This window comes from Gynuella sp. (genome assembly GCF_050297175.1).
In the GTDB taxonomy this organism is placed as follows: domain Bacteria; phylum Pseudomonadota; class Gammaproteobacteria; order Pseudomonadales; family Natronospirillaceae; genus Gynuella.
Genome location: NZ_JBNKSF010000026.1, coordinates 1 through 56,392, shown reverse-complemented (window position 1 = coordinate 56,392; position 56,392 = coordinate 1). Strand labels below are relative to the sequence as shown.

The 56,392-nt window shown below is 46.1% G+C and carries 66 protein-coding genes and 1 pseudogene (1 of these 67 cut by a window edge); 43 read left to right on the top strand and 24 right to left on the bottom strand.

The window, feature by feature from the left end:
* The 9 genes from ACQY6I_RS09305 to ACQY6I_RS09265 all read right to left on the bottom strand — a co-directional run.
* On the bottom strand, window positions 1-1,293 hold the 5' portion of the coding sequence (locus ACQY6I_RS09305; protein WP_428241208.1) for an MATE family efflux transporter. The gene continues 105 nt to the left of window position 1, outside the view; the window shows 1,293 of its 1,398 coding nt (coding positions 1-1,293); it begins with the start codon at window positions 1,291-1,293; its stop codon lies beyond the left edge, outside the window.
* Entirely contained in the window at window positions 1,284-2,405 is a 1,122-nt protein-coding gene (locus ACQY6I_RS09300) for a hypothetical protein (RefSeq protein ID WP_428241207.1), read from the bottom strand. The genes ACQY6I_RS09305 and ACQY6I_RS09300 overlap by 10 nt, the downstream gene beginning before the upstream one ends.
* Window positions 2,392-2,676, bottom strand: coding sequence for an acyl carrier protein (locus tag ACQY6I_RS09295; protein WP_428241206.1), 285 nt, complete (start codon window positions 2,674-2,676; stop codon window positions 2,392-2,394). The genes ACQY6I_RS09300 and ACQY6I_RS09295 overlap by 14 nt, the downstream gene beginning before the upstream one ends.
* A gap of 46 nt (window positions 2,677-2,722) precedes the next feature.
* Window positions 2,723-3,955: an ATP-grasp domain-containing protein gene (locus tag ACQY6I_RS09290; RefSeq protein ID WP_428241205.1), complete on the bottom strand. Its 1,233-nt coding sequence runs from the start codon at window positions 3,953-3,955 to the stop codon at window positions 2,723-2,725.
* Between the two features lie 14 nt (window positions 3,956-3,969).
* Window positions 3,970-5,007, bottom strand: coding sequence for a hypothetical protein (locus tag ACQY6I_RS09285; RefSeq protein ID WP_428241204.1), 1,038 nt, complete (start codon window positions 5,005-5,007; stop codon window positions 3,970-3,972).
* Window positions 5,007-5,969 carry a hypothetical protein gene (locus ACQY6I_RS09280; protein ID WP_428241203.1) on the bottom strand — a complete coding sequence of 321 codons (963 nt, stop codon included), beginning with the start codon at window positions 5,967-5,969 and terminating at the stop codon, window positions 5,007-5,009. Before ACQY6I_RS09280 ends, ACQY6I_RS09285 begins: the two co-directional genes overlap by 1 nt.
* A gap of 11 nt (window positions 5,970-5,980) precedes the next feature.
* Window positions 5,981-6,610, bottom strand: coding sequence for a GNAT family N-acetyltransferase (locus tag ACQY6I_RS09275; RefSeq protein ID WP_428241202.1), 630 nt, complete (start codon window positions 6,608-6,610; stop codon window positions 5,981-5,983).
* A 110-nt stretch (window positions 6,611-6,720) separates the two neighbouring features.
* Window positions 6,721-7,677: a 3-oxoacyl-[acyl-carrier-protein] synthase III C-terminal domain-containing protein gene (locus ACQY6I_RS09270; RefSeq protein ID WP_428241201.1), complete on the bottom strand. Its 957-nt coding sequence runs from the start codon at window positions 7,675-7,677 to the stop codon at window positions 6,721-6,723.
* 722 nt (window positions 7,678-8,399) lie between these two features.
* Window positions 8,400-8,600, bottom strand: coding sequence for a hypothetical protein (locus ACQY6I_RS09265; protein ID WP_428241200.1), 201 nt, complete (start codon window positions 8,598-8,600; stop codon window positions 8,400-8,402).
* A gap of 484 nt (window positions 8,601-9,084) precedes the next feature.
* Between ACQY6I_RS09265 and ACQY6I_RS09260 the strand changes: the two genes are divergently transcribed.
* The gene (locus ACQY6I_RS09260; RefSeq protein WP_428241199.1) at window positions 9,085-10,716 is read left to right on the top strand and encodes an ATP-binding protein; all 1,632 of its coding nucleotides are present in this window, start codon (window positions 9,085-9,087) and stop codon (window positions 10,714-10,716) included.
* Between the two features lie 4 nt (window positions 10,717-10,720).
* On the top strand, window positions 10,721-11,413 hold the full coding sequence (locus ACQY6I_RS09255) for a response regulator (RefSeq protein WP_428241198.1): 693 nt from the start codon (window positions 10,721-10,723) through the stop codon (window positions 11,411-11,413).
* A gap of 126 nt (window positions 11,414-11,539) precedes the next feature.
* Here the strand turns inward: ACQY6I_RS09255 and ACQY6I_RS09250 are convergent, their stop codons facing one another.
* Both ACQY6I_RS09250 and ACQY6I_RS09245 read right to left on the bottom strand, forming a co-directional pair.
* Complete coding sequence (locus ACQY6I_RS09250) at window positions 11,540-12,052, bottom strand: gluconokinase (protein ID WP_428241197.1); 513 nt, start codon at window positions 12,050-12,052, stop codon at window positions 11,540-11,542.
* A 257-nt stretch (window positions 12,053-12,309) separates the two neighbouring features.
* Entirely contained in the window at window positions 12,310-12,513 is a 204-nt protein-coding gene (locus ACQY6I_RS09245) for a hypothetical protein (RefSeq protein WP_428241196.1), read from the bottom strand.
* Window positions 12,514-12,860: 347 nt separating this feature from the next.
* Between ACQY6I_RS09245 and ACQY6I_RS09240 the strand changes: the two genes are divergently transcribed.
* The 13 genes from ACQY6I_RS09240 (at window position 12,861) to ACQY6I_RS09180 (ending at window position 25,099) form a co-directional block, all read left to right on the top strand.
* Window positions 12,861-13,844 carry a Bug family tripartite tricarboxylate transporter substrate binding protein gene (locus tag ACQY6I_RS09240; RefSeq protein WP_428241195.1) on the top strand — a complete coding sequence of 328 codons (984 nt, stop codon included), beginning with the start codon at window positions 12,861-12,863 and terminating at the stop codon, window positions 13,842-13,844.
* Window positions 13,841-14,287, top strand: a complete 447-nt coding sequence (locus ACQY6I_RS09235; protein WP_428241194.1) for a tripartite tricarboxylate transporter TctB family protein — start codon at window positions 13,841-13,843, stop codon at window positions 14,285-14,287. Before ACQY6I_RS09240 ends, ACQY6I_RS09235 begins: the two co-directional genes overlap by 4 nt.
* Before the next feature lie 15 nt (window positions 14,288-14,302).
* The gene (locus tag ACQY6I_RS09230) at window positions 14,303-15,817 is read left to right on the top strand and encodes a tripartite tricarboxylate transporter permease (RefSeq protein WP_428241193.1); all 1,515 of its coding nucleotides are present in this window, start codon (window positions 14,303-14,305) and stop codon (window positions 15,815-15,817) included.
* Between the two features lie 386 nt (window positions 15,818-16,203).
* Window positions 16,204-17,307, top strand: coding sequence for a hypothetical protein (locus ACQY6I_RS09225; RefSeq protein ID WP_428241192.1), 1,104 nt, complete (start codon window positions 16,204-16,206; stop codon window positions 17,305-17,307).
* Window positions 17,307-17,921 carry a hypothetical protein gene (locus tag ACQY6I_RS09220; protein WP_428241191.1) on the top strand — a complete coding sequence of 205 codons (615 nt, stop codon included), beginning with the start codon at window positions 17,307-17,309 and terminating at the stop codon, window positions 17,919-17,921. The genes ACQY6I_RS09225 and ACQY6I_RS09220 overlap by 1 nt, the downstream gene beginning before the upstream one ends.
* Window positions 17,922-17,983: 62 nt before the next feature.
* A complete protein-coding gene (locus ACQY6I_RS09215) occupies window positions 17,984-19,765 on the top strand; it encodes an OmpA family protein (protein WP_428241190.1) in 1,782 nt (593 codons plus the stop codon).
* A complete protein-coding gene (locus tag ACQY6I_RS09210; RefSeq protein WP_428241189.1) occupies window positions 19,765-20,232 on the top strand; it encodes a hypothetical protein in 468 nt (155 codons plus the stop codon). Before ACQY6I_RS09215 ends, ACQY6I_RS09210 begins: the two co-directional genes overlap by 1 nt.
* Before the next feature lie 51 nt (window positions 20,233-20,283).
* On the top strand, window positions 20,284-21,018 hold the full coding sequence (locus ACQY6I_RS09205; protein ID WP_428241188.1) for a hypothetical protein: 735 nt from the start codon (window positions 20,284-20,286) through the stop codon (window positions 21,016-21,018).
* 17 nt (window positions 21,019-21,035) lie between these two features.
* Window positions 21,036-21,596, top strand: coding sequence for a hypothetical protein (locus tag ACQY6I_RS09200; RefSeq protein ID WP_428241187.1), 561 nt, complete (start codon window positions 21,036-21,038; stop codon window positions 21,594-21,596).
* Between the two features lie 3 nt (window positions 21,597-21,599).
* Complete coding sequence (locus ACQY6I_RS09195; RefSeq protein ID WP_428241186.1) at window positions 21,600-22,514, top strand: hypothetical protein; 915 nt, start codon at window positions 21,600-21,602, stop codon at window positions 22,512-22,514.
* Window positions 22,511-23,161, top strand: coding sequence for a hypothetical protein (locus ACQY6I_RS09190; RefSeq protein WP_428241185.1), 651 nt, complete (start codon window positions 22,511-22,513; stop codon window positions 23,159-23,161). Before ACQY6I_RS09195 ends, ACQY6I_RS09190 begins: the two co-directional genes overlap by 4 nt.
* Complete coding sequence (locus tag ACQY6I_RS09185; RefSeq protein WP_428241184.1) at window positions 23,161-24,378, top strand: PASTA domain-containing protein; 1,218 nt, start codon at window positions 23,161-23,163, stop codon at window positions 24,376-24,378. Before ACQY6I_RS09190 ends, ACQY6I_RS09185 begins: the two co-directional genes overlap by 1 nt.
* 28 nt (window positions 24,379-24,406) lie before the next feature.
* Window positions 24,407-25,099, top strand: coding sequence for a PASTA domain-containing protein (locus ACQY6I_RS09180; RefSeq protein WP_428241183.1), 693 nt, complete (start codon window positions 24,407-24,409; stop codon window positions 25,097-25,099).
* 140 nt (window positions 25,100-25,239) lie between these two features.
* Here ACQY6I_RS09180 and ACQY6I_RS09175 read toward each other — a convergent pair whose 3' ends face one another.
* The 6 genes from ACQY6I_RS09175 to ACQY6I_RS09150 all read right to left on the bottom strand — a co-directional run bounded on the left by ACQY6I_RS09175 (window position 25,240) and on the right by ACQY6I_RS09150 (window position 28,299).
* Window positions 25,240-25,719: a GNAT family N-acetyltransferase gene (locus ACQY6I_RS09175; protein ID WP_428241182.1), complete on the bottom strand. Its 480-nt coding sequence runs from the start codon at window positions 25,717-25,719 to the stop codon at window positions 25,240-25,242.
* 225 nt (window positions 25,720-25,944) lie between these two features.
* Window positions 25,945-26,391 carry a hypothetical protein gene (locus tag ACQY6I_RS09170; protein ID WP_428241181.1) on the bottom strand — a complete coding sequence of 149 codons (447 nt, stop codon included), beginning with the start codon at window positions 26,389-26,391 and terminating at the stop codon, window positions 25,945-25,947.
* A gap of 20 nt (window positions 26,392-26,411) precedes the next feature.
* Window positions 26,412-26,735, bottom strand: coding sequence for a DUF2834 domain-containing protein (locus ACQY6I_RS09165; RefSeq protein ID WP_428241180.1), 324 nt, complete (start codon window positions 26,733-26,735; stop codon window positions 26,412-26,414).
* Window positions 26,736-26,823: 88 nt separating this feature from the next.
* Complete coding sequence (locus ACQY6I_RS09160; RefSeq protein WP_428241179.1) at window positions 26,824-27,306, bottom strand: hypothetical protein; 483 nt, start codon at window positions 27,304-27,306, stop codon at window positions 26,824-26,826.
* A 99-nt stretch (window positions 27,307-27,405) separates the two neighbouring features.
* On the bottom strand, window positions 27,406-27,873 hold the full coding sequence (locus ACQY6I_RS09155; protein WP_428241178.1) for a DUF4262 domain-containing protein: 468 nt from the start codon (window positions 27,871-27,873) through the stop codon (window positions 27,406-27,408).
* Between the two features lie 66 nt (window positions 27,874-27,939).
* Window positions 27,940-28,299 carry a VOC family protein gene (locus tag ACQY6I_RS09150; RefSeq protein WP_428241177.1) on the bottom strand — a complete coding sequence of 120 codons (360 nt, stop codon included), beginning with the start codon at window positions 28,297-28,299 and terminating at the stop codon, window positions 27,940-27,942.
* Window positions 28,300-28,815: 516 nt separating this feature from the next.
* On the opposite strand from ACQY6I_RS09150, the gene ACQY6I_RS09145 reads away from it, so the two are divergent.
* Both ACQY6I_RS09145 and ftrA read left to right on the top strand, forming a co-directional pair.
* Window positions 28,816-29,733 carry a DMT family transporter gene (locus ACQY6I_RS09145; protein ID WP_428241176.1) on the top strand — a complete coding sequence of 306 codons (918 nt, stop codon included), beginning with the start codon at window positions 28,816-28,818 and terminating at the stop codon, window positions 29,731-29,733.
* Window positions 29,734-29,838: 105 nt separating this feature from the next.
* Window positions 29,839-30,873 (top strand): transcriptional regulator FtrA, encoded by a 1,035-nt coding sequence (gene ftrA, locus ACQY6I_RS09140; protein ID WP_428241175.1) that lies wholly within the window; start codon window positions 29,839-29,841, stop codon window positions 30,871-30,873.
* 247 nt (window positions 30,874-31,120) lie between these two features.
* Here ftrA and ACQY6I_RS09135 read toward each other — a convergent pair whose 3' ends face one another.
* Window positions 31,121-31,972 carry an SDR family oxidoreductase gene (locus ACQY6I_RS09135; RefSeq protein WP_428241174.1) on the bottom strand — a complete coding sequence of 284 codons (852 nt, stop codon included), beginning with the start codon at window positions 31,970-31,972 and terminating at the stop codon, window positions 31,121-31,123.
* Window positions 31,973-32,096: 124 nt separating this feature from the next.
* Between ACQY6I_RS09135 and ACQY6I_RS09130 the strand changes: the two genes are divergently transcribed.
* On the top strand, window positions 32,097-32,519 hold the full coding sequence (locus ACQY6I_RS09130) for a winged helix-turn-helix transcriptional regulator (RefSeq protein WP_428241173.1): 423 nt from the start codon (window positions 32,097-32,099) through the stop codon (window positions 32,517-32,519).
* On the opposite strand, the gene ACQY6I_RS09125 is transcribed toward ACQY6I_RS09130, so the two are convergent.
* The 5 genes from ACQY6I_RS09125 to ACQY6I_RS09105 all read right to left on the bottom strand — a co-directional run bounded on the left by ACQY6I_RS09125 (window position 32,516) and on the right by ACQY6I_RS09105 (window position 36,797).
* Complete coding sequence (locus ACQY6I_RS09125; RefSeq protein WP_428241172.1) at window positions 32,516-33,175, bottom strand: formylglycine-generating enzyme family protein; 660 nt, start codon at window positions 33,173-33,175, stop codon at window positions 32,516-32,518. The genes ACQY6I_RS09130 and ACQY6I_RS09125 overlap by 4 nt on opposite strands.
* Before the next feature lie 307 nt (window positions 33,176-33,482).
* A complete protein-coding gene (locus ACQY6I_RS09120; RefSeq protein WP_428241171.1) occupies window positions 33,483-33,722 on the bottom strand; it encodes a hypothetical protein in 240 nt (79 codons plus the stop codon).
* Window positions 33,723-34,010: 288 nt separating this feature from the next.
* Window positions 34,011-35,258 carry an MFS transporter gene (locus ACQY6I_RS09115; RefSeq protein ID WP_428241170.1) on the bottom strand — a complete coding sequence of 416 codons (1,248 nt, stop codon included), beginning with the start codon at window positions 35,256-35,258 and terminating at the stop codon, window positions 34,011-34,013.
* A gap of 19 nt (window positions 35,259-35,277) precedes the next feature.
* Window positions 35,278-36,537 (bottom strand): dTDP-4-dehydrorhamnose 3,5-epimerase family protein, encoded by a 1,260-nt coding sequence (locus ACQY6I_RS09110; protein WP_428241169.1) that lies wholly within the window; start codon window positions 36,535-36,537, stop codon window positions 35,278-35,280.
* Window positions 36,538-36,566: 29 nt separating this feature from the next.
* Entirely contained in the window at window positions 36,567-36,797 is a 231-nt protein-coding gene (locus ACQY6I_RS09105; RefSeq protein WP_428241168.1) for a hypothetical protein, read from the bottom strand.
* Window positions 36,798-37,315: 518 nt separating this feature from the next.
* Between ACQY6I_RS09105 and ACQY6I_RS09100 the strand changes: the two are divergent.
* The 5 genes and pseudogenes from ACQY6I_RS09100 to ACQY6I_RS09080 form a co-directional block, all read left to right on the top strand.
* Window positions 37,316-38,032 (top strand): annotated as a pseudogene (locus ACQY6I_RS09100) (transposase); the annotation flags it as partial.
* A gap of 346 nt (window positions 38,033-38,378) precedes the next feature.
* Window positions 38,379-38,804 (top strand): hypothetical protein, encoded by a 426-nt coding sequence (locus ACQY6I_RS09095; RefSeq protein ID WP_428241167.1) that lies wholly within the window; start codon window positions 38,379-38,381, stop codon window positions 38,802-38,804.
* A gap of 129 nt (window positions 38,805-38,933) precedes the next feature.
* Window positions 38,934-39,326: a hypothetical protein gene (locus tag ACQY6I_RS09090; protein WP_428241166.1), complete on the top strand. Its 393-nt coding sequence runs from the start codon at window positions 38,934-38,936 to the stop codon at window positions 39,324-39,326.
* Between the two features lie 114 nt (window positions 39,327-39,440).
* Entirely contained in the window at window positions 39,441-40,379 is a 939-nt protein-coding gene (locus ACQY6I_RS09085; protein ID WP_428241165.1) for a hypothetical protein, read from the top strand.
* Between the two features lie 184 nt (window positions 40,380-40,563).
* Window positions 40,564-41,316 carry a hypothetical protein gene (locus tag ACQY6I_RS09080; RefSeq protein WP_428241164.1) on the top strand — a complete coding sequence of 251 codons (753 nt, stop codon included), beginning with the start codon at window positions 40,564-40,566 and terminating at the stop codon, window positions 41,314-41,316.
* Window positions 41,317-41,394: 78 nt separating this feature from the next.
* On the opposite strand, the gene ACQY6I_RS09075 is transcribed toward ACQY6I_RS09080, so the two are convergent.
* Window positions 41,395-41,616 carry a hypothetical protein gene (locus ACQY6I_RS09075; protein WP_428241163.1) on the bottom strand — a complete coding sequence of 74 codons (222 nt, stop codon included), beginning with the start codon at window positions 41,614-41,616 and terminating at the stop codon, window positions 41,395-41,397.
* A 507-nt stretch (window positions 41,617-42,123) separates the two neighbouring features.
* Between ACQY6I_RS09075 and ACQY6I_RS09070 the strand changes: the two genes are divergently transcribed.
* The 20 genes from ACQY6I_RS09070 (at window position 42,124) to ACQY6I_RS08975 (ending at window position 56,254) form a co-directional block, all read left to right on the top strand.
* Window positions 42,124-42,639: a hypothetical protein gene (locus tag ACQY6I_RS09070; RefSeq protein ID WP_428241162.1), complete on the top strand. Its 516-nt coding sequence runs from the start codon at window positions 42,124-42,126 to the stop codon at window positions 42,637-42,639.
* A 573-nt stretch (window positions 42,640-43,212) separates the two neighbouring features.
* Entirely contained in the window at window positions 43,213-43,923 is a 711-nt protein-coding gene (locus ACQY6I_RS09065; RefSeq protein WP_428241161.1) for a S1 family peptidase, read from the top strand.
* 607 nt (window positions 43,924-44,530) lie between these two features.
* Window positions 44,531-45,364, top strand: coding sequence for a hypothetical protein (locus tag ACQY6I_RS09060; RefSeq protein WP_428241160.1), 834 nt, complete (start codon window positions 44,531-44,533; stop codon window positions 45,362-45,364).
* Window positions 45,365-45,502: 138 nt separating this feature from the next.
* Window positions 45,503-45,955, top strand: coding sequence for a hypothetical protein (locus ACQY6I_RS09055; RefSeq protein WP_428241159.1), 453 nt, complete (start codon window positions 45,503-45,505; stop codon window positions 45,953-45,955).
* 95 nt (window positions 45,956-46,050) lie between these two features.
* Window positions 46,051-46,314, top strand: coding sequence for a hypothetical protein (locus ACQY6I_RS09050; protein ID WP_428241158.1), 264 nt, complete (start codon window positions 46,051-46,053; stop codon window positions 46,312-46,314).
* A gap of 348 nt (window positions 46,315-46,662) precedes the next feature.
* Entirely contained in the window at window positions 46,663-47,250 is a 588-nt protein-coding gene (locus ACQY6I_RS09045; RefSeq protein ID WP_428241157.1) for a GNAT family N-acetyltransferase, read from the top strand.
* Window positions 47,251-47,277: 27 nt separating this feature from the next.
* On the top strand, window positions 47,278-47,688 hold the full coding sequence (locus tag ACQY6I_RS09040; protein WP_428241156.1) for a zinc-ribbon domain containing protein: 411 nt from the start codon (window positions 47,278-47,280) through the stop codon (window positions 47,686-47,688).
* A gap of 519 nt (window positions 47,689-48,207) precedes the next feature.
* Window positions 48,208-48,561, top strand: coding sequence for a hypothetical protein (locus ACQY6I_RS09035; RefSeq protein WP_428241155.1), 354 nt, complete (start codon window positions 48,208-48,210; stop codon window positions 48,559-48,561).
* Between the two features lie 42 nt (window positions 48,562-48,603).
* On the top strand, window positions 48,604-49,050 hold the full coding sequence (locus tag ACQY6I_RS09030) for a hypothetical protein (protein WP_428241154.1): 447 nt from the start codon (window positions 48,604-48,606) through the stop codon (window positions 49,048-49,050).
* Between the two features lie 235 nt (window positions 49,051-49,285).
* Window positions 49,286-49,855: a hypothetical protein gene (locus ACQY6I_RS09025; protein ID WP_428241153.1), complete on the top strand. Its 570-nt coding sequence runs from the start codon at window positions 49,286-49,288 to the stop codon at window positions 49,853-49,855.
* Between the two features lie 258 nt (window positions 49,856-50,113).
* Window positions 50,114-50,479 (top strand): hypothetical protein, encoded by a 366-nt coding sequence (locus ACQY6I_RS09020; protein WP_428241152.1) that lies wholly within the window; start codon window positions 50,114-50,116, stop codon window positions 50,477-50,479.
* Between the two features lie 88 nt (window positions 50,480-50,567).
* Entirely contained in the window at window positions 50,568-50,804 is a 237-nt protein-coding gene (locus tag ACQY6I_RS09015) for a DUF1059 domain-containing protein (protein ID WP_428241151.1), read from the top strand.
* 161 nt (window positions 50,805-50,965) lie between these two features.
* A complete protein-coding gene (locus ACQY6I_RS09010; protein ID WP_428241150.1) occupies window positions 50,966-51,709 on the top strand; it encodes a MerR family transcriptional regulator in 744 nt (247 codons plus the stop codon).
* A gap of 53 nt (window positions 51,710-51,762) precedes the next feature.
* A complete protein-coding gene (locus ACQY6I_RS09005; protein ID WP_428241149.1) occupies window positions 51,763-52,110 on the top strand; it encodes a hypothetical protein in 348 nt (115 codons plus the stop codon).
* A 325-nt stretch (window positions 52,111-52,435) separates the two neighbouring features.
* Window positions 52,436-52,804 carry a nuclear transport factor 2 family protein gene (locus ACQY6I_RS09000; protein WP_428241148.1) on the top strand — a complete coding sequence of 123 codons (369 nt, stop codon included), beginning with the start codon at window positions 52,436-52,438 and terminating at the stop codon, window positions 52,802-52,804.
* 134 nt (window positions 52,805-52,938) lie between these two features.
* Window positions 52,939-53,346 carry a GNAT family N-acetyltransferase gene (locus tag ACQY6I_RS08995; RefSeq protein WP_428241147.1) on the top strand — a complete coding sequence of 136 codons (408 nt, stop codon included), beginning with the start codon at window positions 52,939-52,941 and terminating at the stop codon, window positions 53,344-53,346.
* A gap of 76 nt (window positions 53,347-53,422) precedes the next feature.
* A complete protein-coding gene (locus ACQY6I_RS08990) occupies window positions 53,423-53,788 on the top strand; it encodes a GFA family protein (protein WP_428241146.1) in 366 nt (121 codons plus the stop codon).
* A gap of 78 nt (window positions 53,789-53,866) precedes the next feature.
* Window positions 53,867-54,241, top strand: coding sequence for a hypothetical protein (locus tag ACQY6I_RS08985; protein WP_428241145.1), 375 nt, complete (start codon window positions 53,867-53,869; stop codon window positions 54,239-54,241).
* Between the two features lie 115 nt (window positions 54,242-54,356).
* Window positions 54,357-54,662 carry a hypothetical protein gene (locus ACQY6I_RS08980; RefSeq protein ID WP_428241144.1) on the top strand — a complete coding sequence of 102 codons (306 nt, stop codon included), beginning with the start codon at window positions 54,357-54,359 and terminating at the stop codon, window positions 54,660-54,662.
* 338 nt (window positions 54,663-55,000) lie between these two features.
* On the top strand, window positions 55,001-56,254 hold the full coding sequence (locus tag ACQY6I_RS08975) for an IS256 family transposase (RefSeq protein ID WP_428241143.1): 1,254 nt from the start codon (window positions 55,001-55,003) through the stop codon (window positions 56,252-56,254).
* Window positions 56,255-56,392: the final 138 nt, after the last annotated feature.

Sequence of the window (56,392 nt, the reverse complement as noted above, 5' to 3'; positions counted from 1 at the left end):
CTGAACACCGAGTTTCAACACATAACCGAGCAACACCTGCATGCCCGATGCAATGAACAGATACCCGACAATGGCCTGGAACATGGGTGCTTTGGTTTGCCCGATACCGCGCAGAATGGCCGCGGCCATAATAATGACGCTCTGGAAGGCCAGAAAAATGCCACCCAGCGGCATCAGTTCTGCCAACAATCGCTGTGAATCTTCATCGGATACGCCCAGCAACAGCTGGCCAATTTCAACGGGCCATAACAGAAATACCAGATACACCACAACGCCATAACCCGCCGTCAGCAACATAGCAAGCAGGGCGATCTGGTTGCGTGCTGCAAATTGTGCTTGTGCATTGAGAACAGAAATATGCTGTACAACCGACTGGGACAGCCCAAGGGGAATAATAGAAACAACCACTGCCCATAAAGAGACAACCGAGTGTACCGGCATCGCATCTATGGCAAGCCGCCCGACAAACAGTGAGCTGAACAACGGCGCAAAGGCATCCAGAAACACCACCACACCGATTGGCCAACCGATGGCATAAAGAATGGACAGCGTTCTTCGTTTGACATCTTTTGATGAAGCCTGTCCGGACAACCGCAGTTCCGGAAAAACATAAAGTGACGCCAATGCGAGTACCAGCATTAACCATTGAGATGCGGCAACAACAGTGATGATAAACAGGGTAATCCACAGCGCGCTATCGAAACGGCTGGAAAAAGCCAAGCTGACAACAATAGTAAACAGCGCGCCAATCATATAAATGGCAGACGCAATTCCAGCTCGCTGGTTTAGCGAGGCGTGTATGCGGAAAGCAACCAGCAGAATCGTGGGAATGATGCCGAGACAGGACGCCAGTGCAAAAAAGTGACTGTAACGGGCAAAAGCAACATCATAATTCAAGCCTTTCAGTACAGGTCCAATCAGCGCACTGAAAATGGTTGCCACGATGGCAGCCACAATCGCCATTTTTAATCCGGCGGAAATAACATGGTGATAATACGCCGGATCGTTCTTGCCAATCGCGTCGCCACCCAACACATAAATCGCCTGCAAAATGCCAGAGATAACGATAAAAACGGTCAGGTTGATAGAGTTCACCAGTGAATAAGCGGAAAATTCCAGTCCACCAGCTGTTGCAATTAATCTTGCCACAATCAGACTGGCAATCAGTGGTGCCAGCTGAACAATTATCATTTTTCCAGCCAGAGTCAGCAGTGTTTTTTGAGGAGCGGGTTTCGCAGGTGGGTGCTCGTCTGTTTCGGATTCAGCGGTGACACCTGAAGTTTTCAGTTGCATAAAGGATTTCCTTGAGTTTGCCAGACCTGGACACAGACACAGCCGCTCCAGGACAACCCCCAGCTTAAAAGGTATGTATTGTTTTTTATCTTCCCCTGTCGCCAATCATTAAGTACATGACTCAAAATCAGGGGTGTCGATGCAGCACACAGATAACCACCGTCATCTGGTAGTCTGTTACGGTCGTAACAGGCTTTATCTGTCAGTTGTTGCAGCACCTGCTCATCCACTTCAGCATCGAGTCCGGATGGCAGCCAAAGATCAATGTCATCGGTAGTCAGACGCAGTTGATCCAGACAGGCGGCAATAGCTTCGCTGACGGCGCTCGTCATGTTGTCAATCGCAAACGACAGTTCTGAATGCACCGCTTTAGTGGAATATTCTGCAATCGGCGCAACATCGCGGCGCAGATTCACCTGAACATTGCCGGCAATGGCCACCGGCCCCTGTTCAACAAAAGAAGCTTTCTGGCTCTGGTATTGCCCAAGCAAAACCAAGCCATCAGGCTGGCTTTGCTGTTCAAACCAAAGAGCAACGGCCCCGTCAGCCAGCGGCGGTGAAGACGGCATAAAACGCGAAAACGGCAACATCCAGCGCTCACTTGCAACGAGCAACGCACTTTGCCCGGCATCCGGAACCATAGCCTTTATGATGTCCAGCGAAGTACCTAACGCTGCGCCCTGCATTTGAGAAACCGCAAAATGGTTTTGATCGGCGTTGCCGGTTTCGGCAGCCATCTGTGTTACGATAGATCGATACAGTTGACTGTCATCAAATGCGTTGGTGCACAACAGCATCAGGGCACACACCATGTTCTCGGACGGCCGTTCTGAACGTAGTTGCTGTAGGGCACCGACAGCCATATCCGCAATAGATTGGTCGGATTCCCGGAACCGATGTTGCCATCTGGTTTCCGGTGCGTAAGTTGATAATTGCTGAGGGTCAAACCCGGTCTGTGAATGAAAAAAATTCATCAGGCTGGCCCCCAAATCCACTGCACAATCCTGCCACTCGGACTGACAGCGCTGCTGCCAATCCTGGAGCGTTGATATTTCCCTGGGAATGACGGAACCGGTGTTGACCAATGTCAATCGGGGTTCAGCCTCGTTCATCCGTTTTGCTCCTGACAAATGCCATTAGGTTGCCAAAGCTTGAAAACAATTCTTCGGACAAATCTTCAACATCAACCGTGATATCCAGCTCATTTTCCAGCGACAACAGCAAGTCGGTGATCGTCAGTGAATCAAGACCCAGTTCATACAGGTTTGTTTCTTCGGTAATACTGCTGGCCGGTATGTTCAGTTTCAGTAAGTCGATAACCAAAGCAGCCGTCCTGCTGGTCAGTTGTGCATCAGTTGTTTGTGTTGTCACTTCAACGGTCATAACAAGATTCTCCTGATCATCTATTGTTAGTTTGGTTGGCAATTATTTAAGCCGGAGCGACATCAAAATGACGATTGAATCGCTCGTTCAGTTCCTGGCTGCGCAGGTTAAATTCACCGAGGTTTTCGGATTCAAAGACCAGAAGGCCAACGTAATCCGTGCAATGTGAGGAGGGTGTGATCATGGTGCCTTCGAGCGCCGGTAATTCCTGATAGCGGATCCATTGCTCCGCGAACATGCTCTTATCGGGCGCAGCTTTTACAATGCCAAATTGGCATTGGCGAAAACCGATCAGTGCCATCAGGTTAGCCGCCGGTGTTGCCACAACGACCTGTTCACCAAAACCGGCTTCAATCAACATCATCGCTTCAACATAATTGACCTGGTATTGGGCTTCGATCATGAGTATCAAACCACCACCAGCCTGCCGGGCAGCGATCTCACAAAAAACCACATCTTCTTCGGGCGTTAAAAAACATTCCATGTGAGTGATGCCGTTTTTTATGCCAAGCGTCTGGATCACCTGCTCGGAATAACGATCCATTTTTTCTTTCACGCTGCCGTCCAGCTCAAGCACGCTGATCATCGGTTTGCCAGAGGTGAAATCGATATTGGCTGCGTTGGGGATGTAAGGTGCTACGGCACTGAGTAGGATTTCGCCATCACGCACAATGGCATTAATGTGATAAAGCGTGCCCTCAATAAATTCTTCCGCTTCATAACCGCTCACATCGCGAGTGCGCGTATACCAGTCTGCCAGATCGTCAGAACTATTAATCTCAGTAACCGATTTTGAACCAGAACCATCGACCGGTTTGATGATGATTTTCCGATGTTTTGACAGCAACGTCTCAACCTGCTGACGATCGTCGCAATCAACGTATTCGGGTAAACGCAGATTCGTCGGTTTAAGGCACTGTTTCATGACCACTTTATTGCGAAAACGTTCGGCAATGTTCGGCATCATGCCCCCCAGATTCAACGACTTACGCAGTTCAGCTGCAAATTCCACCGTACGTTCGTCGACCGCCACGACACCACTGAGGCCAACTTGCTCATGCCACTGTGCGGCTGTCCTGGCAACCGCTTCTTTATCGCGGAATCGGATGGATTCAACAATAATGGGAGCCGTTGCCGTTGTCAGACCTTCGTAGTGAATAGCTTTACGCCGCTCACACAGAACAATGACCGGGAAAGGCAGATTTTCAAATACCGATTTACCATGAACATTGATAAATGTTCGTGGAGTTCCCTGAGCTAACACCAATAAATGTTTCATCTTCATTCCTCTTATTATTGTGCGTGTGTCCAGCCGGATTCCGTCTTCCTTGCCATGTCAGAACATCGGACCAGAACGACGCCTGCATGACCTGATGGACTTGCTGTCCAAATCGCTATCCTCTGTGGAGTTTTGGTTTCGACGGCGTATTCAACCGCACGGGACAAGCTGTACAACATCGACGCAGATGACCAATGTGAAGCACTTTCTTCTGGTTGCCTGAGCAACGGAAAACCACTTTTTGCGGCGATGTTTTGTTCGACTAAAGGCACGTAGTGATCGCCGATCAGTTTGATATCGTTACTCAACCCTCCCATCTCTTTGGAGAGTCGATCAAGACAAGCAGTAACCAAGTCCACAATAAATTCAGCTTGTGTTTCAGCCGAGGTCTGCCAGAGATCCCTCCCTGGCGGGCGACATAACAGCTGTACCGCTTCAATGGTGGCAATGGGTTCCAGAACATGATCGGAGTGACCGGCAATACACGCCGCACCGGCATCAGCGTACGTCACCAAATTGGGAAAGTACCGGGCAATCGGTGCAATCCATTTATCACTGGCAGAAATGCAGATCTGCCCTTCATGCTGTACGCTGTCAGCCAGACGAAAAACAGTGGGCAAACCGGCCGTTGCCAGCTGCCCGATGGTGACCGGACTGATAACATCAAAACACTCATAACCCGCTTGTTTCGGTGCAAAGTGTTCATGAACCAACTGCAAGCAACTTGAAGCAGTTATCCGCTGGTCCAGAGTGCATTGGGTATGAAAAAGATGTTTGATGTTTTTTCCGTTCGGGTAGTTTTGCAGACAGTGTTGCACGGCAAATGACGCCAAATCACCGACTCGTGTTTCAGTTTCCGCCGTCGGCGTACGGTATTCGTCACAACGGATAGTGGTGACACCTCGTGGCACATGAGAAGGACGCGATTGATGACCGGCCTTATCCAACATATGGCCGTAACTACGATGTTGTACACTGCCCAGGCTGTTGGTATGCGTTTTAATATCCGGAGTGAAGCAACTTAATGCACTGATCGTAAGCTTGGTTTTCATCACGAACTCCCTCCCTGTTCAGGAGGAAGCAGACTAATGACACCGTGTGAACCAATATTCGATTGGCCACAGGCACTGATCAGTTGCCCTTTTTCCAAACATTCAAAACCGTAATCAACCAGATTAATCGCAAAGTCGGCACAGCAGGCATGCCCTCTTTCACCAATATTTCGGGTGAAAAACAATTCATCGGGCACCTTCAGGGATTTGGCGATAAGGTGCCAGTAATGCCGATCCGCGTTAATAGGTAAAATGGCACCGTAGTCCGATAGTTGAATACCCATTCGGTCCTGATGCTCCAGAAACAGCTGTTTGCTGTGTAACCAGGTATAACGACCCACCAATTCATCGTTGGCTTTGATCTCCGGCCCTTCATGCACGGTAGGAAAATGTTTGAAGTCGATGCGCTTGATTAGATATCGGTAATGTTTATTACTCAGTAACAGCGCAGATGCACCATCACTCTGTATACCGCCATCCTGACGAACACGATATTTGGCTTTTCCAAAAACCCGATCAGCCGTAACGACCAGCGCCTGAGTTTCTTCGGAATGCATTGCCAAAAGTTTGGTTGCCCAGTCGATGGCGCAGATAATGGATGCGCAGGCCAGTTGGCTGGTTGAAAAACAGGCGTCGATATTCATCGAGAACTGACCAATGATATTGGATAGAATCGATTCTGGAGGAGCGGGCATACTGAAAGGCTGAGTATGAGCATGAATCAGATAGCGACAGCTGGAAACGTCGTGACCATGAGCAACCAACTCTTCAATGGCCCTAATGATCAACTCCGAATCTGAATAGTCAGAACCATCGTGGAAATAGCGACAACCATTTTCCAGCAACCGCTCAATGCGCTGTGCATCAACACGGTTTTCCGGCCCCCAATCACAGATATCCAACCTCGGCCCAGGTAAATGATAGGTGGCATCAACGAGCCCTGAATTGATTGTTGCCTGCATGGCTAACTCCCTTATTGTGTTTGGTTCCGGTATGAATTTCGATAAGTATTTTTTTTGCCGGAAACGACATCCGGATACCGTTCGCCAAATTCCTCGAGCGTTATGTCATAACAAATCCGGTTATACCTTTTGCCATCTATCACATGCCTTTTGCGAAGAATGCCGGTTTGGCGCATGCCAACAGCATCGTGCAATTGAATGGAATTCCGATTGCATTCAACCGCCCAGGAACTGATCACTTTCAAATTTAAATCCAGAAACCCATCGGCCAGTATCTGAACAGCCGCCGAGGCTGTCGCGTGGCGATAACTCCCACTTCGGCGCTGACGGTTGAGGTGGTTTCGAGCGGCCCATACTTCTGCATGATTCATGGCGTTATCAACAGAGTTAAGGCAAAAAATGCCCAAAGGTTCACTCTCACCTGGAATCCGAAAAAGCCTGGCATAGTTTCTCTGACTAATCAGAATCATAGATAATTGCAGTTCGCTAATGTCCTGCTTGCCATTGCCATAATCCATCCAACGCGCAACATGTTTACTTAGCAACCAATCAGCCAAAGGACGGCAATTTTCGGTAGTTACCGGATAGGTTTCCACATACGGCATTTGTGTGCCTGGCAGTTTTAAAACATCAGCTTCCACTTACAGCTCCAGAGTCAACTTAAACTGAACTTATTCTTGAGAATACGAAACCCATAGCACGATATTTATCGCACCTAAAAAATTGTCCTATGAATATGTAACTTTAGAATTTATGGGTCTGGTACAGCGAACCTTTGCACACCATAATCAGTTTTATTTTCCACCAGGATGGCACCGTAACAGCCGCCAATACCACAGCTGACAATCAAGTGATAACCTGATTTCTTCAACATACCGGACGTTGCAATATTAATTGCAGTATCCGAACCAAATGCATGGCCTGACTGTGAAAAATTCTCTTTGAATAAAATAGTCTCTGACAGCTTCAACGACATCATGACCTGCTTCCAGACCGCCAGGTTAACATTATGAGGCAATACAGACTGAAGCTGATCGGCCTTAACACCCGATTTTTTCAGTGTTTTCCGGATCAGTGATACCAGCGCCCAAACATAGTGTGGATCATTAATAAACAAGTCGCTGGCATGAATCGATTTTGCAATATGACTATTGGTCATGGTTTCAATGGCAACGACTGTCGCCGGACTTTCAGGCTCAACAACAATCGCTGATGCTGCATCAGAATGAACTCCCGCATCTCCGATTAACCGATATTCTTCATTCAGAATTTTGTCGATACAACAGATAATAGCACCCTCCCAATGCGGATGCGTTTTGAACAAACCGGTTGCGAGTTTCAGGCCATAAAGAGATGAGACACATTGCTGCTGGGTAATGGTAGTTACAAAACAATGGGATAAGGATGTTTTCTGCGCCAGCTCCGAAACGAGTGAATAGGGAACGGGTAATGTATTAATGGGCGAGGTGTGGCACAAAATTAGCGCATTAATCTGTCTGTTTTCAAGAGTACTTCTTTTCAATGCAGATTCGATTGCATTTATGCCTAATTCCAGATTGCTTTCGCTGTCCGCAACATAAAAAGACTGCGCTCCATTTTTATGAAGCGTGTCCAATCCTTGTGCATCAACACTATTGATAAAAGAACTATCTGATAGAAAAAACTTTCGAGCTCCCAGTTCAAAACCGACTTCATTAAGGCCCAGCATTCGATCAATTCCTTTGTACTTCTCAGCAATGAATCTTTAGCTAGATTACAAATCTTCAACGGCAAATTTGACATCATACTTTAGTACCACCACTGAAAAATTACGGTTAAACCCTATTGTTTTGACAAGCGCACGATAACTAAATGTCATATCAATTTATTCTTTGTCTATTCATAACAACCAAAAATATTGATGATTTTCATGTTTCAAAAAAATCAAAAAACGAATTAAGTCAGTTTTTTTATTGCCTTTTTAAAAACCAAAAAAAACAACAAGTCATAATGAAAAAATTCCCATACGTTTCTGACACTTTGAAAAAAATTATCGAATCATTTTCTTGTTATCAATAGCCTGAAACGCATATCCGACACAGTTTTCGAGCACCGAAATATTATGAAAAACTTTCCAAAGTCACTGACACCTATACATAAACCACTTACAAACAGACCATTAATATCTCAATAGCAAAAAACCACTAACAACCTAACAGACAATAAAGAAACCTATAACCAACGGAAATCGATATTATGCATTCAGATATTTTATTTACAGGAGTCTGGCAGATGAGAAAAAAATGAGCATTACGACAACACTTGCAACAGAACTAAAGGGTATTTTCCAAATCACCTTCATGGATCGAAGAGCGATGTTATTCTGATGATAGGCGATGGTATCAGATCACAACACATTGGCATGCCGGAGTCCTAGACCCAAAAACACCGTCACCAGATCAAAAAATCATCAGCATTGGTGCCGCCAACCACCATGGAGATATATTCACTCTGAGTAAATTTCTGACCCATGTGCCCAGAAAACCAATGGCGATGAAGACTGTGGACAGAACCTTGCAGTTGGTTATTTCGTCCGGCATCAATTGGAAGCATTACGCGCGGGTGATTCACCCCCTGGGGCATTTTTGCCATCTCACGCCTGATACACACCTAAGTCTGGCTAAACGCTTCCTATTATCGGCTGAACCTGCTGTGACTCAATGAATCTGCCAACCACCTCGATCTGGATATGCAGCGATAGCATTGCAGTCATTCCAGGGCACTGCGGTCGTGATGTCCCATGGCTATTATCTGTTGCGCAATACCATGGATCAGTTCTGGGTGGTCGCCAATGGCCGCATCACCCATTTCGATAATGAGCTAGAAAACGATTATCCCTGTCAGTCTGGCAGCTCCCAAAATGGGACAACAATACAGACCCGGACAGCAGATAAATCCGCCGCCGACATTCAAAACCACAAGTGTCCGCAAACAAAGATCCCCCCGGTAGTCGGGCCCTCGTCAGCAGACACTTTGCACATCATACTTAAGCATATATATTGGCCCGACAATTTCCGCCTATACAAGTAGAACAATCAATGGCGTACAGAATTACTCAGCAGGAGACCATTCACTGATGTTCATGGTTGTCAGTCAACGTTTTAAGCAACTTAAGCTGCAAAGCCAGATGATTATCATGCTCGGTGCCACAGCGTTTCTGCAAACCGGACTGATTGGCGGTTTTACCGTTTTATATCTGAGTTCCGCCCTAGAAGAACAAATGGGGCAGCGGGCTCTGTACATCGCCAAAACCGTTGCCGCCATGCCGGAAATCATTCGTGCCGTTGAACAGCAGGATTCCGCAACCCTGGTGCCTGTGGCACAGCGGGTTGCTGATGAAACTCAAGCCTGGTTTGTCGTAATCGGCAACAAAAACGGTATTCGCCTCGCCCACCCGACACCAGACAGGGTGGGTAAATCCATGCTGGATGACGATCAGGACGATAATGCCCAGGCTCTCAGTTTTGGTCACGACATGATCGTACGGGCTGATGGCAGTCTTGGTGCTACCATGCGCGGCAAAACCCCGATCTACGATAGCCACGGTGAAAATATCATTGGTATCGTCTCTGTCGGTCTGCTGCTGAATACTGTTTTTGATACTGTTGCGGCTTACCGTAACACTATTTTGGCCGTGATTATTCTGAGCCTGCTGCTCAGTGTAACCATTGCCATTGTGTTCGCACGGCATTTTAAACAAGCGATTCTGGGACTGGAGCCAGTGGAAATTGCACACCTCTATAAAGAGCGTGATGCCACCTTGGAATCGATTCGCGAAGGCATTATCGCCATTGACATCAACGGCAAAATTACCACTTTTAATCGAGCGGCCATGAGCACCCTACAGCTCGACCCTGATAGCAAGTTATTAGGGCAGCCCATCGGAGCAGTGCTGTCGGGTAGTTACATGCTGGAAGTATTGAAAACCGGTATTCCTCAATATGACCAGGAAGTTCGAACGGGTCCGCTGACACTCGTCGTCAACCGTCTGCCCTTGTTATCTGCAGAAGGCAAAGTATTCGGTGTGGTCTCAAGCTTCCGACGCAAAGACGAACTCGATTTTGTCAGTGCCCAGCTGACCCGGATACAGCAATACGCCGAAACCCTGCGCAGTCAGGCACATGAGTACTCCAACAAACTGCATACCATTGCCGGACTGATAGAAATCGGTGCCATAGAAGATGCCCTGAAACTGATTGGTCAGGAAACGCACGATCACCAGCAGCTCATTCAGATGTTGTTGGAAAATGTCCCCGACCCTGTCATCGCCGGCTGCATTCTGGGAAAATACAATCGGGCCAGAGAGCTTGGCTTGGTCATGGAAATCGACGAAAACAGTCGCATGGTCGATGTCCCCGCCGCAATTCCCAGGGAAAAAATCGTCAGTATTCTTGGCAATATTATCGATAATGCGCTTGAAGCCACTCTGCGTACACGCGGCAATGGCGGTAAAATCGCCTTATCGATGACCGATCTTGGCCATGATCTGGTATTTGAAGTTGAAGATCAGGGGCCAGGACTGTCTGACCACCAAAAGCAGGCTATCTTTGAAAAGGGAACATCCAGCAAGATAGAGATCGGCCACGGTTACGGACTCCATCTGGTCAGGCAGTTTGTAATGCAACTGCATGGCACGATCAGTATCGAGAATGCAGAAATAGGTGGCAGCCGGTTCTGCATATATATTCCGAAGCATATCCAGGTGTAAATGCATGAGTTTGATTCGAACACTGGTCGTGGAAGACGACCCGCAGATTGCGGAAATACAACGACGATTTGTGAACAAAGTCGAAGGCTTCGACCTGATCGGTATCGCTCACAGTCTGGAAGATGCCAAAGACCTGATCGATGTTATGAAACCGGATCTGCTGATGCTGGATATCTATTTTCCCTCAGGCTCCGGACTCGATTTACTGAAACAGTTACGTAAGGACAGCCTGGCAACGGACGTTATTCTGATTACTGCAGCCAAAGACATCGATACCCTTAAATCAGCCCTGCATGGCGGCGTTTTTGACTATATCCTGAAACCTCTGGTATTCGAGCGTCTTAAAGAAGCATTGCAGCGATATGCCCGGCACCATCAACAAATACATCAAATTGGTTCAATTGATCAGAACGAACTGGATAATCTGCTCAATCGTGGATTAAGTGGTCATGATCAACCAGCCCGTTTACCCGATACCCTGCCTAAAGGCATCGACTCTCTGACACTGGAAAAAGTACGTGATGTCTTCAAAAACCAGCAGGACCTGAACGCTGAAGACGTAGGTCAGTTAATCGGAGCCAGCCGAACCACGGCACGCCGTTACCTTGAACACTTGGTCAGCAGCGATGAATTGATCGCAGACATTAACTATGGCACGGTCGGTCGGCCAGAGCGACGATATCGCAGCAAACGGTAATCTCAAAAACGTCGACCATTCCAACCCTCATGTCGGCATAATGAATACATGGATGTCCATGCACTGAAGCCCTGTTCCATAAATCGATTTGGAATGATCTCTGAAAACCAGCACAGAATGGAAAAGTTAACAGGGCTGTAGATTGAGAGCCGTCAGACATTCGGCAAGCACTTGTTCAAATGACTGATTGATATTGATCACCAGAGCTTCTTTCTCAGTCGGCGGTTCAAGTACCTCAAACTGATTTTGCAGCATTGCTTCACCTTTGAAATAGTGAGACTGCCGCTGCTTGATGCGCGCCAAAATGGTCGCAAAATCGCCCTGAAGATAAATGAACACTATGTCAGGATTATCGCGTTTCAGGCGCTGGCGATAAGCTGCCTTCAAGGCCGAACATGCCAGTACCCCTCCTTGCGAACGCTGCAGCAAGTTGGCCAGATCAGCCAACCACTCAATCCTGTCCTGATCAGTCAGGGGAATACCCTGGGACATTTTTTCAACATTGGCTTTGCTGTGAAAGTCATCAGCGTCATGGAAGGGAACCCGCAAAACCTCGGCCAGCGCCTGACCGACTTTTGTTTTGCCCGCGCCGGAGACGCCCATGACTACAATCTTACCGTTAGTTATTAATCTGCCCATACCACGCCCTTGTTTTCATGCGATACAACTTCAATATCTACCACTCTCATCATCAGTGACCGGTATTATACCCGGGAACAGAACCACAAGTGTCATTTGCGAGCCTGCCCTCTACTGTTTGGTAACCCCATTATCTCGGGGCTCATCTGTGAATAATTCAGACAATAAAGCGTCCCGCTGGTTACGTTGATAAATATTGTGCACTGCCACTGAAATCATCTTTTGACTGAATAATACTGTGGTAGTGCTCTCATCATTTAGTCCCGCACATTCATTAACCCACTAACCCCTGCTCGATCACAGCATGCAAACCCTGCCAGTGCACGAGCCCCCACTTTCTCTGCCCTTAGTCGCGCGCTGCCAAGACCAACACTCACAACATAGAGTTTGCCAGTCACAAAAAACCAGCAGACCTTACCGTTCAGCAGTCTGGCGGCACGTTCAACGGTGCTATTTGTCACGGCCGGGCGATTATCCGCTCGGTGATATTGCCAGACATGTTAATCAAATCATCAACCCGGCAGGATACCACGGCTGACAGCAGCCAATATCTGCGTCATCCCTCCCTCGTGATCGGCATACCTCTATACCTCTTTCGATAGTCGGACCCAACGCGGGCATAGAGAGAATTCACAACAGACCGATAGTGCCATGAACTTTATGAACTAAACTTTTTTAATGTTTTTAAAAACCAATACGTGCTCAATATTCACTCTACCTGAACGCAATCTTAACCTTCATCGGTTCCGGTGGATGCGAAACAGCACATTAACCGGCCACACAACAATAAAAAAATGGAGTATGAACGATGTTTAAAAATACCCTGAAACTATTAACTACCACAGCTCTGGCACTTAGCGCCACTATGACTCTGGCATTTGAGCCCTCCGGCAAAATTGAATGTATTGCCCCTGCAGATCCAGGTGGCGGTTGGGATTTCACCTGTCGTAGTGTGGCCACTGTGATGGAAGAACTGGACATGATCAAAGGTGCCATGCAAACCACTAACATGGCGGGTGCCGGTGGTGGTGTCGCCTTTGCCCATGTTGTCAGTAAGCGGAAAAATGACAACAACCTGATCGTTGCCGCCTCCACTGCCACCACCACGCGTCTGGCTCAACGTCAATTTCCAGGTATGAATGCCGGTATGGTCAAGTGGGTGGGAGCCCTGGGTGCAGACTATGGTGTCATTGGTGTTAGCAAAGACTCCAAATATCAGAACCTCAATCAACTGATGGACGCGCTTAAAGCCGATCCACGGTCAGCAAAATTTGCCGGCGGCAGCGCCAATGGTGGCTGGGATCACCTGAAAGTTCTGATTGCAGCCCAAGCGGCCGGGGTAAAAAATCTGCCCAAGATCGCCTATCTGTCGTACAACAATGGTGGCGAAGCCATGACTCAAGTGATTGGTGGTCATGTCGATGCATTCACCGGTGATATTTCTGAAGCCATTGGCTTTATTGATTCCGGCGACATGCGGATACTGGCCGTATTATCAGACGAAAGACTACCCGGTAAGTTTGCCAACATCCCAACCGCCAAAGAGCAGGGCATCGATGCCATAGGTCCAAACTGGCGCGGTTTCTACATGCCGGCTGGCGCCTCTAAGGAAGCTCAACAATTCTGGGTCGACACTATCGACAAACTCTACGCCACCCCGGAATGGAAAGAGGTCATGGTCAAAAACGGCCTGATCCCGTTCCATCCTTCCAAAGATGAGTTCGAAAGCTTTGTCATCAACCAGGTCAAAAGCATCGAACAACTGTCAAAAGATATTGGTTTACTCAGATGAGTTTTATTAATGACCGGGTATTTGGGTTATTAATGTTTATCCTGGCCGTCGCGTACGGCTGGGGTGCACTGCAGTTTCCTGAACCCTTCGGCGGCGCTGAAGCCGTCGGACCGAAAACCTTCCCACTGATCCTCAGCGTTATTCTTGCGATTACCAGCGCGTATCTGGTGGTCAAACCGGATCCGGATCTCAGCTGGCCGCTGAATCGCAGTGGTATCGACATTCTGATCGCGATTGCCATCCTGATCATTTACACCGTGCTGCTGGAACCGCTGGGATTCATCATCGCCACAACCATAATGGTTACCAGCCTCAGCCGCTTACTGAAAGCTCCGATAAAAAATGCTTTCCTAACCGGCCTGATTGGCTCCGTGGTGATTTTTGTCTTATTTAATTATGGCCTGGAACTGACCCTGCCACATGGTCTGTTGGAATTAAGGTAAGGAGTCACGCAGTCGATGGACACTTTGAATTACTTAATAGACGGATTTGGGGTGGCACTCACACCCATGAATCTGAGCCTGGCGCTGATGGGTGCCTTTATGGGGACGCTGATTGGCGCATTGCCCGGTCTCGGTCCGGCTAACGGCGTTGCCATTCTGATTCCACTGGCGTTTTCTCTTGGTATGCCGGCAGACAGTGCATTAATCCTGCTAACATCGGTGTATGCCGGTGCTATGTACGGAGGCCGGATTTCTTCCATTCTATTGAATATCCCGGGTGATGAACCGGCCATGATGACCTGTCTCGACGGCTACCCCATGGCCACCAAGGGGCGTGCCTCAGATGCCCTGGCGATCTCAGCCATCGCCTCATTTATGGGCGGTCTGATCGGTACCATCGGCTTAATTTTGCTGGCACCGATTCTGGCAAAGTTTGCACTGACATTTGGTCCGGCAGAATATTTCGCATTGTTTGTTCTGGCATTCGCAACCCTTGGCGGCATTACCGGCAAAAATCCGATCAAAACCATATTGGCTGCTACCCTGGGCATCATGATCTCCACCGTGGGCATCGACATTTCCACCGGAACCCAGCGCTATACGTTTGGGGTATTGGAACTGTATGAAGGCATCGACTTCATCCTTGCCATCGTCGGCCTGTTTGCCATTTCCGAACTGCTGATCTTTTTGGAAGAACACGCAGTTTCGGGTCGCAAAATGGTCAAGGTCGGCAAACTGAGCCTGACTCTGAAAGAGCTGATCTGGATTCTGCCCACCACTCTGCGTGGCAGCGTACTTGGATTCATTTCCGGTGTCCTGCCCGGTGCCGGAGCCTCCCTAGGCAGCTTTATCAGCTATACCCTGGAAAAACAGATTACCGGCAAAAAAGGTGATTTTGGTAATGGTGACAGCCGCGGTGTTGCGGCTCCGGAAGCCGGCAACAATGCAGCGTCCTCCGGTGCTCTGGTTCCTATGCTAACGCTTGGGGTTCCCGGCAGTGGCACCACCGCTGTGTTATTGGCCATGCTGATTTCCATGAATATCACCCCCGGTCCGCTTATGTTCACTCAGAATGCAGATGTCGTCTGGGGGGTTATCGCTGCACTGCTGATCGGTAACTTCATCCTGCTGCTGCTGAATATTCCACTGGTCGGGGTATTCGTGCGGCTGTTGTCAGTACCACAAATGTATCTGATGCCGAGCGTCATGATGGTCGCCTTTGTGGGTATATATTCCATCAGCCACAGCACCTTCGACCTCTACTTCATGATCCTGTTTGGAATCGCCGGCTATATTTTCCGTAAGATTGAGATTCCTTTGGTACCGATCATTCTGGGCATGTTGCTGGGGCCGGAAATGGAAAAAAATCTCGGCCACGCCATGATTCTTTCCGATGGTCACTGGTCAATTCTCTGGCAAAGTACGTTATGCAAAATCCTCTGGATCATCGCCATGCTTGGTCTGCTGCTGCCATATCTGGTAGGACCGATTTTCCGCAAACGAATCAGAGCCGCGGTGACTGAAAACTAAGGGGCCTCTGAAAAATAGGAATAGTGTTGATGCAGGCGAGGAAGCACCACTCACAACACCGTAATTTACGGGTGTCAATGAGGATGTGAGACGGGAGCTGACAACGTCCTGCGCGAAAATAGGCCATTTTTCAGAAGTTCCCTAATTTCTTTTCAGGGCGGTCACATGATCGCCCTTTTTCTAACTTCAAAAAATCATGATAACCATTTTCGTCCGCGCTCAATAAAGGCGCTGAAGCGCGCATCAATCCCGCAAAAATGACTCCTTCTATAGTAGGACTTGTGAATTTTCATATTAAGGTCCAGTCTTATCTGAAACAAAAATAAAAATCATGCTTACCATTTCGGTAACATCCGTTCAGTGTCCGTATCAAGGGCAGGTAACTCATGCATCAAGGACAAGAAAGCACTGAAAAATATCGGATTGTTGTTGAATCCATCGGTCACGCTTCTCCCGCCAGCGCTGCTGCTGTGGCAAAAGGGTTAGGTATCAGTGCGGCAGATGTAATCCGTTGCCTTTATCGTGCTCCAGCCGTCCTGGTTGATGCCATTGAACACCACATCGCCTTACAGCTGGTAAACCTACTCAGCAGTATTGGTTATCAAGTTAAAATGGAACAACAATCCAGTCCTTTGCCGGCCTGTACCAAACTGTTTGAGATGGCGGTCTATCTGACCGATGCGAACCAGTTTGTTAGCGCCAGTCAGAAGCTTGCCGAATTTATTGGCACCTCCGAGCAGGAAGCTGGAAAATTATTGCTAACACCCCCCGGTACCGTTTTGGGAAGTGTCAGCCAGGCCACCGTATCTGCCTTCAAAACACATATGGCAGGAACCGTAGACGTTATTGATCAACCACAGCAACAAGGCCTGTTCAGTCTTTTTTTAGGTGACTGCCCGGCGGTGGTCAGGCAGCGTTTACACCACGACCTGCAGACCCAAGGTGTGCAAACGATCAATCAACATGGCCTGATTGCAACAGATATTCCCCATGACCAACTGCTGGAAATATGGCAGCGACATCGCGCCAATGCTCAGTTGCGCATCGTCAATCAGGCTTTTCTCCGTTATGACCTGACCTTGACCGACCCTCGCGATCAACGTTCCGGTTTAGCGTTGAACCAGACACAAAAGCAACTGATTACCAGACTGACCGATATCCCGGATGATTTTCTGGATACAGTGCTCTCTGCCACTCCGGTTGCGCTGTTGGAAAGTATTCCGCATGCGGACATGATTGATTGTTTGCAACAGTTTAATCAGGCCGATATTGCCATTCAGGCCGACCTGATCACCTTCCAGATGCTGCAACTGAACATCATCAAAGCACCTATGCTGAAAAAAGCGAATGAGCTGCTAACCAGCTTCGACATTCCCCCCGTGAGTGCTCCTCTGCCACAGCGTATTGCCACTCCATTGCCGGAAATTCAGGCCAGAGTGATTCAAAACGCCATGGACCAGCTGGGCATCGTTAGCGAGTTAATCCGATAATGCACACTCAAACCGCATCTTCCGTTGACAGTGACGTTCATGTCCTACATCTCTCCATCGCAGAACATGGCAAATTATTAGCACTCAAACACCAACATAAAGAAGCATTACGACATTACCAGGAAGCCATTCGTATGGCGGTTTCGATTCGTGCTCCAGAAATATTTTTTCGTCACTACACCCAGTGTGTACTCGAAAGTCTGGAAAAAACCGAGTCATATCAGGAAGTCATTGAATTCTGTCGCAATGCCGACCAGCACTATCAAGGTATCAGCGCCAAAATCCCGCTGCATCGAAAAGATCACGCATCCGTGCTCGAACGTCAGGCAGTCAATGAACTGAAAGCCGGGGATAAAACATCCGCCCGCACCAGTCTGCTTAAGGCTCTGGAAATCAGTGGTAAAGGCGTCCTGCCCCTCAGCGAAGAACTGTTGTCATGGTTACAGCGGAACCTGACAGTCACGGTTTCACGATTACAGGCGCTGCAGGAAAAACATCATTATTTTGTGGTCAGACGCGATCAGGTCAACCCACAAAAAGCCCGCTCACTGGACTCTCTCAAACTGCCAAAAACAGCTCCCAGTGACGGCTTGAGACTGAATGCCGGACGTTAGCAGACTCACCTGAATTCCAGGCCTGCCAACATACATTTCAAGAACATATCACGGAGGCTCTCATGGCGGAATACGATGGTTTATCCCCTGGACAGGTACTGGCCGACGCCAGCGTAGCGGAATTCATTAAAAGCCTGGGACTTGGCATCGCCGAGGCACAAAAAGCACTGGACGAAAACTCGGTTCAGCAAATCGCGGAATTCATTGAACCCCGTGAAGGACTCGGTGGCAAAACGCTGCTGGATCTGGGCCTGTCACCGGCGTTTTATCATTACCAGCACGCAGATATCAGCTGCTCCCTGCAACTGTCACTGAAAGTAAAGAAAGACTTCAGCCTGGGCCTCAATATCAATGGCTCCATCAATGACAACAGCTCAAACTCCAGCAACAGCAGCGAGAGCCAAAGCAGCAGTGAGAGCGGTTCCTCCACCCGGACATCTACGCGCACTGCCAATGTCGCCATCACTTCATCATCCAGTGGCGCACTGGTGGTCGGTGGGGAGAATTTTCAACTGAGCGGCTCCTCACCGGCAGAGCGCATCCGTAACCTGCAAAATGCACTGACCACAAACAACGCCACCGGTATCGACCGGGTACTGTATCAACTGGAAGGCTCAGAATTGACGATCAGCACCGACGCCAACACCAGTGAAGTCAAAACCACACCACACACCATTACTTTTCTCGGTGGCGGTTTCGATGCCGGTATCATTCGTGTCGGCCAGACCACGGCCATCGATTATCAGCTGGATGACGATCCGGCTCCCGTGACGGCAAGCACCACAGCGCAAGGCGACCTTGCCACCCAGGCCACCCACGTACGCGATCAGGTACAGGCTGTCGGTTATGACGCCATATCAGTCGCTCCGGATGCTCCGGTGCACACCAGTCATTTTGAAACCGGGCGCCATGAGGTGCCGGCGTCCGAGTACCCGGCTCTGCGCAACCTGGCGCAATCCATGGCCAGCATGGGATTCGCTGTAACCATCGAGGGTTTTGCCGATACTCAAATGTACGACGCCAGCGACCGCAGCCGTTCCGACACCCTCAATGTACAACTAGGTAATAATCGCGCTAACGAAGTTAAATCGATTCTCATCGCCAACGGAGCCCCGGCCGCAAACATCACCGTGACCCCTTCCAGTGGCGTACAGACTGCGCGTAATGCCGGCGATAGCGACGGCACCGACAATCCCAATTTCCGCAAAGCTGAAGTCAAAACCGTTGGCCGTAGTGAGTACTGGGTCTTTGTGAAAGCGCGTTCTGGCGGGCCCAATCTGGAAAGTGTCAGTCCGGATAAAATTGGTGAAGGGGGTTCCGAGAATGGTTTTATCTATCTGTTCAAACCCACACCGCTGAATCTGGCCGGCAAAAAAGTCACCATCGATGGCACTGATTTTCCTTTCCGTGGCGCTGCTGTGGCCGGTCACGCTGAAAATGCTCCCGAAGCCTACGCGAAAAATCTGGCCGACGATATTAACGCCAATGCTGCTGCCCACCTGCAGGGATCGGCAACCGCCAACGTGACAACCGTCAGCCGTGACGGCGATCCATATCAGTTAACGCTGGTGACACAATCCAGCCGCAATATCGCCTTGTCCAGCACCGAGGGCATTACGGTTTCGGAACAGTTCTCCCGTTCCAGTTCTTCAAGCATGACACAGCAGAACAGCGGTAACCGGGCGGTCGCCTTTGGTGCCTCCCTTGATGTGCGCTATTCACGTCAGTTTGAAATGAATGTAACCGGCAACTCCTCCATTTCCGCCCGTCTGGTGTCCATTCCCGCACCGCCGGAATTTCTTGAAACCATCAAAAATTTCTTAAATGACGGGAGTGATAATTAATGCCTGAAACCATCGCAGTGACACGGGCACTGGTCACGGCACCGCTGCCGCAGATTATCGAAAAACTGGGGCTGGCCATCGCCCAGGCCCAGTTTGCCCTGGATACCAACTCGGTGGAGCTGGCAAAAATCATGGCAGAAACCGAGGTCGATATCGGTGACGAAACCCATAACCTGCTAAGTCTTGGATTTCTGCCCAGTTTCTATTCGTTTTCCGAAGCAACCGTTGAAGCCAAACTGAGCTTCACCATGACCGAATCAACCGAAACATCTGTTTCCGTGGGAGCCAGTGTCGGGGTCAGTTATGGCGTGTTTATGGCCGCAGCTTCCGTGGATGTAAGCTACGCACGAAAATTTTCAGTCTCTACAGAAGGTGCCAGCTCTATCGCCGCACGACTGGTGTCACTGCCAGCACCTGACATATTTACCCAGATATTAAAACGCAATTTCGAACAGTCTATCGAATAACTGTAATTCCGCACACAACTGTAATTCCGCACACAACAGGAGGAAGTCAGGATGGCAGCAATCGGACAAGAATTACTCAACGTCCCGATGGGAGATATGATTCGGCAAATGGCATTCGCCATCGCTGAATCACAATACCAGTTGGATGAAAATTCCATCAATGTCGCTGAAATGATGGGCGGCCTTACCACGGTGTATGACGAAGAAGGCAATGTTTCTTTCGATGACAGCCGGGTATTTTTCGGTTACGACTATATGACCGTCCAGGAAGCACAGGCCTATGCGCTGGTGGATGATGCGCTGACCGGTTCGCTGTCGGACGACGTGATCAAACTCAGCGATATTCTGACCAAACTGGCAGAAGGCAAACAGGCGACGGACGAAATCAGGGTCCCCACCCGGATGTCGATGATGGAACTGGGATTCACCCCGGTGTTCTACCAGTTTGTCGATACCATCATCGAAGTCAAAATCGCCATTAAAATTACCCGCACCAGCGAGTACTCGCGTACCACCAAGAAAAAAGCAACGGACAAATCCAGCTCTTACAGGCGTAAACGCAGTTTTTGGGGCACCAGCCGCAGCAGTGGTCACAACTCCACCGTGAACACCTCTCAAGTGGATGCCACGTACGCCTCTAAGTATTCCTATTCAGCCGAAGGTGCCAGCCTGTTACGTACCAAGCTGAACCCCTTACCGCCACCACCGGTATTGGAGCAGCGGATTCGGGATCTGATGGAAAATGAAGCTGCACGCAAAGCCGCGCGACTGGAAGCCGACGAATAGCCTGTGAGGAATGGTTTATGTCTGTAGGAACCGAATTACTCAATGTACCGTTCCCGGAGATGATCAAGACCCTTGGGGTTGGCGTCGCCGAAGCGCAATATGAACTGGATCTGGTCTCTATGAAAATTGCGCGCCTGATGGCGGGCTATGAACCGGATCAGGAACCGGAAGACGGCAGCCCCACCCCACCCTCCACACCGGAACGAACGATGTTGATTCCGCTGGGAGACGGTCATCAGTACAGCCTGTTGGAACTGGGTTTTACCCCAACGTTCTACCAGTTTGTTGATACGCTGATAGAACTGAAGATGTCTATTTCCATGACCCGGGAAACCAACTTCAAACGTTCCAGCACCACCGTCAACGCCAGCGTCAAAGGCAAAGTCGGATTCTTTTCCGCTTCGGCCTCAATGCGGGTTTCTTCGGTCAGTGCCAGTTATTCGTCGAAGTACCAGTACTCTGCCGAAGGCAGCTCATTAATGCGGACCAAACTGGTGCCGATCCCGGCACCGGCCATATTGGAGGAACGTATCCGTGCCATGATCACTGCATCCAGTACACCGCCGGCGGACAATTAACCCATGCCAGGCAACTCATGGAAAAACCTGCGCACCGAAAGCCGGCCACAAGCAACACCTGAATTAAGGGATGCCCATCAACCGGCCAGCACCGCTGCCGCGCCATCTGGCAAAATGCAGGAGTTACTGCAACAACGGCAGCAACTGGAAAACAACCTGCGCAACCTGGTTTCCGGGGACAGCAGTGATCCCCGTGAATCCAAGCGTTTTCAGATTCCCACCTTTGCCCAGCGTCAGGCCCAGCAACGACAATGGGATGATCAACGCGAACAATTTCGACAACAGGCATTGCAGCGTCTGACCCGCGCGCCTGCAGCAGAGCCGCCCCTGGACGATAACCCGGAGCAGCATCTTCGCAGTGGTCTGCGGGACTTCAGTCAACCCGCAGCACAATGGATGTCACAACGGGACCGTGAACGTGAACAACTGCGCGAATACAACCGCCGCTATCGCGATGCCACCCAACCACTGCGGGACCTCGGATCACAGGTTCAGTCTGCCGGGCAACAGTTGCGCGATCTGGACAAAAAGTTGGCTGCAGAAGGTCTCGAAGATGACCGTCAGGCTCTGCGTGACACTGGCATGGACAAACTGCTCAAAGCCGATAAAACCCTGCAAAAAGTCAATAAAGTGATCGATGCACCCAACCAGGCAGTGGGCAAAATAGACAACTTCTGGCAACGCCGGGAACAGCAGATCAGCGGCCCGATGGACCGTTTCGGCCCTTACGTGGAACGCTCCCGCCGCCGCCTCAATGTCGATACAGGCGGCTCCGGAAACCTGTTTGAACGCATGCAACAGAACCGAGAGCGGGCACTGGCCCGCAGACGCGAGCAACGCATCCAAGCACAACGGGATGAAGCCCGACGCCAGAACGCCCTGCAACGCAAAAAAGAAAAAGAGGAAAATGAGGCATGAGTGACAGCAGTCAATTTGTCGCAGAATCTCTGGAAGAACTGCTGGTGGCAATCGCTAACGGCGTCCGTGAAGCACAGGAGGCACTGAGCGAAGCACCACCTTTTGATGCATTCGGTCGGCCACTGCCGACCTACCACCTGCCCTATCTGGATTTCGACCTGAAGGTCGACCTGAATACCGTCGAAACCACGGGTGGCCGGCGCGCACTCAGAGTACTGCCCATCGGCGGCAGCCAGAATACCACCCAGAAAATCAGCAGCAGTCTCACCGGCCGGCTGGTTTCCATTCCCGCGGGTGACGGTCTGCCGGTACCGGTTCTGACCCTCAGTTCCACCCGTACCGCCGCCCGTCAGCATGAGCTTAACTTGTCTTTACACAACAGCGCCGGCGAAATACTGCAAAACGCCCAGGTGGAAATCAATCTTGATCTTGCGACATCCCAACAACTATCCCAAACCCAGGGCGTCAATCTGAAAAACCTTGGAACATCAAGACTCACCCAGGCCATATTAGTGACCGATGAACAGGGACAGGCGGCTACCGAACTGACCATAGACAGCAATTTGCCGGCCAAAGCCAGCATCGTCATCACTGCCGAGTTTGATCAACGCATCAGCCGCATCGTCGTTGCCGCAGGAAACGAATAATGAAAGCCATTCAAGTGTACGCCAGAGTCATGAATAGCCAGGACCAGCCGGTGAATAAACTGGCGGTGTCCGTAGAAGTATTTGATCTACAGAAAAATGCCTGGACGGAGCTGGCACAATCAGCCAGCCGCAGCAATGGCATCATCAATAAGCGCATCGCCTTCACGCGCAATGAATCACCAGTGCTAAGACTGAGTGAAGCCAAGGGCGAAGCGAAAGTACTGGCCACCGCCTGTTATCTTTACTACGACAGCCGGAACCAGTTACTCAGCTACGATTTTGGAGACATTGAATTACTGGAAGACACCGCCTATCGACTGACACCAACGCAATCCCGGTTCAGCAACCAAAGCATGACCCTGAGCGGCCAGGCCAACCGCCCGGAAGTATCTACCGCCATGCTCATGCGCAATCTGTCAGCCATCAACCGCAGCGGCATACTGACAACAAATGTCGCTACCGCTGCCGGCACGGTCAAACCAACGACCACCACGGCGGACAAGGCGACCGCCAATCTGGCGCTCGATAGCAACTCCATACCGATTACCGTAGATACCTATAACGCCGAACTCATCAAATTCCGTAGTCTTGAGGCCAACCTACAAAACACCATCAGCCGGAAAGATCAGGATCTGGCGGCACAAAAAACCTTGCTGGAAAACAGTCAAAATCAAGTTATCCAATTGCAGAAGGAGGTTACCCGGGCAAGAACTGCCGAAGCCAAACTTCAACAGCAAAATGCCGTATTCACCGATGAAGAGAAACGTCAGGCCCCAATTGATCAGATTGCCAGCAACATTGGCGCCCAGATTGACAGCGCCAACCAGAAGCTGCAACAACAGACGCGCCCCTATCAGATTCAAAACATCAGCCTGCAACTCAAAGGCTCTATCAGTGCTAATGGCCAGAGCATCGCCCTGGCACGCCTGACCGATGGCGACGCCCAGCTCAGCAATGCCCAGACCATGACACTGGACCTGGTGAAAACCACCCAGCCTGCGACAACCACAGAGGTCTTGTTACCTGATGTCAGCGGGCTAACCGAATCGTCAGTACGGCGGCTGCTGAAATCCATCGGCCTGAAAACTGAAAGCATGACCAAATCCGTCGGCCCCGACAGTCAGCTCACTCTGGGCCAGGCCATTTCACAATCGCCAAAAGCGGGCTCCAAAATAGCATTGAACCAAACCGTTATTGTCGTGTTTGCCATCGCCTGAACGATACCGGACTCTGGAGAAACAGAATATGAGTGAAATAAGTAAGCTGGTTAAAGATGTCGTTGCCTCACCATTGGCAGACATCATTGCTGCCGTGGGCCGGGGTGTTGCCGATGCCCAGCAGGCACTGGATGAAGGTTCCCTCGCCAAAACCCTGGAAATGTACGCAGAAGATGGCGAAGAAGCGTTGCGGATACTGCGTGAAATTGGTTATCAACCCACCTTTTATGCACTGCCCGAAACCGTTGGTGAGGTCAAAGTAGCCTTAACTCTGGGCAACACCAGCGCAACCAGCCAGAACAGCAGCGGTCAGGGTAAGGTCAATACTCTGCTCTCACGTACAGGGCTCAATCTGCCAGGCATCAAACCCAAAATCTATGCAGCCCCGGTTGATGCGGGTTATGCCAACCGCTACAACTACAAGGCCGAGGTCAGTGCCAAACTCACCTTTAAAATTGTGCCAATTCCAGCACCAAGTGGCACCGACGAACTCAGACTGTTGCCCAAGCTAACTGGGCTCAATGCCGCCACCGCACGGGACCATCTGGACCAGCTCGACCTGCAGATACAGTTCATTGATGAACAACGAAACGAAGTGACCGAAGTGAACGACAACGCCATCGTAAGCGCACAAGAACCTGCTCACGATGCCAACAAACCAACCATTATTCGCGCCGGTGATGAAATCACCCTGACACTGGCAAACAACGAAGACGACTGAAGATTATTACGACGACAGATGTACGGCTTGTATCAGTGCCGGACATCTGCCGGATATTGACCAAACCGAGCCACAGAGCCGCGTTCTGGCTCTGATGCCAAGAGTACCAAGCACTGTATCCCAATCATTCAGGGTTGTAGCTACGAAGCGGATATCGTCTTCGCCATATTGAACCCCGTGATGACAAAACCAACTTCCTGGTACAGCTTGAGTGCTCGTTCGTTGTGATACGCCACTCTCAGTTTGATTTGATGTATGCCGGACACTCGTAACTGTTTTTCCAGCTCGGCAATCGCCAGTCGACCAAAACCACGGCTTCTATACTCACCGGCGATAAAGAAATCATAGATAAATGTCGAGCGGTCTTCACTATTGACCGAATGCCAAAGATAACCCAACAGTGTCAGCGTTCCCTCAACCTCAGCCTCGATGCACAACAATGAGTGCTCGCTACCCTCAAGGCCATTTGGAAAACTGTGCGCCAGATCTTTCTTTGCCAGTTCAATAGCCTGTTCCTTTGAATGCCCGTAATTCGTCATGATTTCCTGACTATAATCATCAATAAAATACTGACAATAAGCCGGATATTCTTCTTGCCGCATTTCTCTGAGAACAACCATTTTTTTGCCTTATTGTGCAATGAATTTAAGGGGCCTCTGAGAAATAGGAATAGTTTTGATGCAGGCGAGGAAGCGCCACTCGCAACACCGCAGTTTACTGGCGTAAATGAGGATGTGAGACTGGGGCTGACAACGTCCTGCACGAAAATAGGCCATTTTTCAGAGGTTCCTTAAAATAACTCGAAGTAGCGGGCACATACAAATCCACAGTACATTCCAGAGGTTTTAGATCTGGCACTCCGGATCTTTATTTTCGTCATTTTTCCTGACAAAAATGACAGAAAGAACTAACAGAAAAATGCCGAGAACATTAATACCAAAACCTCTTGGCTTTGGCATCATCTTCTCAACACTACCGTCTAACAGATTAATTGACAGTACTATACCTGGATGGAAAACAAATCTCATATGTTCTCCATATATAAAAACAACTTGCAAACAATAGAAAGTGAAAACCAGCCATTTGCCGTAATTAACGTTAAAATATGAAACGACAGCCCCTAAAAGACCGATAGAGACAAATACCAAATATGCTGGATTAACCACTCCACTCTTAATATAGGTAGAGACGACATCTGCAAGTGCCCATAATGACAGCAGCAACGTTATAGTCACCATAATGTACGAACTTCTATTCAACTTAACTATTCCTTTTTTAAATAACATCGCCAAAACCGCTCCCTGGCTTATATTTATGCTCGTTTTTCAAGATGAACCAGCCTCATATACAGAAACCATGGTAACCCAAGTGACACACCCACACTTAACGTAGCCAACATTGGCACCCAGAAATACGGCATCTGAATACGTTTGCTCTCTGTGTATATGAAAACAAATAACGCGACTGCTGAAACAATGACATCCAAGCCGAAAAAAGCACCAATTCTTGTTGAAAACAATTCCTGAACAAACAAAGGAATGTCTAAACCATTTTCAATGACCCAGGGTATAAATTGCAAAAACGGCAAAATTGTCCCAAACAAACAAATGACAGCATAAATATATTTTAATTTCATTAACTGTGCTCCTCGACAACACACTTCATAGTACCCTGAATGCGGTACCAAAATAGAAGACACTATATGTGCTTATTGAATCATACTTTCATACAGCATGTATTGCGGCTTTTAACTGATTTTCTCTCAAGGCCTGGTATTTACCCACCAAAGATAATATTTGATCTTGTCCAACCCAAGGGCATTGAAGATAAATATGTTCACGAAATCCATTGATATGCTGCGTCTCCTGACCAAACACACAGTTTTCTTCTGAATACACAATAGATTCTGAGCGGCCGTCATCTCCCTCTATCGCCGCTCGCACGGCTATGCGATAAATACTTGCCTTCATGTGCTTGGAGTCGAGTATATAGGTCACATCAGGACTCAATATTTTGAAGTACCGTTCATCATTTGAGATATCAACAACTGTTTCATAGTGAGTGCTGCCAATCAAAACAGGCACATCCTTCAAAAAATCATAGGTTCCATACGAAGTGCGGATCGTCAAACCATACCCCATTGCACCCATCCGGAATTCACCAACAGAATGAATTTCTATTTTTGGTAATTTATCGATGAGTTCCATAGATCTCCATCAGGCTTAATATCACGCAGTGCCGACTGTGCGTGACATGCGACTAAACATGTGGGCCACTGATTTTAACAAGTCAGTGCGTTTAGTCACTTATGTTATTTTTGTCAGAGAACCAGTGTCATTTAAAATCGGTTGTGCCCAGTTGTAATCGTCTGATGTCTCTGCGTCCCATGGCCAAACACCGGTCGTAGTTGGCCAAATCATTTGTAGCACTTTGAATTCATTACCATGATACAGCCAGTTTGCCCAACCAAAGTGTTCACGATAGTGTTGTTCTGAAACCTCAATAAAAGTAACGTCAAAGTCACCTAAAAAGCCGGAATAGAATCTACCGGGAATAAATCGTTCGCCCGCTTTTATACGATGATTATACTCATTTACCAGGTATTGCCTTATTTCCGGTTTTAATCCATAAACAATCACTTCCGGCTCACCTTCAGACTTCTCAATTCCGATAGAGTAGCTAAATCCCGGCAAATTATCTTCTTCCAAAATGCTTAGCACATGACACCCATATTCCTTTATGTCATTTAACGCGTTCTCTTCTTTATCATCCATGTGTCAGATCTCACTCGCAAACAAAAAGCCAAAATCAATAAATGTGCGGATTTCTAATGAGTTACATTAATCCGAAAAACATATTTTATTTTTATCCAAATCTCTAATATACGCGGAAAAACGAGGTCCTCTCTGATTAGGCTCACCTTCACAGGTTCCGCCCAGTTCAATCGCTTTATGATAAAGCCTTTTTACCTCTTCGCGAGTTTCGACACTAAACCCCACCATGGTACCATTCCCATGAGTTGCAGGATTTTGATCAAAGGGAATCGCTACCGCGAATGCAAAATCCTCACCCAGCCAATATGTCATTCTGTCTGTCGGTACCACTTTGTTAAGCCCGGCGGTTTCAAACAGTGAGTCGTAGAACTGAGTCGCGGCGTCCATGTTGTTTGTTCCTAGCACAAAATAATTCATTTTCATCATTTAATTACCTGTCAGTGAATAACAGGCCGAGTATCCCTCACCCTACTGACAGGAAGTGTCAGGAATCATGAAGCCAGTATAGGTCGAACGGTAGTAGCGACAACATATCCTTGTAACCGATTCAACCATCGTATGGCTTTATGATGCATCAGCTCAGAAAACCGCCATCATGCTAATCATCATGACACCTCGGGATCGGAAACGGCTGGCTGCATACATCTCTGCTATGCGGCGGCGATCAAGCCCGACAGGTATTTATATCAGGTTAATAGTTCCTCCTCATAGAACGAAGCCCAAAGCCCATTCTGATGCACCGAATGTCAAACCATGAGATTGGCATATTGTTTACGAAAAGTGTCATTGACGCCACTCGCAGGAAATCTGGCAATTGCTGATACTAGCCAGAGGATCGAACACCAAATAGCCCGACAAGACTGGGTCACCAACAATGAAGACCGGTGTTGCGTCGCTTTGCCCACACGCCTGACACCTCATCATCAGATAAACAGGACACTTATGGAAATCCATCGAAAAGTAGTCACCACCGCAGGCGTTGCGCTTGTTTCCATCTATAGCATTCAATTTGTGGCAGCACGGTTCAGCCTTCAGGGAGATATTTCAGCAACAGGTTTAACCATTATCCGTTTCCTGGTCGCCGGCATGATGTACCTTCCATATTTTTTGTTCGGAAAAGGAATATCTAAGTTTCAGGCACTTGGAATATTTAAGATTTTAATACTCACCGTGTTCGCCGGATTTCCTTATCTCTACGTTATCAATACAGGCATTTCTTTAACCTCAGCGGGGTACGTTGCTGCTGTAGGTCCGGGTTCAATCGTATTGTTTTCACTGTTACTGTCATTCGTGCTGCTAAGAGAAAAACCGGACTTGATCTCCTGGACCAGTACCCTGGCGATTACTACGGGTATTCTGCTGTTTGTCTTCAATACTTTTCTGGTTGAAACCATCTCATTAAAGGGAACGATGCTGTTTGTATTACAAGGCTTCATGTTCTCAATGTATGGCGTTCTGATAAAACGCTGGGGTGTAGATGCAATTCTGGGGACAGCCGTTGTTTCAATCACCTCCTGTATCCCCGCCCTTTATTTTCTGACAACCACTGACACCGGAATTTTTCAGGCTTCAACCTCAGAATTGATCAGCCAGACCATTATTCAGGGAGTTCTGGCAGGAGCCGCTTCTGTTTTTCTTTACAGCTTCATCGTCCATCAGTTAGGACCACAACGCGCATCGCTGTTTATGCCCAGTGTTCCCATCATTACGACATTAGGTGGATATTATTTTCTGGGTGAACCCCTTACGGTTGTTCAACTACTTGGAGTCGCCGCCATGGTGTTTGGCATGGCGGCACCCGGCATTTTCGTATTCTGGAATAACCGAATTGCACTTCACACAACGCGGTCCAAATATTGAAAAACATTTCAACGAAGACCATAACCATCGCGCTGGTCATACGAATACACGATGATGTACCTAACCGCACGATGTCAGTCACTAATTTCTCCGGGGAACGACACCATGCCAGACCGAAGCACAAAACAAACAGCCGGCCCTAACGTCGTGTGTCTCATTGGAGACGCACTTCAGGCGTTTGAGTTTGGGATTGCCTATGAGGTTTTTGGAATGCCTCGCCCTGAACTCGGTTCTGATTGGTATCAGTTCGGGGTGTGTACGCAGTACCCTGGAGTTGTTCGCACCAGCGGCGGCATTGAGACCGTCATCCGCCAGGGCCTCGAAGCGCTGGATGATGCCGATTTAATCATCATACCCGGCTGGCCGGATATGGATGCAACCATTGCGAGTGCAGTGACAGATGCGCTCCTGGCGGCTTATCACCGCAGAGCCCGTCTGGTTTCCTTGTGCTCCGGCGTGGTGGTATTGGCACATACCGGGCTTTTGGATGGACGCCGGGCAACCACTCACTGGCGTTTTATCGAAACCATTGCCGAACGCTTTCCCGCTGTGGTCTTCGATGCCGATGTGCTCTACGTGGATTTGGGAAACATCCAGACAGCCGCCGGCAGTGCGGCCGGCATAGATCTTTGCCTGCATATTGTCCGGCAGGATTTTGGTGTCGAAATTGCTAATTCAATTGCTCGAGGCCTTGTGATGCCGCCACATCGCGAAGGCGGACAATCGCAGTTCATACCACAACCGGTCCCCAAGGGTTACGAAGCGTCAAGACTCGGCTCTGTCATCGAGGTCATGCAGCGCAACCTGCATAAAGAGTTGTTGGTCAAAGAACTGGCTGACGAAGCGGGCATGAGTCTGCGCACGTTTCAGCGGCGGTTTGAAGCCTTAACGGGCCTGCCTCCGAGTGCGTGGATCTTACATGAGAGGTTACATCTCGCCTGTCGGTTACTGGAAGCGGATCAGAGTATGAGCCTGGAAGAAGTGGCGCTGAAAAGCGGATTTGGAACCATGCCAACCATGCGGCATCATTTCCGGCAAAAAATGCAGGTCAGCCCGAGCCAATATCGAAAAACATTTTCACCTCTGCCGTCTCGATCTTTCCTGCCAGAGGAATCTTTTGCCGAAACCTTTCAAGCCTGAGGCGTTTCCGATACCTGGTATTCTTAGGGGGCCTCTGAAAAATAGGAATAGTTTTGATGCAGGCGAGGAAGCGCCACTCGCAACACCGCAGTTTACGGGCGTAAATGAGGATGTGAGACTGGGGCTGACAACGTCCTGCGCGAAAATAGGCCATTTTTCAGAGGTTCCCTTAGGTAGCCTAAAAACTATGTCTGGCATCAGCAGCAACAGTGCATTGAGCCGGCCCTCAATGCACTGTTGATCCCGATTACAAATAAGCTTTGACCATCTGACGCAGGGAAGCTGTTGGGTGACCCGTCAATGTACTGATTGTATGACTCTCATCGAACAGGCCGCCTTTGGAGACACCGGTATCAGAGTTCGCCAGCAGTGCCGCAAACGGGGCCGGTATGCCAGCACCTTCGAGCGCTTTGGCAAACTCAGCCTCTTCCATATTGATGTAGGGAATGGTTTTACCAGACTCTTCACTGATCATCGCGCACAACTCAGTCAGGGTATAACTTTCATCGCCGGACAGCTCGTACACTTTTCCGCCTTGAGGTGCATCAAGGGTCAACACCACTGCGGCGGCTTCCGCATAATCTTCACGGGTAGCAGAGCTGATTTTTCCATCTTTGGCACAACCAATGAATCCACCGTTTGCCAAGGCCGGTGCGATACTGGCCAGATAGTTTTCGGTATACCAGCCGTTACGTAACAGTACGTGGGGAACGCCGGCTTCTTTCAAATAGGCTTCGGTGGCGATGTGCTCTTCTGCCAGCGCCAGTGGCGAACTGTCTGCGTTCAACAGGCTGGTATAGGCCACCAGCTCAACGCCGGCCTGCTTGGCCGCATCAATCACATGTTTGTGCTGCGGTACGCGCTGCCCTACTTCGCTCGACGAAATCAATAACAGCTTGGTCACACCTTTTAACGCCGTAGCGAGAGTGTCAGGTTGTGAATAGTCCGCCTGACGAACTTCCACTCCAAGATCTTGCAGATCCTTGGCTTTATCCAGGTTACGGGCCAACGCAACGACGTTATCTGCAGAGGTTCTCTGTAGCAGATGTTTAATGACCAATTGTCCCAACTGACCGGTCGCACCAGTAATTGCAATCATGGTTTTCTCCTATTCTTCTGAATTAACTCGATTTTGCACAGCTTGCCACTTATACTAACTAATTGTAAGTACGTACTTTTTGGTAAGTATGAAATTTTAATCTGGGCTAGACGGAGAGAGAGGCATGAGCAGACGCAGCAAAGAAAGCCAGGAGGATTCATTAACCCAAAAATTCAGGCGAGGTGATGTACTGACCAAAGAATGCCCTTCCCGGGGCGTATTACAGGATGTGACCAGCCGCTGGGGGGTTCTGATTCTGTTTTCTCTGCTTGGTGGCACCCATCGTTTTAGCGAACTCCGTAAAAAAATTACCGGAGTCAGCGAAAAAATGCTGTCACAAACCTTGCAAGCATTAGAAAACGATGGCTTTGTAAAACGCATTGCGCATCCGGTTATTCCACCGCATGTGGAATATCAACTGACCGAGACCGGCGTTGAAGTGGCGCGCCGAGTTGAAGAACTGGTGAACTGGATTGAGATCAATATTGGCGACATTGTGGTCGCACAGAATCAATACGATGAACGCAAGGCAGGTAATGGACGCTAGAGATCTCTCGCCACTCTGAACCCCAGATCATCAATGGTATAGGTAGGATGGCTCCTTCTCCGGTTACTCGCCAGACAGCCCCGGGATTCATCCGCCCAACCACCGCCTCTGAAAATCCGGTAAGCGCCATACACCTCCGGATCGTACACATCCCAGCACCATTCCCAGACATTACCGAGCATGTCATACAGACCAAACTCATTGGCCGCTTTTTGCCCGACCGGGTGAGTGGACTGATCGGAATTGCCACTGTACCAGCCAATGCTATCAACAGGGCCGTATTGCGCATTGCTTGAATTGGCGCGGCAGGCGTATTCCCACTCGGCATCGGTCGGCAAGCGATAGCCATCTGAACCCGGAATCACGCTAACCGTTTCACCATCAGCGTTAATTTGATAGTAGCACTTGAGTCCTGACCGCGTAGAAAGTTGATTACAAAACTGAATGGCATCCAACCACGAAACACCTTCCACCGGATGATCAGGATGCTGAAACGTTGAGGGATTAGTCTCCATCACCCGCTGATAAATTGCCTGTGTGATTGGGTATCGACTCAGCAAAAATACATCCACCGTCTCAAGCCAGGTTTTCTTTTTTCGGTCGTCCCTCAGAAAAATGCGCCCCTTCGGGATTGTGATCATCCAGTCTTGTATCATGTTATGTCAGCATTATGGGCATTTACGGAGTGGCCGATTGTCGCACTATTCACCCGGCAATCAAACAGATCGTTCTAACGTTCCTCGCACTGTCTTTGAGTATTGATCAGGCACTAATAACACGGCCATTTATGACACAGCAATTCAGGCTCCGGACAAAACCTTTATCCCACTAATTGCCCCGATTTTTAACACCCTCCACAGCGGCTCGAATGCCCCTTGTGCGGCGGCTCATATTAGTGATCAGATTCAACAGCATATAACCGATTTGAATCCATATTGATGACCCCATTCAGGTGAATTGCGGTTACTTGAGGTTTCCCAAGTCGGAATAAATACCATCCATCCTGATGCTCAGATAATCCAAAAATCCGTACGCTGCTCTGGCAATATTGGCGGTGGTTTCATCGTCGGATTCAGCCAGTTCCAGCGCAATCGCCTGACCACCGTTAATCGTGGCGATCATGATGCACAGATCCTGGCGGATCAGCTCTAATTGGAGAGAATTCACTACGGTAGGAGAATCAGGGAGTTGCTCTGTCATCATGCATATGACTCCTCTGTGATCGTATGGCGTTTGCCCCCTCACAGGGATTCATATTGCTTTTGGGGGCAGATCGACGAGGTCTAGGAACAACCGCCTACACAAACGCGGCCCGGCCGCTACGCCTTAAGGTTAGCCAGAACTATATTTTTGCTTGCTTTGGAACAAGCTATATACAGTTTGGTTCTGTAGTCACCCTGATTTATTCGATTTTACTCAGCAAGATAGAAGCGAACCATTCTTGCCTTGTTTTTTTGTTTTAAAATGGGTGTCCCTTTTTTATATTCTTTTTTATGCCTTTTTCATTTCCAGCACCGACACCTTTTGCCTGTGTTTCTCATAGAGATTTATCGCTTTTAGAGAAAACAGAAAAACAATCAATGAGCTAAACAGAACCAGGTATCTTATATCGAAAACCGTATTGTTCTTAGAGTAAAAAATCAATACGCCAATCACGGGCAATGCAGACTGGCTAATGGAAACAATCAATGAGGACAGCTTTGCAAAGTGCGCCTGAGGTATTAACTCTATTCTCATTTTCCGCATAATAACAATTCGAGGTATTTTGGAACCGATACAAAAAGCGTAAAAAATCAACAGGGCAGGAAACGCGTAGTAATAGTGAAACAGCAATAAGCCAAATATAAGTTCAAGGATAACACTAAAACAATAAATGTTTCTGACCCTCACATTCATTGACAATAACCGCTGCGTTAATGATGAAGTTATAAAACCAATCACACCGGCGCTGGCAGAAATCAAGGCATAGAGCTCAATCGGCATATCATTTTCTGATTGAATAACGTATGACCCGGACGCCTCTACCAGCCCATCAATGATATTGGAGAAGAAAGCACTAACTGAAATGGACGCAATAAACAGCATCAAAAACAGTTGGCCTACCTGCACACTGGTGTGTTTTTGGTTGTCTTCAAAATCAGAAACCTGACCTGAAGCATCAGGAGTTTCTTCTTTATAGATAAACAGAAAAAAATAAAGATTCACCGAATAGCTTAAAATAACAGTAACGAACAACACTGCCAGCATTTTATACGATGCAATAACGATCAATGCGCCGAGAATCATCGCCAACTGATCAGCAATGGTAATAAAAACCGAATTCCTTTCGATATTTAATCGGTAGACATGATTTTCGGAAATATACTTTTCATAGATAATGATCAACTGTGCATTGGCAACCGAGATAAAGCCACCCAACACGGCCAGCAGCAGCGCAAAATAAACTTCACTTTGGATCACTCCGGAAACCGTAATCAGAGCGATAAACAGGCAAGCAACGAGTTTAAGACAGTCAAACAGGATCGAACTTTTTTTTATGCCTGAATCATCAACCAGCTTACCAAATAGTGGCACCATCACAATACGAATTAACCACTCAATTGCGTATGCCAATCCAGATAATGACAGGCTCTGGGTATATTGATAAACGAGTATTGGCGCTAACAGACTGACAACAAGATCACCAAGTAAACTAATCAATAAGGGATAAAAAAAAACGGGTGGCATTGACGACTTCATTTATAAATTTCCTGGCTCATTAACCGACAGATTTTCTCAGCAGTACTCGTACCGGATTACCAAACTCATCCGTTGTTTCAATTGCCTTGGGTGCCCCCAAGCTGGATGAACTCTGCTCCAGTTCATCGGATTGCCGCTGAGCCAATGCTATATAGAAATCATGATCAGCGGGAATTATATTGGGTTTAATCACAGGCGGATTTTTTTCGTGAATACTCCATTCATGAGTATCGTGAGCAGGGACATAATGCTCATGTTGATTAAGATATATAACCGGTCTGTTAAACGTATATACACCTTCCAGGCCGTTGAATGCATGAGCGACACCTGGAGGAATAATTAATTCGTGATCCGGTGAAGCGGGTATATCGATCTGAATTTTCTTATGCAGCGTTTCAGAGCCTTCGCGACAATCAACAAAAAAGGCCTTGATAATTTTATTATCGCCCAAGAAGGTTAAGTGATCTTCCTGGCCTTTGTGCATTCCATAACTGTCGAAGTTGTAACTGTCTCCATGATGGCTGACAACATAATAAGGACAACCACCAACGATAGAGACGATCTTGCTTTCCTCTCCAGTTTTCACACTCTTCAAACGCTTAATTTTCAGGCCTTGAATACCCAGATCTTCTTCTACAGGAGCAGGTTTGGCCATGTTTTCCGATTGTTTCCTGAAGATCAACTTAAGTTCCTCGCCAGAACCCAATGTCACCTTTCGCTCTTCTGGATGCAATAAATTATCATGACTCATCTGAGTTTCCTGATAAGATGAAATCAATTGATAAAGCTGAGATGATGCTTTTTCTGTATTGGCCTGAATAGCCGGTATATCGCCATCTTCAATGTCAATCGGAATATTGACTATATCATTTTCAGGCGTCCATTCTGTCGAGTCTATTTTATCCGGCGCTGGCAGCAAAATTTGATAACTATTAATGGTATATACGTATTCAAGCCCTGAGAAAGAATGCGCTACACCAGGAGGAACATACAATGTTCGATGTTCTGATGGCGAAAATTCTTCACTATATCTACGCCTGAATGTTGGAGAATCCATACGGCAGTCGATAAAGTAAGCAGTGATTTTTTTTGATTCATCCCCCAAAAAGGTTAGAACATCTGCCTGTCCCAAGTGAATGCCATATTGCTGATAAGAAAACGGTGAATGTCCATGATATACAATATTGGTTGGTCTGATATTGGAAAAAGGAACCACATATGAAAGTTCACTTCCGTTGTTGAATGTCTTTCGTTCAATCCACCTTAAGCCTTCAATCATATATGGTTCCCCCTCTGTCAAATTATCAGTTACGCTAAAACTTCAACTTCATAACCAAGAGATTTTGCACTGGCCAACAAGTTATCCAGGCTTGAGCTATCCAGTTCTTTGATATTAACCGGTGCGTTCTTGATGCCTAAAGCGAATAAAAGTTTGTCAGACAAACTGGAAGGGTTATGCAACAGATCGGACAACTTATTCTGAGACATGACAGGTGTATCAACGTTTTCATACAAAGCAGATATATCTTTGCTTTTCATGTGTTACTCTCCTGTGGAAGTATTTACAAACTAAATATTTAACTTGCTGTACTACAGATAAAGCAGGCCTTACTGCTATCATCAAATTGGCTATATAAATGATAGACAGATGCATCCTATTATGGACATTGTTTAGATTCAACAAATTATTGAATCTCTTCATTGGCCTCTAAATAACGATATTGTTTCTCTTTCGTTTAGTGTAAAAACCCGCGTCCTTCGCCGCGGTCAAACCTAGCCCGAATATTTCATCAAAATTAGACCACGGAACCGATTTAGCCTTATTTTATAGGCGCTAACACACAAAATAAGAGCGGTTCCGTGATGATAGAGTGCTACCAGACTTCGTTCTCTTTTCCACCCGTCAAACACCGTAGAGTCGAGGTGAGTTTTGAACGCGGTGAGATCTCTTCCGATGGCGGAATGTGATTGCTCAGAGAAACTGACAAACGACTGAGGTTAACAATGGCCATAGATCGTGTTTTGTGCGATAACCGTGTTCAGGGCGATGTGACCATACTCAACTGACGATGCTACGCCAACGCGTCTATACCCTGGCCACCGGTTATGAAGATCTCAATGACCATTGCACACTGCGTCATGATACGGTGTTCCAAACCACGGTCGAGACCGATACCTCTCTGGCGATCATGGCCACCTTACATCGCTCTGAATATCAGGCAGATCGACACACGATGATTCATTTACATGACGCCCTGGTACAACAATTTACCGACAGCTTTAAGACGCCTCCCAAGAAACTGATTCTGGACTTCGACGCCACGGATAACCCCATTCATGGTGATCAGGTGGGTAAATACCTCAATCACTATTATGACCATCACTGTTTTCTACCCCTGTATGTGTTTTGTGGTCATCAGTTGCTGACGGCCTATCTGCGGCCCTCCTCCTGTGGTGCTGCTCATCATGCCGGTGCTGCTTTGGCCCTGTTGACCAAACGGCTGCGCCAGGTCTGGCCAAGGGTGAACATTGTTCTACGAGGAGATGCTGGATTCTGCACGCCGATGATTCTGGGCGGGTGTGATCGTTATCAGGTGGATTATGTCATCGGTATGGGGCAGAACAGCCGATTGATGGATGCATCGCAAAATGTTATGGGGACTGGGGCTGACAATGTCCTGCGCGAAATGATGAAGAACTACATCAACGAATTTCCCAAACAAATTGAAACAGTTAACCGCAAAGTAGCGACGGCATTCGGGATTGACGGTTAGTCAGCGGGCTATAAAAGAATATCCATAAAGGTCATAAACAGCATGTATAAAATAACACCTGTCTTGTGTAGCAAATGCCACAAATCATCGTGCTTTTAAGACTCAGTATCCTGATATTCGGTGAGTGAAATTGACAGAAATAGGGTGTTTGCCTAGGTTGATATGGGTTAAGGATACTGAGTGAGTTTGGCGGCTCAGGAAAAAGCGTTTGCTGGGTATTTTATCTGGTGATGTGGAATAACTGTTAACAATACTCACACACCCAAAAGAAGAATATCTTATGTTAAGCAAGACTAAATCACAGGTTTTCTATGCTTCTACAGTCTCGATCGTCCTGTGAGCTTCCATGCTAACTGTAGTGCCAATCCAAAGTTTTTTTGCTCAGGATAAAACATCAACGCATTCTGTAGAAAGCGAAGAGTTGTATGCATGGTTTATAGATAGGCTTTGCACGAGCATCAAGCGCGGACACAAGACCAAGAGCACTAAAGGATTTAGAAACGAGGAGTATTTCGCTAGATATTGCGGTGATAGTAAGCCGCCGCATCCTCCCCGCCTGATCCCAAAAATTATCGTCGCCGAGTTTCCTGGAGACTCCGAATATCCGGTTGGACCGGGCCTTAGCGCCTGCGATGTCATCGCAGGCGAAGAGAACACTTGCGATACGTTTGCCACTAACTGCTTGGAAGGCTTGAAGGGAACCGGTTGGTGCGAAGAAAACGAGAATGGCGATGGAACATGCTGGTGCGAATATGACCCAGATGTAAACTGACAAAACTAAACCTAGGTGTATGCACACCTCGGCTTATTGCTAACAAGCACACCCAGCCGAGCCAAAAAAAACGCTACGCGATTTTCGGCCGGCTGATGTGAAACGTTAGCAGTCCATTAGGAATCAGCCATGGAATATCAATTAAGTGGAGATGAGCCAAATATTATTGGTAAAACATGCGGCGGTCTTTACCTTATTCAACAGCAGAAAGGTGAATCAATAACTGATCCAGCGAATACAATCTATCTAAAATTTGATTCAATATGGTCGAAGCTCTGTTTCGATGGCGGTACCATATTTTGGCGTAACGAGGCTCCTTCTGAGCCGGTAAACGATAACATTGATGTATGTTTGGTGTTGCTCAACCTATGTGAATTGGATGGTGTAGTTGGTAGTAAGCTAATGGAAATTCAATATTCTGGTAATGACGAGTTGATCTCATCTGTGTTCTACTTTAGTAGCGGAAAGAAATTAACGTTTGCTCATAACTGCTATGACGATTTTACAAGCATCAACAGCTAACAAGCGGCTTCCACTGCGTTGCTCGTTTTGCGCTTTTTCGCTACGCTAGCGCAAAACAAACAACTCCGTTCCGGCGGCATACCCAAGCGTTAAGTGAATTCAAGAGTCGAACTTATGAGTACATTCAGGCTTCGCATAAGATTTCATGTTGCTCATAAAGGAATCATATCCGGCGAAGGCAAAGAATTGGAGTTTTGTCTGCCAAATGGTCATGTAGCGACTTTGTATTGTGTTGGTGCGGAGAAATTTTGTGAATCAACAAAATTTGTAATTATATCTAGAGGCTACGAAACAGTAGAACAAGCGCATCTGTATGGGTGCAAAATTAAAGACGCCATATTGTTGTACGGGACAAAATATAGAGTTGGTGTAGATCTTGGAAAGGATAAAGATTCTGTTTTCCTTGCTTCCTCGGTAAAAGATAAGATTTTCAACGAGCACGGCGTAAAGATGATCGATGACGTCCATGGATTGGCGGTTTATAGCGAAGAGCATCCAACGTCATGCTTGTCATTAAGCGCAACTGGTTTGGTCGATGTAAGGGAAGCCGAGTTTCTAACTAATGAAATTCAGGATCTTCTCTGTAAAGTTATTCAATTTGATAGTCAGATAAAACTGGCAATGGAGCTAATGACAGCTTCATTTTTTGAATCTTCTGTCCGCGCAAGGTTTCTAACGTTGGTATTGGCTGCTGAGTCAATATTGAAGCCAGAGGATAGGTCTCAAAATACAATTAATTTAGTTGATGAACTGATTAATAGAGTAAAAACATCGGACATTACTGAAGAAGAGAAAAATTCCATTAAAGGGTCATTGAGGTGGCTATACAAGGATTCCATTTCTCAGAGCTTAAGAAAAATGGCAATGAGGCATTTAACTGGCAAGACTTATGATGGGGTAAATCCTGAAGTCTTTATCAAACGGTGCTATGAGGCTAGAAGCAAATTAGTGCACTCTGGGAGTGTTGATGAGTCTACGTTCAATATAGGTACTTTGGCAGCAAACTTAGAGTTGTATATAAAGGATATGCTAATTGCATTGTCTGGAGCATAATCACTTAACAAGTAGCTTCTACGGACACGGTACAGTAGTCGCCTTTTTTGAAAAAAGACTCAAAAAAGCCACCAACTGCACTGTGCCGCAGAGCTAGGCGTTATACCTCTCGGAGTGTAAAGGATAGAAAAGTGGCAATTAATAAAACTGATATAAAAAAATTGTTCAGCCGTTCGGCGGGTCAGTGCAATATTTGCAAGCAAGATGTAATAAAGGACGATGTGGTTATTGGGGAAATGGCCCACATAATTGCAAAAGCCCCAAAGACCCCAGAGGCGATGAAAATACCCCAAAAAATGACACGTATGATAACCTGATTTTGCTTTGCTCGATTGATCATAAAAAAGTAGATTCACGACCATCAGACTATCCTGAACATTGGCTTCGTGAAATTAAATCAAAACATGAGGCTGATATCACAGCGCGTCTTAATAGGAATCGAGGGTACGAGCAGGATCTCAATTCATTAAATGCTCTCTCTGAATTTATACCATTCTTGGATTTGAGAACAATGGCGATGGATTTGCCTCATAAACTATCATTAGATTTTGACATCTCAGACGTTTTTTCTAACTTTAGGAAGGGGAACCCTCAAGCATATCCTTTTTGGGATAAGGAACTCACTCGGTTGTGGAAAACCTTCTTATCAGATGCAGAGGCAATAGAAAATTTCACTTCAAGCAATATATGTGGAGATAAGTTTGATCTATTAGATGAGTTTGAAACTGACCATACCTGTTACAACACGTATGTTGGAGATGACAATGGAAATTTTGTTGTAATGAACAAAAGATTCCTCTCATATGAACAAATAGATCTTGTCGAACAGACCGTGAGCCCACTTTTACAAAGTTTTATCTATAGTCATACAGAATTGGTCGAATATATTCGTTTTCAATTCAAAGATATTAAGTGGAAAAGACGCCCAACCGGGTAACCGGGGGTATCTAGCCTCCAGCCCCCACAACACCCTGCACCGAGATGTCGGACCGGCGGATCCGCACAGGGCGTTGCATTAAGAATAGTGAAGCTTGATCCATCCATCGCGTAGTGAGATCAACCCAGCTTTCTTCAAGTATTCATCATTCAATGCCTGATTGATGCCGGGTGTTTTCGCACTGCTCAATGGGCCTTTACTGGTAATGCCGCAGGCAACGGCAGCCTGCACATGCACACCAAGCCTCATTAAATTTCTTACTTTGGTTCGCGGTTTTCGCCACTGTCGCCAGAAGGCCATTCGAACTCTTCTTCGTATCCAGAAACAACACAGGACATCCATCTTAACTATTGATATTCACGCCAACAACCGGCACCATTCGATACTGTATATTTATCAGTATAGGGATGTATGATCATGACCCGATCAAGGAAGTCGCAAATCTCACTTGAAGCCACGCCTTATTATGGCTAATCACCGTGAGGGCTTCCCGGATTCCGGCCGGAGAGTTCTCTACTGAGAAATACCGGTCTCTTTCCTGGATATGAATGTCCGGTTGAAGCGGACCGACGTCTACGCCGACATTGATTCCCGCTCGCTCTTTAGGGTTTGTCATGGTGAATCATCCTTGTTAAATTCGGGCTCAGAGGCCCTAAAAAACCTGCCATGCATCGGGGGCTACAGATCCGGTAACTTGCTGCTACAAGTTACGGGCTCACGTTATCGAATTTAGGGAAATTGGACCATACAAAGCATTGCAGCGGGCAAACCGCTGAATGCGACGTTACAACCTTTTAGAGAGTCGCAATGATCAGGAATATATTTAAAAAGGAAAAGGCTCGTGTATATCTCGATAAGCTGATGGTCATACCCAAGCAGGATTACATGAAGTCTGATGAGTGGGGTTTTATTGGTAAAGAAGATCTGGAAGGTGGTATTCGAGAAAAGCTGACAGAGCTATTTTCGCTTCCGCACATTTCTTCCAGAACGGATGCGAAGAAAACTGATCTTGGGCTAGAAGTGGCGGTGGTGAATTTTCAAGGTGGCGAATTTGACGGTATATCATTAGGTTCACTGGGAGCGGTTCCTATATTTTGGCGCCCTAAAGTGTCCGTAGTATCACGTCTCTTTAATATTGAATCGGGTAAAACTATAAAAACGGCCAAATACTGCGCTAAAATGCCCTGGAATCAGTATCTGAGAGGCGTGTTTAGTCTACGAGGTTTTATTAGGTATAAACCAATATTCGGCATTGAAGACATAGAACAACTTCTATATTTTGCGTGCCACCAGGTATTATCAAAGTTAATTAGAGCTACGTAGTTTGAAACAGGTCAAAGCACGCAGACTTGCTGGCTGATCGGTGGAGTGGATCGGTATCGGAACTCAAACCAGAGCGCCTCACCTTATCAGAGTTTTCTGGCTTTAAGTCTGTGAATTTGCTAGATGGCGTTATTCGCCACTTGGAGAGGTGCACTAACTTCTGCCTCTGGGGTTTACGTAATATCAGATACAAAGTCAGGGAAGCTTTATATCGGTAGCGCATATGGGGAAGGCGGTATTTGGGGCCGCTGGGCACAGTATTCCTCATCGGGGCAGGGGAATAATGTAGAGCTGCGAATGCTATTTAAAGAACTCAGTGCAAAACCCGCCGACGCTTTCCGCTTTTCAATTCTTAAAGTAGCAGATGTGCATGCAAACAAAAATGAAGTTATCGCCCGCGAAACTCATCGGGAGAATGTCTTACTATCTCGCACGCATGGTTACAATTCGAATTAACTCGAAACCCAACAGGTCGCTGTTGGCGGACAATTTTTCCACCGCTCCGCGACTCCCAAAATTGCAGCGAAGCCTGGCATAGGGCTTTCTAAAGTTTGTACCGTAATTGGAGAAGATATGTTTAGAAAATTACTGTTTGTTTGTGGCTTATCGGTCTTGACCTTATTTGCAAACGCATTGGAACTTAAAGAGGAAGCTCTAAGGTCTGTGTTCGAGCCCTCATTTGTAACAACTGAAGGTGAGCAAAAGGCAGGCACTGCATTTGTTGTTAAGTATAAGGAAAACTATTACGCAGTAACCGCACATCACTTATTTAGTGAAGCAGGTGGGTTTAGCCGAGAATACAATTGGAGAGAATTGCAGGGGTTGGTTAGCAAGGTTTCGCTTCAAAGCTTGAGTGATGAAAAGATTAAGTATTCAGCTGGCAAGGCTATTGAAATCAAAGGGGCTAAGTCAGTTTCAATTTGGACGGGAAAGAATGACATAGCTGTTTTTAAACTTAAACAGAAGCCCGATAACTATTTGACTATCGCACAATTACCTCCCAAAGTTGGAGAATCCGTCTGGTTGTACGGATTAGTTTATAATCGGCCACCTGAATTGCTTCTGCATAAAGCTATGATTTTAGAATACGGTAAAAATTGGATCTCGTATCAATTTGAAGATCCCGGGTTAAATTTGAATGGTACTAGTGGCGCGGCTATTTTGAATTCTAAAGGCGAAGTAGTTGGCATAAATTTAAGTGGTGGAGACCAAGAGGGTAAGCTATATGGTTATGGTAATCCTCTAGTTTCAATACAGAGCATATTTAAACAGTTCGTGCAGTAGAAGCCCTAACGATTTTCTCTTGCGAAAAACCAAACCGCTGGCGTGTTTTGTTTTCCGCAAAGAAAGGCGTTCAGGCTGTAGGAAAACCTCAGCGCATTTTTCTGACCGGGCTTTAGGTAAAACTTCGAAGAAAGTTAAGAGTGAAAGCTATGCAGAATTCGTGTAGAAGCACATTTGGAAGGTCGTATTTTGTTCAATTATAGAGGATATGAAAATCTCAGAGTTTTTCTACAGCCTCGTTATATGTTATGAACAAATTAAAGCAACCAATCACTGAACGGGTGACTTGAGGAAAGCGATTAGGCAACTAATCGCCGAACTTGAGACCTTCGAGAATCAAGATTTAGAGGTTAGGCTCTCACTTGACGATGGTGATACTCATCATTGCATTAGCCTTGTGAGTAAAGGTTTTGATGAGAGCAACGGAGTGTACTGTGTTCTATCAAACTCGGAGTCTTACCATGAAAATGAATGGCAGGATTTCGCGGATGAATCCGACGACAAAGTATAACAAACGCTAACACAAACAGGCACTCCGTGCCTTGGATGTACAACAAGTTACTCGCTATTTATACGAGCGTCAGGAAGAGATAAATTGGAGGCCTCAATGGTTAAAATTGAAGAAGAAGGGAATAACGTATCTATTGAAGGACCATACTCCGAGATTGATCTCAAGAACCTGGGCAGGTATAGCGAAATAGAGAAACTGTCACTCACTAAACTAAAAAATCTCACAGTGAAAATCGCGGAAGGTTTCTGTAGTCTGAAATCAGTTAAAGAACTGTTTCTCTGGAGTTCGGTTAATAGAACGGCAATGAGGCATGTGATCACTATACCGAACTTAAAAGTACTGGATATCCTTGAAATTCGTAATCCTGGAAAACTGGTGAATTTTTCTGAGGCCATCGAGTTACAAGAATTCCGTTGCAACCATTATATGAGCGAAGCCGATCTTTTAGAAATATCTAATCTTCCCAAAATACGTGAGATTGGTGCTCAAAACTCAGAAATAACTAAGAGAGCACTAGAAGCATTGCTCTATTTGCCATACCTAACAAACCTTGACCTTGAGGCAACAAAATTTACGGATAAGTTAGCAGCAATTATAGCAACCTCTCAGACAATAAAGCACCTTAGTGTTGGTGCCTCAAAATTGACTGCTAAAGGGCTACAGAGTATTTCTACGATGTCACAGCTTGAGTCACTCGATATATGGTCTATTGATATCAGCGAGGCGGATTTAGCTCCACTATCAAAGCTGCAAAATCTTAAACATCTATCGGTGGGTGGATACGAGGGGCAAACGCGCCTAACGTTTAAAGGGGTAATGCCGCATATATACGAGCTACCCTCACTAAGGAGTCTTTGGCTTGATGGTATTATATTAAGTGATACCGAGAGGTTAAATATGAATAATAAATATGAGTACTTTAGAAATTAAATATGTTGGTTGGATTTTCCTAACAAGACCAACCATTCTGACAGCTATTCTGCTCCTTGTTTTGTGGATTAACGCTACGATACTACAAAACAATCGACTGCAAAACCGTATCTGTTTGAGGCGTTAAGTGATCTCCCCATGACGAACAAAATACCTACAGAAGATGATTGGGCAGACTATGACAGGGAATTCGCTCTAGATTTAGACGTTAATTATGCTCGTGATCAATTCTTTGGAAAAAGTAATGCTGAGATGCTACCTCAGTATAAAGACCACGTTTTAATGCGCGCAGAAGATTTACATTGGATGCCGAAGAAGCCATTTCAATACTATGTGTTTGGGTTTCGGGATTTTGTCCGCAACGGTGATTTTGGGTTTTATGAAAGCTCGGACGCGGCAAGTGCGTTCCTTAGCTTAATATTACAGAAATTGAAGGAACAGCCTGACCACATCCTTCCCGTGATTTCAGAGCTAATGAAGGATGTGGAATATATAGCTGCTAATCAGGAGATGTATGCAGCAGACGCTGATATTTACGGAAATTACATGGATGTTTACAATGAAATACTCAGTCTTGCTAAACACACTTAACAAACCGCAACACTCGCCCCCGTTTGGTCACTGGGACGCACAAAACGCTGTACTTATTTGGCTACCTTTGGGCGGGGCGTTGTGCGGAATCAAATATGGATATCTGGTCAGCAATAGAAGAATTGATAAGTATCGTTGAGGTGGGCACAGGCTCCTCTGAAAAAGACGACTCACGCATTGTTTATCTTCTTGATTATCTAACACTGGAAATGTATGGCGTTAATCCAGATGACGGCTTTGATGGGGAAGATATTCCAGAGAATGATTATCCGGCAATTCGTAAAGCCGCAGAGGAAAGAAAAGGTAGTATTTTTGGCATTAGCATTAGTCTTGTGAGGGTGCACAACCCCACTAACTAATATACTGATCACTACTGTTTCCAAAGGGAAGATAAAATCTGCACAGAATCTGATGAATAAGATAATGGTGAATATTCAAGAGTTTATTGATTGATTCCCGTTATAACAAGTGTAGCCACCTAACAAAAATTACTACGCGCTTTTTTGTGTTTTTCCTGCACTCAATTTTACACAAAAAGCACTCCTCAATACGTGCAGGCGCTACAGGCATTTGGATTCTACAGGAAGGTAGTTTGGAATTTATACACGCCATAGAGTCATGTAATTTTTACCATACCATAACATCGGTATTGATGGGAGCCACGTTACAGCTGCCGGTTATTGGGCGTTAACATCGGTGAGGTAGGAATGTTGAATTACAATTTTGCATTTAAAGATTATCAGATAAAAATCATCCAACCTATGGATATAGACTCCTATTATAAATTTGGTTTCGTTGAAGTCTCAGAAGAAACCAGGTACTTTACAGGTACGACGGAGCAATTCACAAAGGGTCAGGCTGAGTCTTATATTCTAAAAATTACAGAGGACTCTACACAATATGATTTTTTGATTTCAAAAATTGACGAAATAATTGGTGAGGCTGTACTATCAGACATTGATGATAAAAACTGTCATTTTCGAATTGGCATATTTAATAAGAAAAATTTTTCAAATGGTATTGGATTTTCAACAATAAAAATCCTGTTAGATCTTGCATTTGGTGACCTTGGTCTGGAGTCAGTTGAATTGGAAGTATTTCCATTTAATGAAAGAGGAATTGCTTTGTACTCTAAGCTTGGCTTCAAACTGGCTGATAATATCATCGACGATGAGGCCAAAGATCCCTATAGAGCAATAAACATAATGCGATTAAACAAGAAAATTATGTTAGCGGTTAAGTTGGGAATGTTAACAATTCATTGCAACTGGACTCGAAAAAAAACTCGCCATTGAATAGAGGCATTAGCCTTAGGTAATTAGATGGATTTAGTAAAGCACCCAAGATTCCCAAATCCTAATCCTGGAGAAGAGGAAACTATCAAAGGGGATCCTTCGCAGCAAAATGCGACTGATGCAGTTTATGCCTACTTCGACTCGTATACTGATAAGTTATTAACTTGCCAAAAATGTGGCCGGAAGTTTTACTTCTTTGCGAAAGAGCAGAAATACTGGTACGAAGTCCTTGGGTTTTGGAATGATGCAAGGTGTATCCATTGTGTTGAATGTCGGACAAAAACACATAAAGTTAAAAAGCTGCAAAAAGAATACGAGTTATTGCAGAAACTAGATAACCCGTTACCCGATGAGGTGCGTAAATTTCGAATTACGGCTAAAACGCTTATTAAGATCGGTTGTATGAAGGACCGTTCTAAGGTGGGTAAACTAGGCTAACAAGCCTGTGAACCTCTGCCCAAACTCCTGCACATCGTGCAGGGGGCTTGGACTCATTTTCGGTGGCGCTCAAATTCGCCGGTTACAGAACGTTAGAATTGTTTCTTCGCTTTGTAAGCGAGCATTCTGTGGCACCAACAAATCCGTGATGGTACACAGGTAAAACCAGGTGGCATTCAACTTCAGTCGGTCGTTGAGTGCCTGGTAATCAGAAATTGGCTAAATCCGGTGGCATTTGTTATTTAAAGCTCAGCAGTTTCCCGGCCATGCCAATTCTAACAATACAAAGCTGCGGACCACGAGCGTGTCCGCAGTTTTAGGCGTTAACTGTAGGAAATCATGGAAGCAAGACTCGTAGTTCCTGGACTAAAAGCTGCCAACCGAGAATGGATGAAGCGTTTGATAACTTCTCTAGATTCATATTGGATTAGTATTGAGTATCCTTGGTGAACCAATGATGAAGGTGAAATTAATATAGAACCTGTAATCGATGCTATTGCGGAAGCTAATCCAGGTATTGTGATTGCTAAATCAATCGGTACGTTGTTTACGTCAATAGCATTGAATAGAGGACTAATCTCTCCGAAGTATATTGTCTTTTTAGGCATCCCTAAGAAAGCAATTTCTGAAGTAGAGTATGGAGAAATTCTCAAAGCAGTTGCGAATGAAAGCTCGTCTTTTTTGTTTATTCAACAAACTAACGATTTCCTAGGAAGCTTTGCTGATATTTGCGAAAACGTAAAAGCGATGAATCTTGATCTATTTGAAATAGATGGAAGTGATCATTTATACGATGATTTCAATATTATTTCTGAGAAAATAAAAAGCTGGGGTTCTGTCCCAGTTAAAAATCACAGGCAGTCGACGCGATAAAGACCGCGCAACTGCTGCAAGCGTTACCTTTACGGGGAAGTTATGAGAAATATTCTAGTTTCAATTCTAATTATTTTATTGGCGGGTTGCGGTGCCTTAGCTTTAAACCCTATAACAAATGAAGTAAGAAACGTTCAGTTAAAGCAAGATGGGAGCAAAAGCGTCACGCTATTTGACTCAATGGTTTGGTATGATCTTAATCAGTCAAACGGAATATTATTCCCCGCAGGGCAGTATATATTGGAAGCCGAAGATGACGATTATTATTATTTTAAAGCGCCAACTTCTCTTGAGTTTAGAACGTTTCAGGGACGGCAGACAACAGATTCCCGCGTGGAGGAAGGCGGGTTATTTCTAGGAAAAAGTACTTTAAGCTTAGTGCCAGCAGGAGCATATTTATCGACTACTGAGGGTAGCAAAATTCTTGTTTGGAAATTGGGTGGCGACTTCATGTCTATGCAAGGTAAAAAATGGGAGAAAAGTTATTAAAAGCTAACAAGTCAAAGCACGCGGACTTGGCAAAGCTGTCCACTTTTTGTTCCAAAAAAGCCGCTAACTTCACCAAGCCGGTGTTTGGCGTTAGCTCTATGGGAGAGTTCCCCTAAATATGTCAGAAAAAATACATCCCGCAGATGCATTGAAGTCTATTGATCAAGTGTTGGTTTCTGATCCGAGAAATGAAGGCACTCAACTAGCCGAATAGCATTCTAGAATTGCTGAAATTGTGCTTGTTGAAACAACACCTATAGAAGTTAAGCAGATTTTTGAAAACGCTAAGAATATTGCGCTATATACATATTTCGCATATCGGCTACACCAGCCAGCGGAGATTATAGGCTATATCGCATTAGAGAAAGCATTGAAACTGAAGTTTGAACTAGAGCAAGATAGTTTAGTTTTAGAAAAACAACCAAAGAGACTCGTGGACTATATAAACGTCGCTTTGGAACACGGCTGGATTAAGAGCGAAGGCTATAATTCGTCACACTTATTAGCTTCTTCGCGAGTTCAACAAAAGAAAATGGTTGATATAATCAAGTCTGGTGCGCTTGACCACCGAAAATCTATACCTATTCCAGAGGCAGAAGAGAATGAAATTATTGCCGAAATGCGTGAGATGGGTATTGCAGAGAAAGTTCTGCATGCTGGGCGTCATGTCAGGAATATTCTCGCTCATGGAGATGGAGGCCTCTCACCCTCTTCAATTGGTACACTGCAAAAGATAGCCGAAGAGATAAACCAACTATATTCCGGTTCTTCGTGCGGAACGAGAGGCCAAAATGCAAGAAGCTAACAAAAAGCTGCACCTAAAATTTTTCCTCGCGTTGTAAGTGAGCGTTCTGTGGCACCGACAAATCCGTGATGGTACACAGGTAAAATCAGGTGGCATTCAACTTCAGTCGGTCGTTGAGTGCTTGGTAATCAGAAATTGGCTAAGTCCGGTGGCATTTGTTATTTAACGCTCAGCAGTTTCCCGATCATGCCAATTCTAACAATACAAAGCTGCGGACCACGGGCGTGTCCGAAGTTTTAGGCGTTAAGCGAATAAATTATGGTATGGGAACCAATATCAGAAGCTAAACTTTGGGACGACATAAATGATGCGTTTGATCGCATGAGCCTCGAACAAAGGAAAATCTGGGAAGTCATAAAAATCCATCCAGAAAAATGGCAACAAAAGCTTTGGGGCAATGAGGGTAAAGGGTTCTGGGTAGTAGCCATAATAGGTAACAATGTAGTTTGGTTTAATGACATCGAAGATGGCTATAACCAATCAACATACACTAATTACGGCACCATCAACGAGTATTACTGCAACCAAGATGAACTCGAATGGGCAGTACAAAATGTTATCAACATGCTAAAGGACGGTTATGATTCTGCAGGGCGTGCAGGTGGACCACAACCAATCGCTTAACAAGGCCAATCATCGGGCACCGGACTCGCTTCGCTCACCGCTGTTGGCCGCGTTATGTGTATCAAACCTGAAAGGTAAAGAGTAAGAAATGAAGACAATGAATTGTAAGCAGTTAGGCGGAGCCTGTGAAAAAGAGTTTCATGCGAATACATTTGACGAAATGGCTGAGTTGAGCAAGCAGCATGGAATGGAAATGTATCAAAAACAGGATGCAGCACATTTGGAAGCAATGCAAAAAATTCAAGAGCTTATGAAGAACCCTGAAGAAATGAATAAATGGTTCGAGTCAAAACGAAGAGAATTTGAGTCCTTGCCAGAGAGTTAATGCCTTGATGAAGACCAATAATCATATAACAATTAGCTCCAGCGGACAGCAAAAAGCGGCGCTCGTTCCTCACTCTGCTGTTTACTGCCGCTGAGCACGGCGTTCTGTATTTGTTGAAAATAGCTCTTGCATCTTACGTTACGTAAGCATCTAAACTTTCCATGTCTATCATCAAACGAGGTAAAAGAATGGTTTGGAAAATTGGTGAAGTTATAGGTAGAACAGGTCTAACCGCAAGGGCTTTACATTTCTATGAAGAGCTGGGTCTTATTGGACCGATTCCCAGGAGTACTTCTGGACATCGACTATATGATCAATCAGATCTGTTAAGGTTGCAACAGATAAGAACGCTTCGACAATTAGGCGTTTCTTTGGCTGATATGCCACCATTGCTAAGTGACACGGGGCAACTGGTGCCTCAACTCAAGCAACAACTATCAAAACTCAACCAACAGCGCCAGACTATTCAAAGCATTGAAAGCAAGATCACTAAACTTGTTGATGTGCTCGAAACTCGATCAATACCTCAAGATGATTTAGACGAAATCCTATTTCAAACCTTGGAGAGTATGACAATGTATGACAAATATTTTAATCAAAGTGAAATCGATGCAATGCACAATCGTGAGCACGTCGCTGGAAGCGGCGAAAGTTTTGAGTCTGCGTGGAACGGTTGGGTAAGTAATATGCAATCAGCACATTCAAATGGAGCTGATCCAAAATCGAGAGAAGTGCAAGATCTAATGCATCACTGGAATGAAATGATAACTCAGCTTACTGAGAATGATGATGAAAAACTAAAGGCATTTAAAGATCTGCTTCACAATGAGCCTCAAGCTAGAAAAGATCATGGAATCAGTGATGAGTTGTTTGAGTTTATGGCTCAAGCGTCTGGTGGACACTAAGTTTAACGAGGATAAACGGAAATAAGTACACAACAATCGCGTAAACTGTACTTATGGAAAAGAAGCTGCATCCAAAATTCGAGGCCAAAATTGAACAAGAAAGTATTGTTGCTCATGGCACTTGGTTTTATCAAAATGAGGTTCCATACAAAGTCAAACTTGTAAAAACCAAATGGAACTACAATAGTTTTGATCTTCCGGTATTGGATGAGATTTTGGAGGTTCCCTTTTGTGACTATATTCGGTACCAAATTAGTGACGAAGGTGTTTTATACCAATGGGAATTTGAGGGACCAACAGGCAAAACAAGTACGGAGCCTTTTTCTACCTATTTTAGTGCCCGAGATCACCTAAATGCTTATGGTTACAAATATGAAATCGTTTGGTTGCCCACCAGTTAACAAAACAATCAACCGGACTCCGCTAAGCGTGATTCGCTTTGCTCACAATACCACGCCTAGCTTTGCTCGGTGATTGTGGCGTTAGAATTTTTTCTTCACTTTATAAGTGAACATTCTATGGCACCGACAAGTCCGCGACTGCACACAGGTAAAATCAGGGAGGCATTCAACGTCAGTCGTTGGGTGCCAGGTAATCAGGAATTGGCGAAGTCCAGTGGCAATTGTGATTTAAAGTTCAGCAGTTTCCCGGTCATGCCAATTCTAACAATACAAAACTGCGGACCACTGGCGTGTCCGCAGTTTTAGACGTTAAGAGGCATTGGAATTGTCACCTCAAAATACACTTAAAAAGTACGAGCGTGCATTGGCAAGTCAAAATTGGAAATTGGTTGAGCCGCTAATGCACAAGAATGTTTGTGTTACCTTTTCAAATGGAACTTTTAAAGGTTTGGATGAGGTTAGAGGCGTATTCGTAAGTAACTTTGGCTCAATTCAAGATGAGAAATATGAAATTTCCAATCTTCATTGGGCGCATATATCTAATACCGAGGCTGTTTGCTTATATGACTTTAACTGGCAAGGTGTTATTGAAGGCGAAATGTGTTCCGGCGGCGGTCGAGGCACTTCCGTTCTGATTCTTGAAGATGGTCAGTGGAAAATTATAACTGAACATTTGGGGCCATTCGCCTCTTAACAATCACAGGCAGTCGACGCGAAAAGCCCTCTCAGCTGCTGCAAGCGTTAGTAGTAGAGAATGAGAATCGAACAAGTCTCATCTGAAAAGGATTGGTCTCAAGCGTCAAGAATACTTCTCGATGAGGTGAGTGCTTGGACCGAACAAACAAGTCACTTTGGACTGAAGAGCAAGTCTCAGTTAATGGTTTGAAGAACTCTTATAAGCTGAGCGAACTATTTTTTATTTATGAATCTGGTTTGGCTGGCGTTGTGTTTTTACAGAATTCAGACCCATTCTTTTGGCCGGAAGTAACAGAGTCAGATAGCCTTTTCATACATAAATTGGCAGTTTTACCGGCTAGGTCTGGAGAGCAACTTGGAAAAGAAGCTCTTAATACGATTACAGATTATACAAAGGAAAGAGGTTTCAAATGGGTTCGTTTAGATTGTGACGATAGACCGGAGCTCCATAATTTTTATAAAAGATCAGGTTTTGCTTTGGTTGATATAAAGCAAATGGGAAAATTTAGGGTGTCGCGCTATCAACTACTAACAAAGTGAAGCACCCGTCCGGACAAAAACACACTGGCGTTCAATTTTTGCCGGTACTCAACGACGTTAGGTGATACGAAAAGCCATGCCGAAAAAAACTAAAAAGGAAACTTACAGAGGCAGTTGTCATTGCCACACAGTTCAATTTGAAGTCGATACAGATTTTCTTGAGCTTACAACTTGCGATTGCTCCATCTGCCGTAAGAAAAACGCTCTTATGGTTAAGGTGCATGAAACAGAAATGAGAATACTAAGTGGAGAGGAGTCACTGACCACATATCAATTTCATACTTGCACTGCAAAACATTACTTTTGTAGAGTTTGTGGGATCTATCCTTTTCATAGGAAAAGGGTTACACCTGACTATTTTGGGGTAAATGTTTTCTGCCTGGACGGATTTGATCCAACTGGAATACCTGTGCGCGCCACCGTAGGCGCAGGAATGAAGTAATTACAAAAGTCACCTAACAAACGCATGCAACCGGACGCAGCAAAGCTGCGCGGCTGATGCGAGGCGTTAGCACTCAATATGAATCGAACACTACTTGTTATTATTACTTTGTTTCTTATCTCATGTGACTCAGGTGTTGAGTGGAGAGATAGTCCGTATGAAGTAATATGGATAGATACAGCTGATAATCGAACGCTCAATCACGAAATACGTGAAAATGCATCAATTGGCAGGGTCGAGGCAGAAGTCATAGCGGTCGAAAGTAACGAAAAATACGTAGTGGCTAAGCAAAAACCAATTGGTGGAGGCTCTATCTCATATTTTTACATAGATAGAGCTAAAGATGACAAATATCTAAATTGGAATGAAATCACTCAGGGCCCATTTACTGAAGTTAGGTTTCTTGAGTTAAAAGCCGAGCTGGGTCTTCCCGATTTTAGTAAGGAGTTCTAATGGAAAGTGCTAGCAAACAGCTCAAACCGACCTCCATTGCGCTGCTCGTTTTGTGCTTTTTCGCTACGCTCGAGCAAAACAATCAACTCCGTTCCAGCGGGCTTAGCTGGGTGTTATGAACACTAGGAAAAGCGATGCTTCAATGGGAAAAACAGATTTCCTGGAATGTTTAGAGGTGATTCCAGAAAGGATAGAAGATGGCGGAGGCTTGTTTCATGTTTTTACAGTTGAGAAGAAAGGGATTGAATTAGAGCTGACTGTTTTCCCTTTCGAAGAAGATATTCGTTTCAGGTTATTTCGATCTGGAGATAACCACGCGATTTTTGAGTACCAAATTATGAACTGCAAGGTAGCTAAGTTTAAAAAAGACAAGCAGGGAAATGAATATCTAGTTTTCAAGAATCAAAAGAGCTACGAGTAAATGTATCAGTCAATCCAGATATATAAATGTGACATCATCTATATCTATACCACTTCGATCGCGCCGTTTAGCGCAGCGTTAGATAAATTAAGGGCAAAGAAATGGGGTTCTAGATAAAATTTAATTGGGTATTACAGATAGACACTTCGCACAAACTTGTGCCTGGTTGTTGTTATGATTTCTCAAAAGTCGGGAACCGGGTTTTTCCAATAGATACCCCTATAGACTTAATTGATGCAAAGAGAGATATGATCATTTCTGGTGTATGACAAAAAAAGATGGCAGCGTATCCTGTTGATTGATCCGGCAAGATCAACAACCAGCAGGAGTACACCACCATGAGCAATAGTAATGTCGTATCACTTCAGAAACCAGCCTTGTCTGATCCGCTTCAGGATATTTTGAAGGAAGGAGCAAGGCAATTATTAGAACAAGCCGTTCGTGCAGAGTTAGCCGAATTGCTTGAACAACACAGCTCTTTAAAAACTGAGGATGGCAAATCCGCCGTTGTGCGTAATGGTTATTTGCCTGAACGCACCATTCAGACCGGCTTGGGTGATATTTCGGTGAGAGTGCCCAAAGTGCGAGATCGATCCGGACAAGGCATTAAATTTCACAGCCAGTTGATTCCGCCTTATTTAAAGAAGACTAAAGCGATTGAAGAATTTCTACCTTGGTTGTATCTGCGAGGCATCTCGACCGGATATTTCTCAGAAGCACTGAGTCATCTATTGGGGCCAGATGCACCTGGACTTTCTGCGGCAACGATCAGCCGTCTCAAGAAAGACTGGATCTATGATTTTCAACAATGGCAGAAACGAGACCTATCGAAGAAGCACTACGTCTACGTTTGGGCAGACGGTGTTTACACGCATGTTCGACAGGACAGCAAGCTCTGTCTGTTGGTGATGATTGGCTCGACAGAAGACGGTAAAAAAGAGCTCATTGGGCTCATGGACGGTTATCGGGAGTCGATAGACAGCTGGGCAGAATGGATGTTAGGGCTACAAGGACAAGGCTTAAAACAACCACCGAAGCTGGTCATTGGCGATGGTGCAATGGGCTTGTGGGGTGCCGTGAATGAACAGTGGCCGCAAGCCAAACATCAACGATGCTGGGTGCACAAAATGGCGAATGTGCTGAACCAATTGCCGAAATCGATGCAGCCCAAAGTCAAAGTCGATTTACAGAATATTTGGATGGCCGAAAGTAAAAATGCAGCGAACAAAGCATTCGATCTTTGTCTGAAAAAATACCAGGCCAAGTATCCGAAAGCGATGGACACCTTGGAAAAAGACCGAGGCTCTATGTTGGCTTTTTATGATTTTCCAGCGGAGCACTGGGGTCACATACGTACAACCAACCCGATTGAATCGGTTTTTGCGACAGTCCGTCATCGCGGTAAACGAACGAAGAATTGCGGCAGTCGAGAAACGACGTTGAGCATGACCTTTAAGCTGATTGAGACGGCACAAAAGCGTTGGCGAAAGCTCAGGGGCTATCGATTATTAGCCGACGTTATCCAAGGAGTAAAATTCAAAGATGGCGAACGCATAGAAAAGAATACGGAACAATCACAGAGCGTTGCTTAATTTGTATTAGTTTCGACTTGATCTGACACTTTTTCTTGAAAATAGAAAGGGTTACCGGTTTGATTATGGGTGTCGAATCCAATCAAACGCTAAAAGGTAACCCTTATGCTTCATAGTACCAACCCAATCATTAAACAC

Bases quoted from the DNA above. Each gene is read 5' to 3' on its own strand.
- ACQY6I_RS09215 (WP_428241190.1), top strand. From the start codon at position 17,984: ATGGCGGAATACGATGGTTTATCCCCTGGACAGGTACTGGCCGACGCC.
- ACQY6I_RS09030 (WP_428241154.1), top strand. From the start codon at position 48,604: ATGAGAAATATTCTAGTTTCAATTCTAATTATTTTATTGGCGGGTTGC.
- ACQY6I_RS09185 (WP_428241184.1), top strand. From the start codon at position 23,161: ATGAAAGCCATTCAAGTGTACGCCAGAGTCATGAATAGCCAGGACCAG.
- ACQY6I_RS09045 (WP_428241157.1), top strand. From the start codon at position 46,663: ATGTTGAATTACAATTTTGCATTTAAAGATTATCAGATAAAAATCATC.
- ACQY6I_RS09010 (WP_428241150.1), top strand. From the start codon at position 50,966: ATGTCTATCATCAAACGAGGTAAAAGAATGGTTTGGAAAATTGGTGAA.
- ACQY6I_RS09115 (WP_428241170.1), bottom strand. From the start codon at position 35,258: ATGAAGTCGTCAATGCCACCCGTTTTTTTTTATCCCTTATTGATTAGT.
- ACQY6I_RS09165 (WP_428241180.1), bottom strand. From the start codon at position 26,735: ATGAAATTAAAATATATTTATGCTGTCATTTGTTTGTTTGGGACAATT.
- ACQY6I_RS09175 (WP_428241182.1), bottom strand. From the start codon at position 25,719: ATGGTTGTTCTCAGAGAAATGCGGCAAGAAGAATATCCGGCTTATTGT.
- ACQY6I_RS09050 (WP_428241158.1), top strand. From the start codon at position 46,051: ATGGATATCTGGTCAGCAATAGAAGAATTGATAAGTATCGTTGAGGTG.
- ACQY6I_RS09220 (WP_428241191.1), top strand. From the start codon at position 17,307: ATGCACACTCAAACCGCATCTTCCGTTGACAGTGACGTTCATGTCCTA.
- ACQY6I_RS09065 (WP_428241161.1), top strand. From the start codon at position 43,213: ATGTTTAGAAAATTACTGTTTGTTTGTGGCTTATCGGTCTTGACCTTA.
- ACQY6I_RS09090 (WP_428241166.1), top strand. From the start codon at position 38,934: ATGGAATATCAATTAAGTGGAGATGAGCCAAATATTATTGGTAAAACA.
- ftrA (WP_428241175.1), top strand. From the start codon at position 29,839: ATGCCAGACCGAAGCACAAAACAAACAGCCGGCCCTAACGTCGTGTGT.
- ACQY6I_RS09060 (WP_428241160.1), top strand. From the start codon at position 44,531: ATGGTTAAAATTGAAGAAGAAGGGAATAACGTATCTATTGAAGGACCA.
- ACQY6I_RS09015 (WP_428241151.1), top strand. From the start codon at position 50,568: ATGAAGACAATGAATTGTAAGCAGTTAGGCGGAGCCTGTGAAAAAGAG.
- ACQY6I_RS09110 (WP_428241169.1), bottom strand. From the start codon at position 36,537: ATGATTGAAGGCTTAAGGTGGATTGAACGAAAGACATTCAACAACGGA.
- ACQY6I_RS09285 (WP_428241204.1), bottom strand. From the start codon at position 5,007: ATGAAAACCAAGCTTACGATCAGTGCATTAAGTTGCTTCACTCCGGAT.
- ACQY6I_RS09250 (WP_428241197.1), bottom strand. From the start codon at position 12,052: ATGGGCAGATTAATAACTAACGGTAAGATTGTAGTCATGGGCGTCTCC.
- ACQY6I_RS09300 (WP_428241207.1), bottom strand. From the start codon at position 2,405: ATGAACGAGGCTGAACCCCGATTGACATTGGTCAACACCGGTTCCGTC.
- ACQY6I_RS09135 (WP_428241174.1), bottom strand. From the start codon at position 31,972: ATGATTGCAATTACTGGTGCGACCGGTCAGTTGGGACAATTGGTCATT.
- ACQY6I_RS09210 (WP_428241189.1), top strand. From the start codon at position 19,765: ATGCCTGAAACCATCGCAGTGACACGGGCACTGGTCACGGCACCGCTG.
- ACQY6I_RS09195 (WP_428241186.1), top strand. From the start codon at position 21,600: ATGCCAGGCAACTCATGGAAAAACCTGCGCACCGAAAGCCGGCCACAA.
- ACQY6I_RS08975 (WP_428241143.1), top strand. From the start codon at position 55,001: ATGAGCAATAGTAATGTCGTATCACTTCAGAAACCAGCCTTGTCTGAT.
- ACQY6I_RS09155 (WP_428241178.1), bottom strand. From the start codon at position 27,873: ATGGATGATAAAGAAGAGAACGCGTTAAATGACATAAAGGAATATGGG.
- ACQY6I_RS09120 (WP_428241171.1), bottom strand. From the start codon at position 33,722: ATGATGACAGAGCAACTCCCTGATTCTCCTACCGTAGTGAATTCTCTC.
- ACQY6I_RS09235 (WP_428241194.1), top strand. From the start codon at position 13,841: ATGAGTTTTATTAATGACCGGGTATTTGGGTTATTAATGTTTATCCTG.
- ACQY6I_RS09145 (WP_428241176.1), top strand. From the start codon at position 28,816: ATGGAAATCCATCGAAAAGTAGTCACCACCGCAGGCGTTGCGCTTGTT.
- ACQY6I_RS09055 (WP_428241159.1), top strand. From the start codon at position 45,503: ATGACGAACAAAATACCTACAGAAGATGATTGGGCAGACTATGACAGG.
- ACQY6I_RS09180 (WP_428241183.1), top strand. From the start codon at position 24,407: ATGAGTGAAATAAGTAAGCTGGTTAAAGATGTCGTTGCCTCACCATTG.
- ACQY6I_RS09150 (WP_428241177.1), bottom strand. From the start codon at position 28,299: ATGATGAAAATGAATTATTTTGTGCTAGGAACAAACAACATGGACGCC.
- ACQY6I_RS09270 (WP_428241201.1), bottom strand. From the start codon at position 7,677: ATGCTGGGCCTTAATGAAGTCGGTTTTGAACTGGGAGCTCGAAAGTTT.
- ACQY6I_RS09265 (WP_428241200.1), bottom strand. From the start codon at position 8,600: ATGGCAAAAATGCCCCAGGGGGTGAATCACCCGCGCGTAATGCTTCCA.
- ACQY6I_RS09240 (WP_428241195.1), top strand. From the start codon at position 12,861: ATGTTTAAAAATACCCTGAAACTATTAACTACCACAGCTCTGGCACTT.
- ACQY6I_RS09005 (WP_428241149.1), top strand. From the start codon at position 51,763: ATGGAAAAGAAGCTGCATCCAAAATTCGAGGCCAAAATTGAACAAGAA.
- ACQY6I_RS08980 (WP_428241144.1), top strand. From the start codon at position 54,357: ATGAACACTAGGAAAAGCGATGCTTCAATGGGAAAAACAGATTTCCTG.
- ACQY6I_RS09225 (WP_428241192.1), top strand. From the start codon at position 16,204: ATGCATCAAGGACAAGAAAGCACTGAAAAATATCGGATTGTTGTTGAA.
- ACQY6I_RS09190 (WP_428241185.1), top strand. From the start codon at position 22,511: ATGAGTGACAGCAGTCAATTTGTCGCAGAATCTCTGGAAGAACTGCTG.
- ACQY6I_RS09205 (WP_428241188.1), top strand. From the start codon at position 20,284: ATGGCAGCAATCGGACAAGAATTACTCAACGTCCCGATGGGAGATATG.
- ACQY6I_RS09230 (WP_428241193.1), top strand. From the start codon at position 14,303: ATGGACACTTTGAATTACTTAATAGACGGATTTGGGGTGGCACTCACA.
- ACQY6I_RS09075 (WP_428241163.1), bottom strand. From the start codon at position 41,616: ATGGCCTTCTGGCGACAGTGGCGAAAACCGCGAACCAAAGTAAGAAAT.
- ACQY6I_RS09280 (WP_428241203.1), bottom strand. From the start codon at position 5,969: ATGCAGGCAACAATCAATTCAGGGCTCGTTGATGCCACCTATCATTTA.
- ACQY6I_RS09260 (WP_428241199.1), top strand. From the start codon at position 9,085: ATGTTCATGGTTGTCAGTCAACGTTTTAAGCAACTTAAGCTGCAAAGC.
- ACQY6I_RS09040 (WP_428241156.1), top strand. From the start codon at position 47,278: ATGGATTTAGTAAAGCACCCAAGATTCCCAAATCCTAATCCTGGAGAA.
- ACQY6I_RS09200 (WP_428241187.1), top strand. From the start codon at position 21,036: ATGTCTGTAGGAACCGAATTACTCAATGTACCGTTCCCGGAGATGATC.
- ACQY6I_RS08990 (WP_428241146.1), top strand. From the start codon at position 53,423: ATGCCGAAAAAAACTAAAAAGGAAACTTACAGAGGCAGTTGTCATTGC.
- ACQY6I_RS09255 (WP_428241198.1), top strand. From the start codon at position 10,721: ATGAGTTTGATTCGAACACTGGTCGTGGAAGACGACCCGCAGATTGCG.
- ACQY6I_RS09020 (WP_428241152.1), top strand. From the start codon at position 50,114: ATGGTATGGGAACCAATATCAGAAGCTAAACTTTGGGACGACATAAAT.
- ACQY6I_RS09125 (WP_428241172.1), bottom strand. From the start codon at position 33,175: ATGATACAAGACTGGATGATCACAATCCCGAAGGGGCGCATTTTTCTG.
- ACQY6I_RS09160 (WP_428241179.1), bottom strand. From the start codon at position 27,306: ATGGAACTCATCGATAAATTACCAAAAATAGAAATTCATTCTGTTGGT.
- ACQY6I_RS09095 (WP_428241167.1), top strand. From the start codon at position 38,379: ATGCTAACTGTAGTGCCAATCCAAAGTTTTTTTGCTCAGGATAAAACA.
- ACQY6I_RS08985 (WP_428241145.1), top strand. From the start codon at position 53,867: ATGAATCGAACACTACTTGTTATTATTACTTTGTTTCTTATCTCATGT.
- ACQY6I_RS09085 (WP_428241165.1), top strand. From the start codon at position 39,441: ATGAGTACATTCAGGCTTCGCATAAGATTTCATGTTGCTCATAAAGGA.
- ACQY6I_RS09130 (WP_428241173.1), top strand. From the start codon at position 32,097: ATGAGCAGACGCAGCAAAGAAAGCCAGGAGGATTCATTAACCCAAAAA.
- ACQY6I_RS09290 (WP_428241205.1), bottom strand. From the start codon at position 3,955: ATGAAACATTTATTGGTGTTAGCTCAGGGAACTCCACGAACATTTATC.
- ACQY6I_RS09105 (WP_428241168.1), bottom strand. From the start codon at position 36,797: ATGAAAAGCAAAGATATATCTGCTTTGTATGAAAACGTTGATACACCT.
- ACQY6I_RS09295 (WP_428241206.1), bottom strand. From the start codon at position 2,676: ATGACCGTTGAAGTGACAACACAAACAACTGATGCACAACTGACCAGC.
- ACQY6I_RS09070 (WP_428241162.1), top strand. From the start codon at position 42,124: ATGATCAGGAATATATTTAAAAAGGAAAAGGCTCGTGTATATCTCGAT.